The organism is Phenylobacterium sp. (assembly GCF_030679875.1).
Taxonomy (GTDB): Bacteria; Pseudomonadota; Alphaproteobacteria; order Caulobacterales; family Caulobacteraceae; genus Phenylobacterium.
In genome coordinates this window covers 1-56,380 of record NZ_JAUXSP010000006.1, presented here as the reverse complement: position 1 = coordinate 56,380, position 56,380 = coordinate 1, and the positions used below count along the sequence as shown (strand labels likewise).

Here is a 56,380-nt window from a genome sequence, read left to right as displayed (position 1 = left end):
GGCGCTCTGGGCGCTCGCCTCGGCGGCGATGAGGCTGAGAGCGGTGGCCATCCAGATGGCATGAACAGATCTGCGGGCGGGCATTCCTCCCTATACTGACGGCCATCCGCCAGCGCCATACCTGGATCTGGGCGCGGACCTTCTCCGTGTCAGCCCTGGTGGATTTCTGATCCGTGGCGGCTCGCACGGGCGAGACGGGCATGGCGCGTTGCGTCCCTGCACCGAGCCGGATAGTTGAAAGCAATTCGCAACCGCACCCCTGTCGCAAGCTGCCGTATGACCCGAAACACCGTCCGCACCTGGTCTGTGGTCCATAAGTGGACCAGCCTCGTCTCGACGGCCTTCATGCTGATGCTCTGCCTCACCGGCCTGCCGCTGATTTTCCATCACGAGATCGACGAGGCTCTCGGGACCCACGGGACCTATGAGGCGCCGCCGCTGGGCGCCCCGACCCTAAGCCTCGACAGAATGCTGGCTGTCGCCCTGGCGGCGCGGGAGGCTGAGGTCCCCCTCTATCTCAGCTTCGACGAGACCCGACCCGTGGTGAGCATCACCACAGGACCCAGCCCAGACGCCGCAAATGCCGACATGCACTTCGCGTCCTTCGACTGGACCAGCGCCAAACCGCTGCCGCCGCGCCCTGAGGGCGGCCTGATGGATGTCCTGCTGACCCTGCATATCGAGATGTTCATGGGCCTGCCCGGCATGCTGTTCCTAGGCTTCATGGGGCTCGTGGTGTTCGCCGCCATCGTCTCCGGGGTGGTCCTCTACGCGCCGTTCATGCGCAAACTGGACTTCGGGGTGGTGCGGATCTCGCGGTCGACCCGCGTCATGTGGCTCGACTATCACAACCTGCTCGGGGTGGTGACCGTGGCCTGGCTGAGCGTCGTGGCGCTGACGGGCACGATCAACACCCTGTCCCAGCCGATCATTCAGCTTTGGCAGGCCGACCAGCTCGCCCAGATGACCGCCCCCTATCGAGATCTGCCCCCGGCCCGCGCCGAGGCGTCGATCCAGGACGCCATCGACACCGCGCTCGCCGCCGCCCCGGGCATGCGCGTCCAGTTCGTCGCCTTTCCAGGCGTGGCCTATTCGACCCAGCATCACTACGCCGTCTTCATGCAGGGCGACTCGTCGCTCACCAAGCACCTGCTGACCCCGGCCCTGATCGACGCCCAGACCGGCGAACTGACCGCCATCCGTCCGATGCCCTGGTACGCCCAAGCCCTGTTGTTTTCTGGCCCCCTGCACTTCGGCGACTATGGGGGTCTGCCCCTGAAGGTTCTCTGGGCCCTGCTCGACATCGCCGCCGTCGTGATCCTGGTCAGCGGGATTTATCTCTGGCTGAGCCGGCGGCGCGCCCCTGCAAGCGATCCCGTGGTCGCCCAGCTTCGCGACAAGCCCGCCATGTCCCCAGCGGAATGCGCATGAGCCGAACCTCCGGCCGCGCCAATCTGTGGCGCACCTTCGCCGCCCCGCTGATGATCCTAGTAGCCAGCGGAGTCGGCCTCATCGCCGCCCTGATGACCAATGGTCCGGGCGACTGGCTCTCCTGGGCTGCGCTGAGCATTCCCCTCGCCGCCGTCGTCTGGGGCCGCCTCTACCGAAGACGCTAGGCGCTCAGGCCGATGTCTCGGGGAAGACCCGGGCCAGGTCAGGATCGAGGCGCACGGTGACGCTCTCGCCAGCCTCAGGAGCGCCCCCGGCGAGGTGCATGTGGGCCCGGTGGCCGTCCGCCTCCAGCTGGATTTCGTGGTAGCTCCCGCCGAACCGGACGTGGGCGACCTGCGCGGCGGCGCCCTCTTGGACGAGCTGAAAGCCCTCCGGTCGCACCATGACCACCGCTGGACCATCGGCGCAGCCGCCCGCCGGCATGGGTCCGAAGGGTGTCTGGGCGACGCCGGCCACAACCTGGCCGGAGATCAGGTTCACCTCCCCCAGCAACCGGGCGGCCTCGGGAGATACGGGGTCGAGATAGCAGGCCCGGGGGGCGCCGGCCTGGATGATCCGACCCTGATGCATCAGCACCAGGTCATCGGCCATCAGCAGGGCTTCGCGGGCGTCGTGCGTGACCACCAGGACGGTGGCCCCGGCCGCCCGCAGGGCCTCGGTCAGCGACAGACGCACCTCCCCCTTCAGGTGGGCGTCGAGGCCGGAGAAGGGTTCGTCCAACAGCAGGATGTCAGGACTCCGGGCCAGGGCCCGCGCCAGGGCCACCCGCTGTTGTTCCCCGCCAGACAGGGCGTGGGGCCAGGCCCCGCCGCGGGAGCCTAGTTGAACGGCCTCGAGCATCGCCTGGGCGTGGGCCCGACGCCTCGCCGCCGGCAAGGCCCGCAACCCGAAGGCCACGTTCTGCAGGGCGGTCATGTGCGGAAACAGCGCATAGTCCTGGAAGACCAGGCCGATGCCACGGTCTTCTGGCGGCACGGCCCATCCAGGCCCTGAGAGCGGTCGGCCGCCGGCCTCGATCTCCCCGGCGTCAGGGGTCTCCAGACCTGCGATCAGGCGCAGCAGGGTGCTCTTGCCGCAACCCGACGGGCCCAGCAGGCAGGTGATCTTGCCCTGGCGCAAGGTCATGTCGGCCGCCGTGACCGCCGACCGCGCCCCATAGGCCTTGGACACCCCCCGGACCACGAGGGCTGCGGCGTCGCTCATGCGCCATCTCCTGGCCGGGAGGCGGCGATCTTGCGGGTCAGCCAGATCACCGCCGGCAGGGCGATCAGCACGATCAGCAGGGCCGGCCAGCCGGCGTTCGCCAGGCGCTCGTCCCGGGCATAGTTGTCGGCGATCACCGCCAGGGTGTCGAAGTTGAAGGGCCGCAGGATGAGGGTCGCGGGCAACTCCTTCAGAATATCGATGAACACCACCAGGCCGGCCGTCAGCAGAGCCCCGCGGGCGATGGGAAGCTGCACGCTCCACGCCGCACCGGGCGGACTACGCCCCAGGGTCCGGGCGGCCTGCACCATGGAGGGGGTCACGCGGGACAAACCGGCATCAATGGGCTCCAGGGCCGCGGCCATCAGCCGGGCGGCATAGGCGTAGACCAGCATGATGAGGCCCGCGCCAAACCCCTGGGCGGCGCCCGGGGCCAGACGCCAGACCAGGGCTGCGGGGACCAGCAGGCCGATGGCCATGACGGCCCCGGGGGTCGCATAGCCCAGACTGGCCAGCCTCGCCAGATGCGGGACACGGGCCGCACCAAGGGCCAGGGCTGTGGCCAGCGCCACAGTGACGCCAGCCCCTACCAGGGCGAGGGTCAGGGAATGGGTCCCGGCCTGGATCAGCCGCGGCCAGTCAGGGCTCACATTCAGAAAGGCGATAGCCAGCCAGCCTGCCGGCAGCAGCAGGCCGAGGGCGATAAGGGTCAGACAGAACAGAGCGGCCAGCGCCCCCTTGCCGCCCCTGAGGTCGGTCAACGGCAGCGGTCGCCAGCGGGCGTTGGCGCTCTCATAGCCGCGCCCGCCCCGCCCCCATCGCTCGATCCATAGCAGCAGCGCCGCGGCGCCCAGCAGCGGCAGGGCGAACTGGGCCGCAGAGGTAAGGGAGCCGAACACGAACCAGGCCCGCACCACGCCGGTGGTCAGGGTCTGGACGCTCAGGAACTGGACGGCGCCATAGTCGGCCAGGGTCTCCATTACGGCCAGCGCCACTCCCGCCGCCAGGGCCGGGCGGGCCAGGGGCAGGGCCACGCGCAGGAAGGCCTGCCGCGAGGTGCAGCCCAGGGCCCGGGCCGCCTCCAGCGCCTGCGCCGACTGGTTCACGAAGGCCGCACGCATGGCCAGATAGACATAGGGATAGAAGGCGCAGGTCAGGACGAAGGCCGCGCCGGGAATGCTGCGCATTTCAAACGGCAGATCGAAGCCCAGCGCCGCCCGCATCCAGATCCGCAGATCACCGGCGACGTCGAACAGGTCAGCATAGGCGTAGGCCACCGCAAAGGCCGGCGCCGCCAGCGGCAGGGCGAGCGCCCAGGCGAAGATGTCCCTTCCGGGAAACCGGTGCATGACCACCAGCCAGGCGGCGAGAGACCCCAAGGCGCCGGTGGCCGCAGCCACCAGGGTCGCGAGCACCGCAGAGGTCATCGCATAGCGGGCGATGTCCCGGGCCGGGATGGCGGCGGTCTCACCGCTCAGCGCAGCGGCGGCGACGCCGACCAGCGGCAGGATAGCGACCACAGCCGCCAGGCCCGCCAGCAGGCTGAGCAGTCCCGGTCGCCGCGCAGGCCTGCGTGGCTCACGCCCTGGGGTCGAGGTCGTGGCTATCGCCACCCCGCCGCCGTCATCAAGGCCTGGGCCTCAGCCTGGCGCGGCCCATAGGTGGCCACGGACATGGGGTGGGCGGTAAAGTCGGCATAGGCGTTGGTCGGCGCCGGCACGGCCACGCCGGGGCTGGCGGGATATTCGCCGTTCTCCTGCGAGACCAGCGTCTGGGCTTCAGGCGAGGCCAGGAATTCCAGGAACCGAATCGCCGCCTCCCGGTTCGGGGCGTTCGCCGCGACGCCGCCGCCGGAAATGTTCACATGGGCGCCCTGGCCCTCGAGCGACGGGAAGGCCAGCTTGACCTTCTCGGTCACGCTGCGATCGCCCGCGTCATCGCCAGCGGCCATACGGATATAATAGTAGCTGTTGGTCAGGGCGATTTCGCACACCCCGGCGCCGACGGCGCGAATCTGGTCGCGGTCTCCGCCTTCAGGCTGGCGGGCGAGGTTTGCGACGATGCCCCTGGCCCACTCGGCGGTTTTTTCCGGGCCCCAGGCCTCGATCAACGCCCCCACCAGGGACAGGTTGTAGACGTTGTCTGACGAGCGGACACACAGCTTGCCGCGGAACCGGGGGCTGGCGACCGCCTCGTAGGTTTCGATCTCGGCGGGCTGCACCTTGGCGGCATCATATGCCACGACCCGCGCCCGGCGCTGGAAGCCGAACCAGCGACCCTCCGGTTCCCGCAGGTTCTCCGGCACGGCGGCGTTCAAAGCCTCGGAGTTGACGCTCGCCAGAAGTCCGGCCTCTTGAGCGCGCCACAGGGCGCCCGCATCGGCGGCGACAAACACGTCGGCAGGGCTGGCCGCCCCCTCGCTCTGCATCCGCGCGATCAACTGCGGCGCTGAGCCCTCGATCCGATTGACCCTGATGCCGGTGGCCTCTGTGAACATCTCATAGATCTTCTGGTCCACGTCATAGTGGCGGGCGCTATAGACATTGACCTCGCCGGCCGCCGCGGCCTGACCGTCTGCCGTCGGCTCCGGAGATTGGCCGCAGGCCGATAGCGCCAGAGTGGCGGCGAGTGTGGCGAAGATGGTCAAGCGTGGGGTCACGGACATGGCTCCTCTGATCGGACAGAGACTTAGAGCCATTGAGAACCCTTCGCAATGACCCCTTGCTCCGCCCTCGCCGCTGGGCGGAAATTCTCGTAGGGATGGGCCACCCGCCCCGGAGCCAGCCAGCATGACCCAAGCCAGCCCGATCCGGCCGCCGACAGGTCCTGTCCCCTTTTCAGAGGCTCTGAAGGTCTGGAGCCGCATCGCCGCCCTCTCCTTCGGCGGACCGGCCGGCCAGATCGCGGTGATGCATCGCATCCTGGTGGAGGAGAAGCGCTGGCTGGGCGAGCAGCGATTCCTGCATGCGCTCAACTACTGCATGCTGCTGCCAGGCCCAGAGGCGCAGCAACTGGCCATCTATATCGGCTGGCTGATGCACAGAACCCTGGGCGGCCTGGTCGCGGGCCTGCTGTTTGTCCTGCCAGGCTTCGTGGCGATCATGGGCCTGAGCATCCTCTATATGATGCTGGGCGAGGTCGGCCCTGTGGCGGCGATCTTCTTCGGATTGAAATCGGCGGTTCTGGTGATCGTCGTCCAGGCCTTGCTGCGGATCGGCGGCCGGGCCTTGCGCAATAGAACCCTGATGGCCGTGGCCGCGGCCGCCTTTCTGGCCATCGCCGTCTTTGGCGTCGCCTTCCCCCTGATCATCCTCGCCGCCGGCCTGATCGGCTTCTTCGGGGCGCGGGCCGGGCTGCCCGGGTTTTCCATCGGCGGCGGTCATGGGGACGTGGCGGCCGGCGGCGTAGCCGACATCGAGACCGTTCTGGGAGAGTCCCAGCCAGAGCATACCAAACCCAACCTCGCCTGGGCCCTGCGGATGGCGGCGGTGATCCTTCTGCTATGGCTCGCGCCGGTCCTGGCCCTGGGGCTGACGCTGGGCTGGGACAACGTCTTCACCCAGATCGCGGTGTTCTTCACCAAAATGGCCGTCGTCACCTTCGGCGGCGCCTATGCCGTGCTGGCCTATGTCGCCCAGGAGGCGGTGCAGACCTATGGCTGGTTGAGGCCCGGCGAGATGCTGGACGGCCTGGCCCTGGCCGAGACCACGCCGGGCCCATTGATCATGGTCACCCAGTTCGTGGGTTTCCTTGGGGCGGCGCGCAACGCCACCGGGCTCGATCCGCTCTGGGCCGGCGTGCTGGGCGGTATGCTCACCACCTGGGTGACCTTTACGCCCTGCTTCCTGTGGATCTTCCTCGGCGCGCCCTTCGTCGAAGCCCTGCGCAGCGCCCGCGCCCTGAACGCCGCCCTGGCGACGATCACCGCGGCGGTCGTCGGCGTGATCCTCAACCTCGCCCTCTGGTTTGCGCTTCACGTTCTGTTCGCCCAAATGCGCGACGCCGGGCCGTCCTGGGTCGCCTTGAACCTGCCTGTCTTGAGCTCCGTGAACCTGGCCAGCCTGGGGCTGACACTCGCCGCGGCCGTCGCGGCTTTCGCCTTCCGGATCGGCGTCGTCCCGCTGCTGCTGGGCTGCGCGGCCGCCGGCCTCGCCCTCTATGGAGCAGGCCTGCTGACCTGACCGGCCCCGCGACTTTAGTGCAATTGCACCTAAAGCGCCCGGCCTGCTAAGACAGGATCACCATGACCAATCCCCACCCCCCATCGAGTCTCAGCGCCGGCCTTCGCTGCCGCTGTCCCAACTGCGGCCAGGGCAAGCTCTTCAAGGGCTATCTGACCTTGGCCGAACGCTGTGACCAGTGCGGCCTGGACTATGGATTCGCTGACCCGGCCGATGGCCCGGCCTTCTTTGTGATGAGCGGCGTCGGTGTCGTGGTGACGACGCTCTGGGCCATCTGGGCGGTCATGGCCCAGCCGCCGATCTGGGCCCAGATCGCCGTGGCCTTTCCGGCCATGATCGGCGGATGCCTGGGCACGCTGCGCCCCGTCAAGGCCTGGCTGGTGGCCGAGCAGTTCGTGCACAAGGCCGGCGACGCTGAGTTCGTCAGCCTCGGCAAGCACGGCGAAGGCGGCTTCACCCGCGACCGCCGCAAGGCCTCCGGCGGCTAATCCGCCTCAGAAATTAACCCCCTGTTTGGCAAAGCGCCCCACGGCTCTGCCCATGGGGACAGATGACGTGACCTTGGAAGACCGGTTCTGTTCGGCGGTGCGCCGGGCCTATGACGCGGCGGGCGTGCGCCTGCAGGATCACCACGCCCGGTCCCTGGCCAGCGTCTACGCCCGCTGGGCGCAAGGCGCCGATGAAGACCGCGTGGTGGCCCGGGTCGAGCGGGCCCTGGCCGCCTCCCTGGGTGTTCGGGCCTAAAGAGAACTCAGACCTTGATGCGATCAGACAGAGCCGCTTGAGGTTCAGTCTGTGGCTGGACGCCCTGGCGTCGCCAGAATTTCCACCTCTCCGGCGTAGCCCATGGCGCGGACGGCGGCGATCTGGGCCTCGATCTCCGGGACCGGCAGGGCCGTGGGCCGGCTGAACATGTAGATCTTCTCAAAGCCAGGCTCCGCGGAGACGAACCACTGACCATCCGGCGCATGGGCGATGACCCGGTAGGTGCGGCTGGGTCGGAAGGGGCCAAAGCGGTAGCGAACGGCAAGCTCGGCGTTCTGGCCCGGGTCCTGAATCACCCCGACCCCAGACAGGGCGCGCTCTCGCCCCTCCGCCCCACCCTGGCGGCAGGCGTCGGTGACGGCGATCTGGCCTTCATCTGTCCGGCCATAGGTGGTGGTGGCGTGTTCGCAGCCACGGGTCAGGCTGGTGGGGGTGCGGGCCTGTTCATACCAGACACCGGAATAGAAGCCGTCGACGGACAGGGGGCCAGCGGTCGGCGGTTCAGTGGCGTGGCCTAGGGTTGCTGACCCAACAACAATCAGACTGGCCATGGCGGCGGCGGAAACAGGTTTCACGATAGGGGCTCCTGGGGGCACGGGGTCGCAGTAGTTACGTCGACGCCGACGCCCTGGCTTCACGCCCTGGCTCCAGCCTTTCCCACCGCCTGCGGGGCGCCTCCCAGGTTGAGATAGCGCAGGATCAAATGCACCAACTCGTCCTCCAATTTCTGACGGTCCAGGTTGTGCGGCTCGCTGACCGCTGCGCTGACCACGCCTAGCACCGCGCGCGTCAGAACAAAGGCGGCCTCGTCTGAGAGGGACTGGCGGAGCGCCAGGTCACGACCAAGTCCCGCGGTAAACGCCTTCACCTCTCGCATGAGATCGGCTCGAGCCACATAGCGAAGCAGCAGCGGAAACGCCGCCTGGCGATCAGGAGGCGCATCCCAGAAAGTGCGGAGAATTATCCGCACGACAGGCCTCGCCCGAGAGCCTTGAGGAGACGCCTCGAACGCTCGGGCGACGCCTTGAAGCAGCTCTGAAACTTCCTGCCGGGCCATGGCCTTGAGCAGTTCGTCCTTGTTGCCGAAGTATTGGTAGAGGGTGCCGATGCTGACCCCGGCTCGTTCGGCCACTGCGGTGGTGCCGAAACGCTCTGGTCCGTCTCGCTCTAGAATCTGAAATCCGGCCTCGATCAGGGTCGCCACGGTTACGGCGGCGCGCCTCTGTTTCGTCTTTTTTCTTGTAAATTCAAAAGCTTTCGACACGGGCGAATCCTAGTGTCGAGGAACGGCAAAAGCGAATGCAAACCTGAGGATTTCTCAATTATCGTCTGCGGCGGTCCATCACAAGGGTCGTGCCATGTCTACCATCCTGCTGCCCATCGTCGGCGTTCTGGTCCTGGTGGCCATCGCGGAGGGTGTGATCTGGAGCCTGCGCCGGGGAGACTATGACTGGCGCGCGTTCGGGGTCTCGATGTTCGACCTGGCTGGCACGATCCTCATGCGCTTTGTCGCGCCCGTAGGCCTGGCGGCGCCGCTCCTTGCGTTCGCCTACGAGCACCGGATCCTCGACTTTGAACTCGATCGGTTGTGGCAGTTTCCCCTGCTCTTCCTGGGCCAGGAGTTCTGTTACTACTGGTTCCACCGGGCCAGCCACCGCATCCGCTGGTTCTGGGCCACCCATGCCGTGCATCATTCCCCTGAACAGATCTCTTTCGCTGCGGCCTTCCGGTTGGGCATAACCAGTCGCATCGCGGGGGCCACAGTGTTCTACGTCCCCCTGGCCTTCCTGGGCTTCGACCCGGCGGTAGTGCTCTTCAGCCTCACCTTGAACCTGCTCTATCAGTTCTGGATTCACTCCGAGACGATCCCGCGGCTGGGGCCTCTGGAATGGGTGCTGAACACGCCATCGCACCATCGGGTGCACCACGCCCGCAATCTGAACTATCTCGACGCCAACTATGGCGGCGTCCTCATCATCTTTGACAGGCTGTTCGGGACCTTTGTACCCGAGCGGGACGATGAGCCCTGTGACTTTGGCCTCGTCACCCCCCTGCGCTCCTACAACCCATTTTATGTCGAGTTGCATGGCTGGATCGGACTGATCAAAGATCTTCGCAAGGCGCGCTCCCCGAAGGCGGTGGTGGGCTATCTTTTCGCCGCTCCCGGCTGGGCGCCTGACGGCGGCGCCACGACTGAGGACCTTCGTCGGCAGGCCGGGACCGTCGTCGCGGCCGGGGTCTCCGCTCTCCCGAAGCCCCTTGCTACCGCAGCGGATGCATAAGTAGCGCCGAGGGGCTAAAGGGAGCGGGATGCTGCGGATCTCCGAACTCAAACTGCCCCTGGATCATGCCCCAGCCGCCCTGCCGGCGGCCATCGCGGCGCGGCTCGGCGTGGAAGAGGCCGATCTGAAGAGCTGGTCGGTCTGGAAGCGGGCCCATGACGCCCGGCGCAAGTCAGCGATCCTCAAGGTCTATATCGTCGACGTGGACGTGAAGGATGAAGCCAGCATTCGCCAGAGACTGGCCGATGACCCGCACATCCGGCTGGCGCCCGACACCAGCTATCGCCACGTGACCTCAAGCCCGCCCCCAGGGCGCCTGCGCCCCGTGGTCATCGGCGCCGGACCCTGTGGCCTGTTCGCCGGTCTGATCCTGGCGGAGATGGGATTTCGGCCCATCATCCTGGATCGCGGCAAGGTGGTGCGGGAGCGGACCAAGGACACCTGGGCGCTCTGGCGGCGCAGCGAGCTGAACCCCGAATCCAACGTCCAATACGGCGAGGGCGGGGCCGGCACCTTTTCCGACGGCAAGCTCTATAGCCAGATCAAGGACCCCCGCTTCCTCGGCCGCAAGGTGCTCACCGAGTTCGTGGCGGCGGGCGCGCCAGCGGAGATTCTCACCGAGGCCCATCCGCATATTGGCACCTTTCGGCTGGTGACCATGGTCGAGGCCATGCGCGCCAAGATCGAGGCCCTGGGTGGCGAGTACCGCTTTCAGCAGCGGGTCACCGATCTGGAGCTGGATCGCGGCGCTGATGGCGGCCATCGGGTGCGGGGCGTTCACCTGCACACCGGCGAGTTTCTGGAGGCCGATCAGGTGGTCCTCGCCATCGGCCACTCCTCCCGCGACACCTTCCAGTCGCTCTACGACCGGGGCGTTCACATCGAGGCCAAGCCCTTCTCGATCGGCTTCCGCATCGAGCATCCGCAATCCTGGATCGACCAGGCGATGTTCGGACCCTGCGCCGGCCATCCAGACCTGGGGGCTGCGGCCTATTCCCTCTCGCACCCCTGCGCCAATGGCCGGACGGTCTACAGCTTCTGCATGTGCCCTGGCGGCACTGTGGTGGCCGCGGCCTCTGAGCCTGGGCGTCTGGTCACCAATGGGATGAGCCAGTATTCGCGCAACGAACGCAACGCCAACGCCGGCTTCGTGGTCGGGATTTCGCCGGCCGACTATGGCAGCGACCATCCCCTGGCCGGAATCGAACTTCAGCGCGACCTGGAGGCCCGGGCCTTCGTCGCGGGGGGGAGCGACTATTTCGCCCCGGGCCAAAGGCTGGGTGACTTCATGGCTGGACAGGCTTCGACCGCCCTCGGGCCCGTCACCCCCAGCTATCGCCCCGGCGTGCGGCCCACCGACCTTGCGCCACTGATGCCTGACTATGCGATCGAGGCCATGCGCGAGGCCCTGCCCGTCTTCGGCCGCAAAATCCCCCGCTATGACGACTCCGACGCCCTGTTGACCGGGGTCGAGACCCGCACCTCGTCGCCCGTCCGCATTACCCGCGATGCGAGCTTCCAGAGCCTCAACGTGCGGGGCCTGTTCCCCGCCGGCGAAGGCGCCGGCTATGCCGGGGGGATCTATTCGGCGGCGATCGACGGCATCAAGATCGCTGAAGCGGTCGCCCGGGCCATGGCTGAGACGAGCGCCGCCGCAGCCTGACCCTCGGGGTCAGGCCTGACCCAGATGACGCTTCCAGAAGGGCAGCCAGGAGTCGCGCTCATGGGCGGGAATCTCCACATGGCGCCCCGGATTGACGTGCAGGGTCTTCTCGGTCGAACCGAAGGCGTCGAACAGGGCGAGGCCCTGGTCGCGCTTCATCAGCTCGTCCTCCCACTGGTAGACGAACATCAGCGGGATCTGGATTTGCTCGGCGGCGGCCTTGTGGTCCTCAAGCCCTGGAAAGACCCCGAATAGGCCGAAGATGGCGCAGGCGATCCGGGGCTCCTCGGCCACGAACGGCACGCCGAACCGCGTCCCCATGGAGACGCCCCAATAGCCGACCTTGTGGTCTGAGCCGATGAAGTCGAGCCCCTGGGCGGCGTCCAGGGTGGCCTTCCATTCGGCGGTCACCTTGGCGACCGTCTCGGGGTCGCGGGAAAGCTTTGGCCGCTCACCGCCTTCGGGGCGCTTGCCCTCCTGGGCGGCGCGGCCGGCGGCCAGGGCTGCGGCGCGGCCCTTTTCGGCGGCCTCGCGGCTGATGCGGTCGCCATGGCCCGGCGCATCGATGGCCACGGTCGCATAGCCCAACGTCTGGGCGTGAGTGACGGCGGCTCCGGCGATATTGGCCGCCTTCTTGTGCTGTGAGCCCCCGTGGCCCAGCAGGATCAAGGGCCGCGCGCCCTTCGCGCCTTCGGGCGCCCAGACGCAGCCCGGCACCGTGTCGCCGCCCACCTGCAGGCGGAACTCCCGCCGGGTGACGCCGTCAGCCGTCTTCTCGCCAATGAAGTCCATCTCGTCCCCTAGGCTGGCGATTTCTTGTGAGGTCAGGCCGCTGCGCTGGCGGGATCGGGCAGAGCCAGAATGCGCTTGGATATGATGTTGTTCTGGATCTCATAGGACCCGGCATAGATGGTCGAGGCCTTGCCCGAGAGCCATTCGCGGGTGTTGGCCAGGGCGTCTGGATCAAAGTCTTCGCCCTCCCAGCCGAGCCCGCCCAGGCCATAGATCTCCAGCAGCAGTTCGGCCCGGGTCTGGTTCACCACCGAGGAGACGTTCTTCAGGATCGACGTCGCCGCGCTTGGTCCCGCCCCTTTGGCGTCCGCCGCGGCGCGATCCATGGTCAGGCGCAGCAGCCTGCGGTCCATCAGGTGTTCGGTGAGTCTGGGGCGCAGATCAGGGTCAGCCAGACAGCCCGCAGCGTCCAGCCCGAGAATTTCGACGGCCACCTCGTTGAGCGGTCGCGCTTCCCCCGGGCGGGCGGGCGCGTCGTCGCTGCGCTGGCGCTCGTACTGCAGGAGGCGCTTGCCCACTGTCCAGCCGCCGTTAAGCGGACCCAGCAGGTTCTCTTTGGGGACCCTCACATCGGTGAAGAAGGTCTCGCAGAAGGGTGAAGACCCCGAGATCAACTGGATGGGCCGCACCTCAATTCCCGGCGAGCCCATGTCGATCATCAGGAAGCTGATGCCCTCATGCTTCCGGGTCGGATCGGTGCGCACGAGGCAGAAGCACCAGTCGGCGTATTGCGCGCCCGAGGTCCAGATCTTCTGACCGTTGACGACGAAGTGGTCGCCGGCGTCCTGCGCCCTTGTCTGCAGCGACGCCAGGTCCGAGCCTGCGCCCGGCTCTGAATAGCCCTGGCACCAGCGGGTTTCGCCACGGGCGATGGACGGGAGATGCCGCTGCTTCTGCGCCTCGGTTCCATATTCCAGCAAGGTGGGACCGAACATCCGCACCCCCATGCTCCAGCCAATGGGGTTCCAGCCGCCGGCCTTGCGGATCTCCTCGCGGATCACCTTCGCCCCCGCCGGAGACAGCCCGCCTCCGCCATATTCCACAGGCCAGGTGGGCACGCCCCAGCCCTTGGCGCACAGGCGGGTCTTCCAGGCTTCAAGCGCTGCGGTGTCGTCAAGGTCCCGTTGACCCATGACCGGCGCGCGGCCGGCCAATTCCCTGGGGAAGTTGTCCGCCACCCAGGCGCGGGCGGCGGCGCGCAGATCGTCAAGCTCGGTCATGGCGCAATGGGTAGATTTGATTGGTGCGATCGTCAACAACGAGCCCGGCCACCGTTTGACCGCTTGACCCATGGCCCCCGCAGGGGCGCCGGTTGCGAAGCTGCCGATCTTATGTATTGGTGTCTTCGTCAAAAAGAACATGTCGAGAGGAAACCCCATGGCCCCCTACGCCAGCGGACGCGTCTTTCATGACGCCGACAGCCATGTGATGGAGCCCGGCGACTGGCTGGTCCCCCATGCCGAAGGCGCTCTGCTCGACCACCTGAAGGCGCGAAAGTCGGCCGAGCGGGTCGAGACCCAGGTAGCCGCCGCCCGGGCCCGCGCCGATGATCCCGCAGCCGCCAAGCTGGCGGCCGAGAAGTTGGTCGATGGTCCCAAGGGCTGGATCGCCTATGGCGCCTTCGACGCCGAAGAGCGCAAGCGCGCCCTCGACGAACTCGGCTTCTCCCGACAGCTGGTCTTCGCCACCTCGTCCCTGGCCCATTTCCGCGGCGCCGAGGACCCGGAGGTGCGTTTCGCCGGCGCCCGGGCGCATAACAGGGCCATGGCCGCCTTCTGCGCCGATCCGCGCCTGATCGGCGTCGGCTTCGTGCCGCTGGACGACCCCGACCGGGCGGTGGAAATCGCTCAGGAGGCCATCGATCTCGGCTGCGGCGCCTTCTGGGTGCCCTCGACGCCGGCTGGCGAGCGCTCACCGGGCCATCCCGATCTCGACCCCTTCTGGTCGCTGCTGGCGAAGAAGCGCATCCCGTTCATGCTGCACATTGGCCAGGGCTCGCGGGTCCTGCCCAAGCAGTACAATAACAATGGCAAGCCGCGGTCGCCGGACCTGCACGGGGGCGGCGAGAACCTGCGCTTCCAGGACTTCATCGTCCTGCCCTTCTCGGCCCAGATGTTCCTGGCGGCCATGGTCTATGATGGGCTGTTCGACCGCGTGCCGGACCTGCGCGGCGGGGTGATCGAGTTCGGCGCGGCCTGGGTTCCGGGCTTCCTGCGCCAGATCGATCTGGGCTATCGCAGCTTCTCCAAGACCGACCCGCAGCTCAAGGCCCTGGCCATGAAGCCGTCGGAGTACATGCGCAAGCACGTCAAGTTCACCCCCTTCCCTGGCGAGGATGTGGGCCACCTGATCGCCGACGCCGGCGCCGATCTCTTCCTGTTCTCCAGCGACTACCCGCACCCCGAAGGCACCACCGACCCCATCGGCCGGTTCGAGCGGACCTTCGCCGAGATCACCGATGATCAGCGTGAGCGGTTCTACAGCCGCAACTTCGAAGAGATGATGGGCGCATTCTGAGCGTCAGAGACAGGCTGAGCGTAAGAGACAGGGAGAGCGCCATGGGCGACACCATCCACGGCAAGATCATCGAGGGGGAATTTCGCAGCCTCCACAACGGCTTCCAGCAGGCGCCTGGCTCGATCCACAATGACGAGGTGGCCGCGAAGCTCGGCTTCAAGGGCGGCACAGTGCCCGGCTCGGTCCACATGGATCAGTTCGCCCCCATGCTGGTGGAGACCTATGGCGCCGACTGGTTCGCCCGGGGGAACATGTCCCTCCACTTCACTCAGGCGACGGTGGATCGCGAAGAGGTCAAGGCGGTGGTCGAGGCCGCCACGCCCCGTTCACGGCTGACCATGTTCAACCGGGAGGGCGATCAGGTCTGCGTCGGCACAGCGAGCGGCGAGACCCGAGACGCGGAGTCCGAGATGACCCGGCGCATGGCCACCCAGGCTCTAGCCTCGCCCGGCGCACAGCGCATCCTGGCTGGATACCAGGTCGGCGACGTCACCACCGACATCCCCATGCGGGTCGAAGTCGAGGCGCTGGACAAGGCGCTGGGCCGCGTTACCGAGCGGCTGCCGATGTACGACCAGGGGGTCCTGCCCCCCTCTCACCTCATCAAGCTGGCCCATATGAGCCGCCCCACGGTCCTGGCCAAGGTGAACCAGTCCGTGGGTCTGTTCGGCGCCTTGGAGATCCGCATCGTGGACGGGCCCCTCAAGGCCGGTCGCGACTACGTCGGTCGGACGACCATGCTGAAGCTGACTGAAAGCCCCAAGACCGAGAACGCCTGGTACGATGTCGACATCGCCGACGCGGCGACCGGCAAGGACGTGGCCACAGTCACCTTCATGATCCGGTTCATGAAGGCCTCCTCGCCCCTCTGGGCCAAGCCGGCCTGACAGGGTAAGCCTTGCGGTCATGGCCGCGCCGCAACATGAGACGATGAGTTCTGCGCCGCCCCGCCTGACGCGGGAAGCGCTCTATGAGCAGGTCTGGACGACGCCGCTTTCGACCCTGGCCACCCGGTGGGGGATCAGCCGCAACGGCTTGGCCAAGATCTGCGACCGGCTGATGGTGCCCTATCCCGGACGTGGCTACTGGAATGCGCAGAAGGCCGAGCGGCCGCCCCTGCCGCCGGCGCCCACGGGCATGGACGCAGCGATCGATCTCTCAGCCCGGGCCGGCCGCGCGCGCCGTGACCGCACCCGGCTGTCGCCAGAGGCCCGCCAGGACCAGCTGATGGCCGCGGCTGCGACCATCATCACGGTCGAGGGCCTGCATGCGGCGACCATGAAGCGTGTCGCGCGGGATACCGGCCTCAGCGAAGCCCAGGCGCACAACCTCTTTCCCCGGCGGGCCGACCTGCTGACCGCGCTGGCCCGGCGGGAGCTGGCGGCCATGAATGATGAGCGCCAGTCCGAGATCGAGCGAGGGCAGGACAATCTGACCCGCGTCACCCTCTCGACGCTCGCCTATCTGCGCCAGGTGGATCAGCGCGGCGCCCTGATCCAGCGGCTGCTCAACAGCCCCGAGGTTCGCGCGGGCTTGCGAGCCGAGCGGGAGGCCCAGAGCGGCTATTCCCGGCGGCGCATGACCGAACGTCTGCAGACCCGCTACGGCGTCGAGGCCGATCTGGCCCGTGGCGCGACGGTGGTGCTGACCGCGGTCTGCCTGCGGGCGGGGCGGCTCTTGGCGGAAAGGAAGATTCCCCTGTCCATGGCCGAACGGCTGAGCCTGGCCATCGTCACTGGCGGCAATCGCGAGATCGTCCGCGAAGGCCGTAGCTAGGGCGCCTCAGCTAGGCCGCGTCTGGCGTCAGCGCCCTAAGGGACGAGCCGATCAGGCGTGTGGTGAGTTCGCGTCCCCGCTCCTGGGTCAGATCGCCGGCATGGACCATGCGGCCAGCCTCTTCGGGGATGGTGGTCATCAGGCTGAGCGCCGCCACCGCCTCCTGGGGCGACAGGCGCAGCATCCGGCGCGCCGTGCGCGCCAGCCGCCGGGCGAGGCGGTCGCGGATGGCGGCGAGGGTAGGATCAATCTGGCCCGCCATGAAGGGATCGCGCAGGACGATGTGCGCCACAGGCCCCGCCTGGGCCACCTCCTCGAAATAGAGCGCCGCGCAGGCTTGGGCGGCCTCGAACAGGTCCGTCCGAGCCGCCGCATCCTCCAAGCCCGCAGCCAGCAGCGCCGCAAACCGGCGGGCCAGCAGCGCGTTGGCCAGATCGTGCTGGTGGGGGAAATAGGCATAGATCAGGGCCTTGCTGACCTGGGCAGCGCGAGCCAGGTCCTCCAGCGGCAGGGGCAATCCGCCATGGGCCACGAGCAAGACTTGGGCGGCGTCGAGGATCTGGCCCCGCCGCACCTCAGGGGAAAGCCGGGCGCGCCCAGGCTTCTGCGCCGTTTCGGTCCTCATGGGGGATTTGTGGGCCGCCCATGGCAGGCGTGCAAGTTCCGCTGTGCGGAAGCTGAAGCCGACTAGTGACATTCGCACCATTAGTCCTCCATATTGCCGGGGCGCGGCCATCGACGAAGACGCCATCGAGAGCGTCGCGGCCGGCAGGGAGGCCATATGACTGGACGGCTCGACGACGATTCCGCAAACGCCCTGAAGGCCGCCGCCGAACTCGGCATGGCCCCGGCCTTCTGGGCCGCCCGCCAGCCCGACAAGATCGCCATCTTCGAGATGTCGGGGCCGACCCGCACCTTTGGAGACCTCAACGCCAATGCGAACCGCATCGCCCGGCTGCTGCTGGACAAGGGGCTGAAGCCCGGGGACTCCGTCGCCCTGCTCAGCCCCAACCGGGCCGAATTCGTCGATGTGCTGTTCGCCACCCAGCGCTGCGGCCTGCGTATGACGCCGGTGAACTGGCATCTGACGCCCGAAGAGATCGCCTATGTGATCGACAACTGCGAGGCCCGCGCCCTGTTCGCCGACGCCTCGGTGACCGGCGCAGCCCAGGCCGCCGACGATTGCCCTCGCCTGACCCTGAAGGTGGCGATCGGCGGGCCGCTGCCGGGGTTCCTGGACTATGAGGACGCCCTTGGCGCCTATGCCGACGGGGACATCCACGACCCCGTCCGCGGCCACACCATGCTCTATTCATCGGGCACCACCGGCCGGCCCAAGGGCGTCTACAAGCCCAACGCCCCGATCCCCACCTACGACCCGGCCTATCAGGACGACGACGTCCACTTCTGCACGGGTCCGGCCTATCACGCCTCGCCCATGGCCGGAGACGTGCGCAAGGCCCTGGTCAACGGCGTGCCCACCGTGCTGCTGGACCGCTGGGACAACGAGACCGTGCTGGCCACGATCGAAGCCCGCCGGGTCACCCGCAGCCACTTCGTACCGATCATGTTCCAGCGCCTGCTCAGGCTGCCGGAGGAGGTGCGCGCCCGCTACGACCTCAGTTCCCTCCGCCGCATCTCCCATGGCGCAGCCCCCTGCCCGCCCGAGGTCAAGCAGGCCATGATCGCCTGGCTTGGGCCGGTGCTCTTTGAGTACTACGCCGGCTCGGAGGGCGGGGTGGGCTTCTGGATCACCTCGCAGGACTGGCTGAAGAAACCCGGCACGGTAGGAAAACGGCCTGACCCTGACGCGGCGAAGATCCTGGACGAGGCGGGAAACGAACTACCCGCCGGCCAGGCCGGCACGATCTATATGCGTTTGGCCGACCAGGGCGGGTTTGAGTATTTCAAGGACACCGCCAAGACCGACTCCGGCCGCCGGGACGGCTATTTCACCATGGGCGATGTCGGCTATTTTGACGCGGACGGCTATCTGTTCCTCACCGGTCGCAGCGCCGAAACGATCATTGTCGGCGGGGTGAACATCTATCCCCAGGAGGTCGACAACGAGCTCATAAGGCACCCCGCCGTCGCCGATTCCTGCACCGTCGGCATACCCCATGACGAGTATGGCGAGGAGGTCCGCGCGGTGATCGAACTCGCCCCGGGCTATGTTCCGTCAGAGGCGCTCAAGGATGAAATCCTGTCCTATGCCCGCACCGTCGTCGCCAAATACAAGCTTCCTCGCGGCGTAGATTTCGTCTCTCAATTGCCCCGCAGCGAGGCCGGAAAAATCCAGCGCAACAAGGTTCGTGCGCCCTATTGGGAAGGCCGCGCCCGGGCGATCTGAACCGGCGGGGAGCCTCAATCAGCGCGGGCGATGGCGTGGGAAGTTGGATCGCTGAGTCCCCGTCAGGCCGCGCCGGCCAGACCCACCAAGCCCCCGGCGGCGGCCAGCCCATCTGCGGCGCTCAGGACATCTCCGACCAGAATCAAGGCGGGCGTGGCCCCCAAAGGCGCGGCGGGGGCTGTGGCCTGCCAAGCCAGGGTGGTCAGTTCGAGGCGTGCCTGGGGGTCGCTGGCGTTATGGATGATGGCCAGGGGCGTCTGGGGCGAGCGACCCGCGGCGATCAGACGTCTCGCGATCTCGGGCGCCGCCCGAGCGCCCATATAGATGGCCAGTGTCGCCTCAGGATCGGCGGCCGCCGCCCAGTCCATGGAGAGCTCGCCGTCCTGCGTGGTGGCCGTCGTCATGACCACCCGGCGCGCGACGCCCCGATGGGTCAGCGGCAGGCCGAACTGGGCGGCCGCAGCACAGGCCGCGGTGACGCCGGGCACGACCTCGACCGCCAGGCAATGACGGCGGAGGGCCTGGGCCTCCTCTCCCACCCGACCAAAGATCGAGGGGTCGCCGCCCTTCAGCCGCACCACCCGCAAGCCCCGCCGGGCCAGCCGGATCATCAGGCGATTGATGGTCTCTTGCCGCATCGACGGCCGACCCGCCCGCTTGCCGGTCTGGATCCTGAGACAGGCCTGGGGCGCCATGGCCAGGATGTCCTGGCCGACCAGGGCGTCATAGAGCAGGGCCTGGGCGCCTTCGATGGCGCGCGCCGCCCGTAGGGTCAGCAGGTCGGCGGCGCCAGGTCCGGCGCCTACGAGCTGGACGGCGAAGAGGGTCTTGGGCTCAGGCGGCATGACGGGTCTCCGAGGCGGGCAGCATTCGGGTGATTTCGGGGCGGCAGGAGCCGCACTGGGTTCCAGCCCCAGTGGCCGCCCCGACGGCGTCCAAAGTCGAAGCCCCCTCTTCGATGGCCGCCTCGATGCGAGGGCGGCGCACGCCGCGACAGGCGCACACCAGGGGTCCGGTCTCGACGGCGACCCCTGGGGCGAAACCGATCAGCAGGGCCGCGCGATCGGCGTCGCTCAGCTGCGCCTTGGCGAATAGGGCCGCCAGCCAGTCCCGTGGGGGCAGCCGGCCAGCCTCGGCGGTCATGAACAGCACGCTGGCCAACTGGTCGTCCTGGACGAAGGCTTCCCGCAGCCGCCCCCCCTGGGCGTCCTCCAACAACAGCACCTCGCCCTTCATGCCTCGGTTCAGCGCCTTGCGCAGGGCGTCGCGCTGATCGGCGTCGCCGCGGCCTGCGAACTCATGAAGCTGGCAGCCGTCCTGGGTCATCCGCCGCCAGACGAGGTCGAGCCCGTCTGGCGGGGAAACGGCCATCCGGGAGAGGAAGAAGCCTCTCCAGGTCTCGCGATAGGCCTGAATCCGGGCCGGCGTGTGCTTGAACTCCGGCTGGCCGGAGACCGGATCGACGCGACCTGAGACCAGCGGATTGACCATCCCCTTGGGCGCGTAGGCGCGACTCCAGTGCATGGGCATGAAGACGCCCCCGGCCCGCTGGGCGTCGGTGATCCTGGCCACCGCCACCGCCTCGCCGTGAGCTGTGCGCACCCGGGTCAGCATGCCCTCAGCGATCCCCTGCGCCAGGGCGTCGACGGGATGGATGTCCACATAGGGTTCTGGCGCGTGGCGGCTGAGCGCTGCGGAAAGGCCGGTGCGGGTGAGCGTATGCCAGTGATCGCGGACCCGGCCGGTGTTCAGGGCCAGGGGGAAGGCGCCATCGGTCGCCTCGGCCGGACCCAGGGCCGGCGCAGGAACCATCCGGGCTCTGCCATCGGGCGTGGGGAACCGACCATCGGTGAACAGCCGGGCGGTTCCGCCGGCCTCGGTCACCGGCCACTGAACCGGGGCCAGGGAGTCGTAGCCGTCAGGCGAGAGGCCGACGAGCGGGCCCAGGTCCAGGGTCCGGCTGCTGTTCTCATAGGCCGTCATCCGCGCCCACTCGCGGAACACCTGGGCGTTGGAACGCCAGCCAAAAGCCTCTGCGTGCCCCATGGCTGTGGCCACGTCGGCGATGATTTTCCAGTCGGGCCGCGCCTGGCCAGGGGCCGCCAGCACCGCCCGCTGGCGGGAGATGCGGCGCTCTGAATTGGTCACCGTGCCGTCCTTCTCCCCCCAGGCCAGGGCGGGCAGCTTCACATGGGCGAAGGCGGCGGTGTCGGTCTGCGCCATGCAGTCTGAGACCACCACGAAGGGACAACTGGCGAGAGCGTCTCGAACTCTCTCGGCCCTTGGCATGCTGACGGCGGGGTTGGTGGCCATGACCCACAGGGCCTTGATGCGCCCGTCGCCAACCGCCTCGAACATCTCGACGGCCTTGAGGCCAGGCTTGCGGGCCAGGTTCGGCGCGCCCCAGAAACGTTCGACGCGGGCGCAGTCAGCCTCGGTGAAGTCCATGTGGGCGGCCAGCGTGTTGGCCAGACCGCCGGTCTCCCGCCCCCCCATGGCGTTGGGCTGTCCGGTGATCGAGAAGGGGCAGGCGCCGGGCTTGCCAATCCGCCCCGTCGCCAGATGCACGTTGAGGATGGCCAGTCCCTTGGCCACCCCTTGAGCTGACTGGTTGGCCCCCATGGAAAACAGGCTCACCGTCTTCGGCGTGGCGGCGAAGAGGTCATAGAAGGCGCGCAGATCCGCCAGTTCCAGGCCGCAGTCGGCGGCGACGGCGGCCGGCGACTGGTCGTCGCGGGCGAGGCTTTCGGCCACCGCGCCATAGCCGCTCACATGGGCGGCCACGTACGCCTGATCGACCGCGCCTCGGTCCATCAGATTGGCGAGCAACCCGTTCCAGAGTCGCACGTCGGTCTGTGGCGCCAGGGGAAGATGCAGATCGGCCATCTCGGCGGTGTCAGTGCGGCGGGGGTCGATGACCACGTGCCGCTGGCCCCGATCCCGGGCCGCCTCCATCCGCCGGAACAGCACCGGATGGGTCCAGGCGGCGTTGTGGCCGGAAAAGACCACCAGTTCGGCCAGGTCCAGATCCTCATAGCAGCCGGGCACCAGATCGGCGCCGAAGGCGGCCTTGTGCGCCGCCACAGCCGAGGCCATGCAAAGCCTTGAATTGGTGTCGATATTGGCCGAGCCGATAAAGCCCTTCATGAGCTTGTTGGCGACGTAGTAGTCCTCGGTCAGCAGTTGGCCTGAGACGTAGAAGGCCACGGAATCTGGACCGTGCCTGGCGATGGTCTCGGAGAACCGGCGCGCCACAAGGCCGATCGCCTCGGCCCAGGACGCTGCCCGACCGCCGATTTCCGGGGCCAGCAGCCGCCCCTCCAAACCGACCGTGTCGGCCAGAGCCGCGCCCTTCGAACACAGGCGGCCGAGATTGGCCGGATGATCGGCGTCGCCCCGGACCGCCAGCGTGCGGCCCTGGCTGCGAGCCGTGATCCCGCAGCCGACGCCGCAATAGGGACAGGTGGTGCGGGTCTCGAGCATCGATCGCCTCAGGTCCGGACCAGGCCGATGAACAGCCGCCCCTCTCGCACCTCCAGCGGCACGACCGGCGCGCAGCCCTTGCCGGCGTCCGCGCCCATCGACTCGCCCGTGGCCAGGTCGATCACCCGCCCGTGCAGGGGACAGGTCACCGAGGCCCCATGGACGATGCCCTGGCTGAGCGGCCCCCCCTTGTGGGGACATGCGTCCAGCAAGGCGAAAACCTGACCGTCGCCGGTGCGGAAAATGGCGATCTCCCCCTGCGGTCCCTTCAGGCGACGGGCGCCGCGGCGGGGGATGTCAGTGTCGGCGCCAACATCGATCCAGGTGATCTGGGGGTCCTTGACCAGGGCGTTCATGCGGGTTCGAACTCCAGGCGGCGGCTTAAGGGATTGAACTCATCGGCATGCCGACCCGCGACCCGCTCGGCCCAGGGGTCAGTGCGGGAAAAGCGCTGCGAATAGGCGAAGCGGTCGTACAGCGCCTTGCGGGTCTCCAGGTCCTCGACCTGGGCGCGGATCGTCTCCAGGCCGACCCTCGCCATCCACTTGTAGATGCGCTCCAGGTACCAACCCTCCTCGCGATAGAGCTGGGTGATGGCGCAGATGGTCCAGACGGCTTCGTCCTCGCTGGCGACCTTGGTCAACAGCTGGGTTCCCTGGATGTGGAGCCCCGCCGCGCCGCCGATATGGATTTCGAACCCTGAGTCCACGCAGACCACACCGATGTCCTTGCAGGTCGCTTCGGCGCAGTTGCGGGGACAGCCCGACACCGCCAGCTTGACCTTGGCCGGCGCCCAGGAGCCCCACATCAGCTTTTCCAGCCGCACGCCCAGACCCGTGGAGTCCTGAGTTCCGAACCGGCACCAGTCGGTCCCGACGCAGGTCTTCACCGTCCGAAGGCCCTTGGCGTAGGCGTGGCCTGAAACCATGCCCGCGGCGTTCAGATCGGCCCAGACCGCCGGAAGGTCGTCCTTCTTGACGCCGAGCAGGTCGATCCGCTGGCCGCCGGTGACCTTGACCGCGGGGATGGCGAACTTGTCCGCCGCATCGGCGATGGCCCGCAATTCCTGGGGGGAGGTCATGCCGCCCCACATCCGCGGCACTACGGAATAGGTGCCATCCTTCTGGATATTGGCGTGGACCCGCTCATTGACGAAACGCGACTGCTTGTCGTCCTGATAGTCGCCGGGCCAGGCGCAGATCAGATAATAGTTCAGCGCTGGCCGGCAGCTGGCGCAGCCTTCCGGGGTCGCCCATTCCAGCGCCTGCATGACCGCCGGGATCGACTTCAGGCCCTCCGAGACGATGCGTTTGCGCACCACCTCGTGGCCGTGATGGGTGCAGCCGCAGACGGGCTTGGGCCCGGTCTGGACCTGGAAGGCGTCGCCCAGGGTGACCGCCAGCAGCTTCTCCACCAGCGGCGTGCAGGAACCGCAGGAGGCCGAGGCCTTCGTGTGGGCGCGGACATCCTCGAGCGTTGCGAGGCCGAGGTCAGCGATGGCGGTGGTGATGGCGCCCTTGCACACGCCATTGCAGCCGCAGATCTCCTGGTAGTCCGCCATGGCCGCAACGGCGCTCTTAGGGTCCACGCCGCGGAGCGCCTCCGTCACCGCCTGACCGAAGATGAGGGTTTCACGCAGGTCGCTGACATCGGTCTGCGACTTCATCAGGTCGAAGTACCAGCCGCCGTCGATGACATCGCCGAACAGCACCGCGCCGGCCACCCGCCCCTGTTCCAGGACCACGCGCTTGTAGACGCCTCGGCCGGCGTCGCGGAACACCACGTCTTCGCAACCCTCCCCGCCCGAGAAGCGGCCCGCAGAAAAGACATCGACGCCGGAGACTTTCAGCCGGGTCTGCAGGACCGAGCCGCCATAGGCGCAGTCGTCCACGCCCGTCAGCACATCGGCCAGGGTGCGGCACATCTCCCAGATCGGCGCGACCAGGCCGTAGGCGACCCCCCGATGTTCGGCGCACTCGCCAATGGCGAAGACGGCCGGGTCGGAGGTGCGCATCTGGTCGTCCACCACCACGCCGCGCCCGACGTTCAGGCCGCAGTTCGCCGCGAGCGAGGTGTTGGGGCGAATGCCCACCGCCATGACCAGAAGGCTGCAGGGAATGATGCGGCCATCCTTGAGCTGCAGGCCGGTGACCTTGCCGTTCTCACCCAGAATCGCCTCGGACTGAGCCCCCAGCACGGTCTCCACACCCCGATCGGTCAGGGCGCTGCGCAGCAGGAAGCCCGCCGACTCGTCGAGCTGACGTTCCATCAGCACGTCCATCAGATGGACGACCGTGGCCCGCATGCCCCGCCTGGCCAAGCCATAGGCGGCCTCCAGCCCCAGCAGGCCGCCACCGATCACCACCGCCTCGCCGCCGGCGTCTGCGGCGGCGACCATGGCCTCCACATCGTCCAGGTCGCGGAAGGTGACGACCCCGGCCAGGTCCGCGCCAGGCAGCGGCAGCCGCACCGGATCGGAGCCCGTGGCCAGGATCAGCCGGTCATAGGCCGCCTGCGTCCCGTTACTCGCCCGCACCAGCCAGGCCTCACGGTCGATCTCGGCGACCGCGCAGCCTGTGTGCAGGGTGATGGCGTGGTCGCGGTACCAGGCCTCGTCATTGAGGACGATGTCGGCGAAGGCCTTCTCTCCAGCCAGCACGGGCGACAGCATGATGCGGTCATAGTTCACCCGGGGCTCGGTCCCGAAGATGGTGATCTCGTAGCGGTCGGGATCGCGCTTGAGCACTTCCTCCACCGCGCGGCAGCCGGCCATGCCGTTGCCGATGACGACAAGACGTTGCTTGGTCATGGGGATCTCCTGTCGAACTAGAGACGGATCGGGACGGATGAGGGACCGGCCAGCTCATGCCAGGTCCGGCGCCACTGGCCCTTGACCAGGTTGAGGGCGACGCAGGCCATCAGCGCCATCAGCGCAAAACCCAGCAGACCGGCCTGATAGGATCCGGTGGTCTGCTTGGCCCAGCCAAGGCTGGCGGCGAGATAGAAGCCGCCGACCCCGCCGGTCATGCCCACCAGACCGGTGACCACGCCGATTTCATTGCGGAACCGCTGCGGGGCGAGTTGGAAGACAGCGCCATTGCCGGCGCCCAGGGCCGTCATGGCGAACATGATCACGCCCAGGGCCACATAGGGGTTGGCCATGTGGAAGCTGGCGACAGCCAGACCGAGAGCGGCCAGCAGATAGACCACGGTGAGGGTCCGCACGCCGCCGAAATGGTCGGCCAGCCCGCCGCCCACAGGCCGGGCGAAGGAGCCGGCGAACACGCAGGCGGCCGTGAAGAAGCCAGCGATAACCGGGGTCAGCCCGTACTCGCTATTGAAATAGATGGTGAGCGAAGACGCCAGGCCAACGAAGCCGCCGAAGGTCACGCTGTAGAGCAGCATCAGCCACCAGGCGTCGGGCGTCTTCAGGACCGCCATGTATTCGGTCAGCGACTTGGGCGGAGGCTGCTCAGGCGCATCCTTGGCGAAGATCACATAGACGGTGAAGGCGATGGCCAGCGGTATGGTGGCCAGGCCCAGAACGTTCATCCAGCCGAACTGGTCGGCCAGGAAGGGCGCGAATAGGGCCGCCAGCGCCGTGCCGGAATTGCCGGCGCCCGCGATACCCAGGGCCAGGCCCTGGTGTTCAGGGGGATACCAGCGCGACGCCAGAGGCAGGGCGACCGCGAAGGAGGCGCCCGCCACCCCCAGAAGGACGCCGACCATCAGCACATGGCTGTAGTTGTGCAGCCCCAGAAGCCAGGCGACCCCGAGGCCGCCCATGACGATGAGTTGGCCGATGATCCCGGTCTTCTTCGGGCCGATATGGTCCACCAGCACCCCGGCGACCACCCGCAGCAGCGCCCCGGCGAGCACCGGAACGGCGACCATGAAACCCTTCTGCGCGGCGTCGAGGTCGAAACTCTCGGCGATGGCGACGCCCAGCGGGCCCAGCAGCACCCAGACCATGAAGCTGAGATCGAAATACAGGAAGGCCGAGAACAGAGTCGGGGCGTGCCCCGCCTTGAGGAAGGATCGGCTGATCATGGGAAGACCCGTTCAAGAGGACATGAATGGCGGCGTCGCCGTGCGGAGGCGGCTCGTCATCGAGCCTGTTCCGAAGAAGCCGCGAACGCCGTTGTCCTGGGCCTGACCCCATGAGGGGCGAGCTTGCCGGCCCCGTCACGCCTGGGATGCCGTCGTCGGTTCAGAAGGTCCGCATCGCGCGAAAATATGGCGCCTGCGAACAAAGGTTGTCGAAGTGTTGGGCGATCAGTCGCCCTGAGCGGCCAGATAGAGGTCCGGCCGCCAGGTGCGTTCGGCCACCCTGTCGATGGCCACCTCGCCGATCTGGCCCCAACGGGCCATCTGCTCCAGCAGCCAGACCGCCTGCTCGGGGCGGGGGAGATTGACGCCGGCCCCGGCGAACGCGATCTCGGCCAAGCCTGCGGTGATCGCCTCCGGCCCAGCGTCGAGGAATTCCTGGCGGGCGAGGAGCGCCACCAACTCGCGCTGATTGCGCGGATCGGCGGCCCAGACTCCCGCCCCCGCCAGGGCGCGGATCAGGGACTGCAGGATGGCCGGATTGGCCGCGGCCCAGAATTCCGTGACCCCCAGCACCTTGTCGGGCGCCTCGGGCCAGACCTCGCTCACACGGACAACCGTCTGGCCAACACCCGCCGCCTCGGCCACGGCGTTCCAGGGCGCGCCGGCGCAGAAGCCCTCGATCACGCCTTCGCCCAGCAAGTCGGCCGTGCGCGGCGGCGGAACGACGGTCAGGCGGACATCGACATCAGGGTTCAAGCCGAGGCCCGCCAGCCAATGGCGCAGCAGGTAGTTGTGGAGTGAAAAGGGATAGACCGCCGCCAAGGTCAAGGGACTGGCCCCCTCCTCCTGGCGTCGGCGAACCAGGTGGGTGAGACGCGCCCCGGCCTCGCCCTCCCCGGCGAGACGAGTGGACAGGGTCACCGCCGCCCCCCCCTGGTTGAGGGCGATGGGGGCGATCATCGCCTTGGTCTCACTGCCAATTCCCAGGCTCGAGGCCAGCACCATGGGGGCCAGCATGTGAGCGCCGTCCAGGGCGCCAGCCGCCACCTTGTCGCGCACGGTGGCCCAGGAGCCTTCGCGGCTGAGACTGACCGAAAGACCCTCGGCGGCGAAATACCCCTTCTCCTGCGCCACGATCAGAGGCGCGGCGTCCACCAGGGGAATGAAACCCAGTTGCAGGGGGCCAGATGGGCTCATGCGGAATCTCCGCCCTTCAGCACGCCGGCGAAGGCCAGCAGATCGGCGGCCACAGCCCCCAGCGGTCGGCCGGTGTCCATGGAGAGTTTGCGCAGCAGCCGATAGGCGGCTTCCTCGTCCAGGTCGCGCTCCTTCATCAGCAGGGCCTTGGCCCGCTCCACCGTCTTGCGCGACGCCAGGTCGGCCTTGGCCTTGGCCAGGTCCGCGCGCAACTGATGCATCAGGTGAAAGCGGCTCATCGCCACCTCCAGCACCGGGCGCACCCGAGCCGCTGAGAGGCCGTCAACAACATAGGCGGCCACGCCGGCGCGCACCGCCTCCTCTGCAAGACCCGGCTCAGACCGATCGACGAACATCACCACCGGGCGGGGATTGACCGCACTGGCCTCGCGCAGGCTCTCCAAGGTGTCGCGGTCTGGACTTTCCGAAGCGACCACCACCACATCGGGTTGAAAGGCGGCGGCCTCACCCTCGTGGAACAGGGCGGCGATCCGAACCTCCAGAGGATCGATCCCGATGAGACCCTCGGCCACCAGGGCGGCGCGGGCCGGGTCCGGATCAATGATGAGGACGCGCATGGATGATTGCCTAGGCGACCCGGAAGGCGAGCGAAGACGGTTTGCGCGACCAAGTGGCGCCAACACCACCAACGGCTCAAGATTTGGGCATGGCCCGCCCAATTGGGAGGCGCCTTTATCCCCGCGCAGCGCGGTGGCGAGACCTCTGGACGGGCCCGCCAAACCTGTCGAACCTCGGGCTGGGAGCTATCGGCGCGTTCACTAGCTGCGGCGCAATTCAGAGGAGACGCCGATGGGCTCAGAAAGACTTTGTGTCGTGTTGGCCGGGGGGGCTGGCCAGCGGATCGGGGGACGCAAGCCCCAGCGGCTGTTTGGGGATCGGTCGCTCGGGGCCCTGGCGCTGTCGCTTGCCGCCGGCTTCGCCGATCATGTGGCGCTGGCGGTCCGCGACCCTGCGCAGGCGGAGGGCCTTGGGCCCGCGGAGCTGCTCTTTGATCCGCCTGGTATCGAGGGTCCGCTCGCGGGGGTCCTCAGCGCTCTGACCCATGGCGCCCGAATGGGCGTGGCGCAGGTCCTGACCATTCCATGCGATACCCCGCGCCTCCCTGATGATCTGTACACAAGGCTTGCGGCGGCGCTGGAGCAGAGCCCAGACGCCTTGGCCGCCCGGGCGAGCGATGGTGCGCACGACCACCCCGCCTGCGCCCTCTGGCGCGTAGAAGCGCTAGGCCCCGTACAGCGCTACGCACACACGGGGCGCCGCTCACTTCACGGCGCGCTATCTGAGTTAAACGCCGCGACTGTGGAATGGAGCGAGCCCGACATGGATTGGTTTTTGAATATAAACACGCGCGACCAGCTCAAATCGACGACCCCTCCGATCACCGATTGAGCCCAACAGCACAACGTCGCTAGTGTGCTCCACGTCCCTCTGCAGGAACATGGACGCGAGCCCCGTTATTGAACGATGCGAAACAGACCACAATCCTGATTAGCCTGCAGTGCTCATTTGGCCGGCTCGGCCAGCAACTGGGTTAGGACTTCAGTGCGCAGTCCCTTCAACACGCTGTCAGGATGGCGGTAGGTCGCACTGTTGGCGCCATGCTCCATGCACTCCACTTCGGCGACCCAGCATCGGCCCCCTGTGGCGCTGGAGATCAGCGCGTCCGCCGTGCGCCACACAAACTGCGCCAGCAACTCGCAACTGGTCCCCGGAACGACTTGGACGCGGGCAAGACCGAGCTCTGGAAGACGCAATAGATCGTGCAGGGCTGGATCATCCTCGGCCACCAGCAAGGCGTGATCAAAGACCTCGTGCAACCATGCCCGGATCGGCCCAAAGCCGCCGGTCCCGAAATCCACCACCCACCCCCGGCGATCGAGCTGCTCGGCGGCGAAGGTGAAGCGAAAGCCCAGGGAGTAGCCGTGGATCAGAGCACAGTGGCTTTCGGCCGACCACTGTCGGAGGGCGCAGGACAGGCCGCGTTCAGCGCCATAGGTTTTCGTGGCGATCCAGGTCACGACCGGGCCGAAAGCTGGCCCCGCCAACTGACGTCGGCCTGCCCTGGGTCGAGATAGGCCGGGGGACAGAGTCCCCGGCGCAGGCCTTCTCCCTTCCTGGACATCAAGGGGGAGAGAAGCTCAGTGACCCCTCCGACGCCCCAGTCTTGCTCGGCAGGGGGCCGCCAAGCCAGACCAATGCTCATCGCCGACAGCAGGCCCGCGAGCCGCGCGTCAAGGCCGGCGCCCTCAAGCAAATCGCCATGCCAGCGCAAAATTCGCGCATCGACCTCCCCCACGAAGCCTGGCGCCTCGACCCGGAGAGGCTCCAGGCACTGAACGAGACGACGGTTGTCGTTGATCATCCCGTAGAGCTGTTCAAGGTTGGCGGTGGCGGCTGTGTTGGACGGCGCCCCTCCCGTCGGGAAAGCCACGGCGACGAACGGACGCAGGACGGAGACCGCGATGTGCGCCTTGTCACGGAAATAGACGTAGAAGCCCGCCCGCGAGAGGCCGGCCGCGTTCGCGATATCGGCCGCCCCAACCTGATCATAGCCAAACTGTTCGAACTGCCGCGCCGCGGCGATACGCAGGGCGATCATTCGACGGCGTCCTTTGCGTCGCACCCCTGGCCGCGAAAGCCTCGCCGCTAGAAGGTCGGAAAACCGCAGGTCGCCGCGCTCTGGAAGAGAACGGGTGGCGGACACGGAAAACTCCTTCAATCTGAACCCTCGCATCGCGATGATCCCGGCGCTGTCGTCACAACCGCCGCCGCCAGGCGTCTCCAATCCCAGAAAGAAAGGCGGCCCCGCGGCGGCGCCGGGGGCCAAGTGTGAGTTGTGGAGAGCCAATCGGCGCGACGTCTCCTTTCGACCGGGAACAGCACCCAAAGCGCCAATCCAGGAGAACCTAACCCCTAGGCCGCGATAGCGGATTGCTTGTTCTCAATCGAGGGCTTGATCGGTGCGCCGACGCGGCGTGACGGGGACCAAGGACAGGTCTGGCCCAGCCGATAGGCGCCGTCGCAATCTAGGCTTTCGGTTTAAGCCACGCTGGGGCGGCCCGCCGCCCATTGGGGGATCATGAGGCGGCGAAGGTTCTGCGGACTGTTTGAGCCCGACCCCTGCGAACACCCCGCTGGTGGGCCCGGCAGGAGCCCAACCGCAGCGCCAGATTATCTAAATAATACAGCCACCTTAGACGAACCGCCACTGAGGAGGTGTCGCAGCCGGGTGTCACACCTCTCGTCCAATCGGTAGCTCAAGATGCGGATCGGGCCAAGCCGTCATCCGAAGTTGCAACCGGATGCAACGCCGCCAATGTCGTGCGACACCTGGCCGTTGCGGCAGCCCACACTTGGACGAGCAGTAACTGGGTAGCTGGGTGATTTTGATCAACTATATCCGGTCACCCGTGCATCCAAACCGCCTCTTGAAAAGCCAGCAGGTTTTCTGCCAAGTCTGCACCAGTGCGCGTGAGTATGCATGGGGGTTCTGGTGCTAATCATCTATTGGCCGGTCGTGGGGTTTTTCGCCTACGTATCCTACAAGGTGCTCGAAGGCGTGCCCCCGGTCATACCGGGCTGGCAGGGAATATCGATGCTCGTTGCTGGGACTATAGGTCTGATAATGTCCCTTCCGGCCGAGGCGCAGGTTCGGCGGCTACTCAACAGAATGATCGACGAGCGCATCAAGGAGCGCGAGCGCGAGGCTCGTGACCGCGCAGAGGCCGCGACGGACCCCTAGCTAAAGCTCAGCTGTTGAATTGGCGATTATGTGGAATGCGTACCCAAGCGGAGCCGCAGGCCAGCTAGTCGGTTTTTGTCTTCTGCCGGCTTGGTGGCCGACGCCGGTCGCCGCTTCGACGGCACAACGGCCGTGAAAACCCGCTGGAAGGTGGCATCAGCTTCGTCCGCCTCCGCTTCTCGAGCCGCTTTCTCGAAGCGCTAGCTTTGACCAGTTTTAACCGGTTTCTCGCCGCGACCTCCAACAAGTTGAAGTGGGGATTGGCTAGCGGTTGGGGGCACGATGCAGTCCGCAAGTCCCTTTACGTTCATGCCGAGCCTCGCCGCGTGGGTTCGCTGGTTGTCATCATCACTGTAAAAGGCTGTCGCGCCTTCCGTGTGGGCGATGGCTACGATCTGGCGGTCGTATTTCAGCTTAGCGTAAGTGGCACCATTGGCGATCGTTCCCTTCTCGCCTTCCAGCGCATGTCCAGCCATGATCGCAACCTCGACGGCCGACTTTTCATCAAATGGGACCACCTTGAATACCGTCGACTTTTTCATGATCGCCAGCCACTGCTGACCTGCGGGAACGCCGCTTCGGATCATCAGCTCGCTCATTGCCGGCGTTCCGACGATGATGGTTGCCTTGAGCTTTTCCAGCTCGCTGACAAGTGCGGCCACCCTCTCTTTGGCAAAGGGGATCGGTTGTCCGTTTTGCAACGGGGTGCCTACCTCGCCCGGCTCCGCGAATAGGTAGAGCAGGAAGCTGGTATCCACCCCGATGATCAATGCTCCCCCCCTTCCTGATTGCGATCAGCCATCAGCGCGCCCCAAGGATCGCGTATCTCGCTTAGGTCAGACGGGACCGCCCGAAATTGTTCGATGAGCTCTCCGAGAGTGGCCCTCTCTAGAGGAAAGTGACCTTGGATGGTGAAGCGCTTCAGCGTCCAGGTTCCATTCTCGTCCCGCTGCCAACCTGCGAAGCCCTCCAGACGACGAGGCTCTCGCAAGATGAAGGCTCCGAGGTCGCGCGCGACCGCAATGGGCGCGCTGCAGGCGTGCACGGTATCCCCTGTGTCCACAAAGACGCTTACACCCTTCTCGCTGATCGTCTTCCCACCGATCCCCTGGACTGTTCCGGTGATGAAACCAGGCTGCTCTACGAGGGCGATCTCAACCGGCTTTGGGGCTTCTATGCCGGGGAAATCGAGTCCGAAGTCCGCGTCATTGGCGGCGACGGTGTACCGGGCGAACGTGTTGTCGATGGCGAGTTTCTTGTTCAGTCCACGATACGCATTCATCGCCTCCGCAGGCGCGGTCCCGTCGCGGACGCTCGCCAGCCGCGCCTCAATTTTGGGATAGGCGGTGTATTCGACGTCATGAAGAATTTGAGTGCAGCCATCCTCCAGGCGAACGAAGTGCACGTTCGCCTTCTCTCCGATCATCATTGCGATATCGGACATGTATTCCGCTAGGCGGGCCATGGGGATTTGGTCTGGCTGAAAGGCGTCGATCTTGAAGCTTAGCCGGATGGGATCGTGTGTCACCTCTAGCCTCCCTTCTAGCTTCAGATCGCCGCCGAGAGCGAGTCCCGGCATTTGCGACGCGTACCAACAATGCCAGATAACGCGCGAGACGTCCTTTCCAGGTCGTTGACGCCGTGGGCTGCCCGCTCGTTATAGCGGAAATCATTCTCCGCCAGATAGCAATGAAGGTGGCCGCCGCGTCCGAATACGCGTCTGGAACGAGATGCCCTTAAGCGTCTGAAACTCCCGCCCATTTCTTCATATGCCGTCGCGCCGGTGAGCACGCTCAAGGAGCGCGGCAATGTCGGAAACGAGCCGTCCAGGCCCAGGCCGAAACCAACCCATTAATTCGGGCCGGGCCGACTGAAGGTAGTTCAAGGTTTCATTTCGGCGCTGGTCGGCATCAACCCACGCCCGCCCCTCCTCGCTCGCACTCAGCTCATCCTCTGAAGGATGACCGTTGGCCTGAAAGTTCAGTGCCTTCTCGGTAAATTCGAGCACGCGGTACACATGCAGAAGGTAAAAGACCTCTGGATGGCCGAGGACCTCGAAACCTGGCCTTAGCCGTTTCCGCCAGACCGCGAAGTCCTTCAGGAACTGGGCCTCTACCTCCGGCCTTGGGTGGTGCCAGCTTGAAGGGCCAGGAGCAGCCCGTCTCTGCGCGACATCGTCCGCCGCCTCCCCCCGGCCAATCACGGCCGAGTAGAGGGTTTTGTACGGCATGCCCAACCGGTCGGCCACCTCCAGAATGGGCAGCCGCTCGCCCCGGAAAGGGATCAGGCGGGTGTTCGACCGATTGCGGGTCTGCGTCTTCTTATCGGCCCAGCGGACCAACTTTGGACCATAGGCGTGCAGGTTGGGGTCGATGCGATCCAGCGAGAATGTCGGATCAGGAAGGGGTCCCATGTCCCGCAGGAAGGCGCGGAAGTCGTTCCATTCGGGAGCCCACTCCCACCCCTTCTTCTTGGCGTAGGCCATCCTGTTTCTGTGGGACCCTGCCTCCTTCTTGTACTTCCGCCGAAGCTGGTCGTTCGAGAGCGTCTGTAAGTCACGCTCAAACTCAGCCTCCAAGTCCCGCGCCGACGGCGCTTTGTTTTCTGATGCTCCCACCTTCTGAACTCTTACTTAGGACTTCTGAGAACCAGGGAGCATCGATCAAGATCCACGCACCTCGCCTGTTGGCCGATGGCGATAAAGCGTAGCAAGGGCCTAGCCAAGACGCTCCGCCTCCCCTGCGACAGTACGCTCCGGGCGAAGCAACCCCGCCGACGCGCAGTACCGCTTCACGGTAGCGTCGGACAAGCCGAACCGCACCGCCGTCTGGCGAATGCTTGCGCCGTTCTCGCGCCGCCAGGAGGCCACCTCTGCACCATCGCGGGCCTTCGGCCGCCCAAGGCTGAGTTTGCCCCTGTGGGTCTTGCCCGTGGCCTGGAGCGATGCACGAGCCGCAGCACGGCCCTCCGCCGTTCGCTCCCTGATCTTCCGCCGCTCCATGTCCGCGACCTGGGCCAGGACAGCCAGGATCAACTCGCCCGCATCGCCCGCCAAGACGCCGAGGCCACGGACCTCAACGGTCACGCCCGCCCGGATCAGGTCGCGCACCGTCGTCTGAACGTCGATGCTGTCGCGACCCAGCCGGTCGACCGCGTAGACGCAGACCATGTCCCCCTTGCGCACGTGCTGAAGGAGTTTCGCGAACCCCGGCCTGTCCGCCGCCATGATCCCGCCGCTGACGCCCTCGTCGGCGAACTCCTTGTCGAACCCTCCGCCCATCGCATGACGTTGGGTTTCGACACTCTGCTCTCCCGTCGAAACACGATAGTACGCAATCCGCATGTCTAGCTCATAAGTTAGGGGCGCGATTTACCTAGCTCAATACCTGGCACAAAACCGCCTTGCAAGTATCTTCTGAGCCATAGCGCGAAACCCACAACTTGTGCGCCGCATCGCGCTGAAGTGTTAGACACGTGGTCACCGCCCCCTGCCGCAGCGCCATTGCTGCGTCAGGCCCCGATAGAACCATGCTCCCCTTCATCGCCGACATCCTCAACGGCTTGGCCGCACTTAGCGGCTCCGTCGCCGCCATCATTTGGGCGCTCCGGCGTAAGCCGTAGCAAGCTGGCCGGTGGCCCCATGGGTGTCACGAGTCCTAGGGCTCGCTGTCCGTCAGCAGGGAAAGGGACGCCGCCCCTCGTGGGCAGGCGACCCTATGGGGTAACCGCCTCCAGTATGTTGGACAGGTGGCCCCTCGCGTAAGCGCCTCGTTATCAGGTCGCTATAGATCGAGCGTTCCTTGTGACTTCTCGTCCTGCTCGACCTTAGCCTTTTTCGACCCAGACGTATCGATCCAGGGCATGTGCGGCTTCTTGCCGTCCATAAGCTCTGCAATCGTAAAGATCTGGATCTTCGGGTACGTCTGGCCAGAAAGTTTCGAGAAAGCGCTATCCGGCTTGTAGAAGCCGGCTGTGACCGCCCGCTTTATCATAGGTTTTGTCGGGGACGCGAGAGTAACAAATACTCCCATCTTCGCATTCTCATGATCAACAGTCGTAATCAAATCTTTGATCATCGTGTCGGAAACATGGGCCCCGCCCTTAATTGAGACGATGGCTTTCTCGGTCGTTTTGCCGTCCAGTTTGAAGAAGATGTACCCGTCCACGCCGCCGTCCGCGCCCTTCTTCCCTCCCTTGTAGGGCTGGGCCCCCACTAGCGAGAGCGCCCACTTCTGGAACTCATGCTTATCCGCGAGCGCTAGCGCCACCGCTGCGCCAATATCCTTGGGTACGCCGACCACCTCATACTTCACGGAGGGGAAGGCTTCGGTCAGGCGCTTCTGTATCAGTCCGACAGCTAGGTGTGTAACGTCGATGCCTAGCCATTTGCGGCCTAGCTTCTGCGCCGCGTGGATGGTCGTTCCGCACCCACAGAAGGGATCAAGGACTACATCCCCCGGCTTCGATGAGACTTCGAGGATACGCTCAAGCAATGCGAGCGGCTTCTGTGTCGGATACCCAAGGCGCTCGCTGCCGACAGGGTTGATCCGCTGAACGTCGGTCCAGATATCGCCAACGGCTACCCCCTTCAGGTTCTCCCGGTAGCGCTTGTATTGGGGCATCCCGTCGCCCTTCGGCCAGTAAAGCAAGTCTGCGTTGTCCAGCAGTTCGAGCTTTTCTTGAACGGTCAACTTCTTGGCCTTTTCCGCCCCCCCAGCAAGGGCAGCGATCACTTCCTCCGGCAAAGCCCAGTGACGGTTGATGTGCGTGGGGTCTCGTCCCTTCCAGGGCTTCCCGCTGTCGCCGGTGCGCGTGCCCGCGCCAGTGATGTCTGCGCGCCAATAAAGCCTCCCATCACCATCATCAAACTTGTAGTACTTATCGAGATATTCCTGAGTATATCCGGCTCTGGGTGCGTTCCAGATATGCTTCTTAGATTTTCGATAATACAGAATAATATCGTGAATCGGGGCAAACTTCTTAGCGCTACTGTGTGCGGGGGTGCGTTGCCAAACAATCTCGTTGGTGTAGGACGCGGTGCCAAAGATCGCGTCGAGCAGTATTTTAAGGTAGTGGCTGGCCTTTGGGTCGCAATGGAGATATAGGGACCCCTCAGGCTTTAGAACTCGATGGAGTTCTATGAGGCGAACGGACATCATAGCTAAGTAAGCCATCATGTCGTTTGTGCCGAGAAAGCTACGTACTGCAATCAGCATGTTTGCAGCTTCAGCATTACCACTCTGCACGACTTCATCGAAGGCGCGTTCGGCTGACAAGTTCCAGTGCCAGGTATCGTCAAACGCCTCAATTTGCGCGGCACTCTGTTCGCCGGACGGCGACTTGAACAGGACGTTGTATGTCGCGTTGGAATTGAACGGCGGGTCGAGGTAGATCAGGTCGACGCATTCGTCAGCAATGTGCTGGCGTAGGATGTCGAGATTGTCCCCATAGAACAACTTGTTCGCGTTGGGCGCGCTTACCATCCCCACTCCCCGTATCACCGCCCCGCAACGCTATGGCGATTGGTCACCCGAGCCAAGGGCGCTTCCCAGTCTCAGCAGCGAGTGCTATAGAGGCGCACCACACGCGGGCGAATGTCGGTCTTATAACTATCTGAAAACATTGATGATTGAGTTTCTGGCGGCCAAGAACAAGTTGGCGGTCATGGGCGTCACCGAGGCCACCCATCATCCACGGCGGGGCAGCCAACCAACCTCTACTCCTGGCGTTAGGCAGCCATTGGCGTGTTCTGGGCCGAACTTGATCCGCAACCGCTTGCGTGAGTTTGCCACGTGTGCCGCCCCCGGACGCCGCCCGAACTCGGACGCGCCCTTCCCCACCTGTAGAACGAGCGCCGCCCCGGCGGTCAACTGAGGGCGCTGGAGGGCCGTTGTTGCCGCGCAGCGGCCTCGAGCCAAGGGCCGCTACTGAGGGGCAAATGAACGCGCGTCCCATCGCTGGAGCAGCGCGCCCGTGCGAGCGTCGATGATACTGAGCGCATCCACCTTTGTGCTGATCAGACACATCCTGCGGAACTCTTCCTCGGGGAGGCTGAACGTCGCCTCAGTATAGTGGCTGAAGCAGGCAACGACAGCGCCCTTGATCGGGCTTAGCGAGCCCTCCACCCGAAGGCGCAGGTTCGGGACCAAAGCTCGGGCTTCCCCCGGTGCCATCGCGGCCGATAAGGCGAGACCTTGCCTGTCTGTAAGCGTAGGTCCCTTGGAGAACTCCGCCAGCCCATACTGCCTGACGGACTGGCTCCGAACGTCCGCCGTCCCTCCGAAGGCGTTTGTGCCGGTGTAGCCCTCGCCCTTTGTTGTGGTCTCCCAGAACACATGGAACGCGCCCAGTCGACCACCCGCCTCACTATCGAATGGCTGGGGCACGTCCCGCGTGAAATAGAGGCCCGCGCCCTCCACCCGTACCTCCAACTGCTGCCGCGCTACGTCGTAGCTCCAACCGGGTGTCCGATCTTCGGGCACGGGGAGATCGATGCGAAATCTCTTTCCAGCGAGCGCCGACTGATCTGGCGCAGCCGAAAACGCATCCTTGGGCTTGAAGTTCTCGACTGAGCGAGCCAGTGCTATCAGTTCAGGACCGCCGAGGATGCGATGATCTGAATTGAGGGGAACCTCAGCCGTAGCGGTCGCCACATTTCCCAGGAGCCCAAGGGCGACGCCCACCGCCCAGGATTTCCATCCAAACCTTGTCGGCACCTATATGCCCCCATTTGCGTGAAACCTGGCTTGGAAAGTACCAAGGCTTGGACTTGAGCCAACTACAAGTTGGGTCTCGCCCAACAGGGAGTTCCCGCCCCTGCCGCAGGCCACACGTCAGAACCGCGTGGGCGGCGCGCGTGGGCCGATTGGCAGCAACACTCGGGGCGACGGTGAAGGCGCTGCGCGCACACCGGAAAATGTCCGGGCTCAACTGGCCGAGGCTGCTCGCGTTAGCGATGAGTGGGTGCGCCCGATCGAGCGCGGTGACGGCACACCGTTTCTCGACACCGTCGAGGCCATAGCCCTGGCTCTGAACTGCACCCCGGAGGAGTTGTTCGCCTCGCCGAGCCCAGATGGTCCGGCAGTGGAAAGTTTGGTTCTTGCCGCACGGCGCATGGTCCCGAAGGAACTTGCGTGGCTCAAGGAGGCGGTAAGTTTGATGATAAAGCGACCGGGCCGCTGAGCACAGCGGCCATGAGTTGCAACCGGGTTACAAATTCGATCGAACTCACCCCCCGTCCCCCGAACTAGGCCGCAGCCTTGAACCTAGGTTTGCAACGCCGTTGCAAAATCTCCCAACGCTTCAGATGGATCAGCGGTCAAGGCTGGGGAAGTCGAGACATGACGGCTCAGCGGGAGGGTCTTGCACGCTTTCTGGCGGGTGGTAGCCTGCTACTAGTGGGCAGTCTGAAACCCCAGAAGGTCAGCTGCTGTATGGCGCTGGCTAAGACCGGCACAGCACCTCTATCACCATAGCGGCTCGCTTGACTGACCGCCGCCCAGCCACCAAGTGCCCTCGACGTCTCTTCCGACACTTTGTCGTCGCGGCAGGCTTGGCGGAAGCCGTGCCGGAAGCTGTGAAACACCAAATCTCGCCCGTCCATCCCAAGCCCTTCCATGAACCGCCCGAACCACTTCGAGAAGTCGTGCGAATAGTTGGTCTTGGTTGTCCGCTTCAAGTCGGGAAAGAGACGACCACGGGGGTCCTGTCCCTCTGCGAACGTCAGAAATCCCGCATCAATCAATGCGGAGTGCAGCGGGACAAAACGCTCGCTGGCGGCGGTCTTCAGCCGCTTGTCCGCAACCCGCTCGCCCCGCGCGTCGAACTCTGAGATGTGGAGACACTTGACCCCCTCGACATCGACGATGTCCTCTGTCCGAAGCTGACAAATCTCCCCCGCTCGCGCGCCAGTGAAGACCGCCAGGGCGGGCACCCAGTATTTAGCTGGGTCGGTCGTCCTGAAGGTCTCGAGCGCCGCGAACAGTTTCCGTAGCTCGTCGGGGTTGAAGTGCCGCCGTTTGACCTCAGGCTTACGAGTGGCGACCAGGCCGCGAGTGTTCACCTTCACGCCCCAGTCGCCATTCTCCGCCCACCGGAGGATCGCCGTAAGGCCCTGCATGTATGAGCCCACCGTGTTGCTGGCGAGACCACCAAGCCCCTTGGCCTCGCCGCGTGCGATGGCCTGCGTCAGGGTCAGTCGAGGAAACCTCTTCATGGCGTTGGGCGGCAGACGCTGGAGGAAGCTCAGAACCTCGATACACTGCTGACGGCCAATGCTCTGCACTGGCATATCCGCTCCCCAGACCTCTTCCATCACACGGAACAGGAGGCCGTACTTCCGCGCCGTGCTTTCCTTGCCGCGCAACGCCTCGCGCTCCTTGCGATACTCTGCGATCAGGTCTCTGACAGTCCGCGCCTCGGCAGCGCCACGCCTCACACCGGTCGGATTGAAGAGCCTGTCCTGAACGGCGTCCTGCCGGGCAAGCAAATGGTCGCTAGCCAAGATGCTCTCCTGCCGCAACGCGCGGCCGACAAGTTCGCAAAGATAGCGGTACTGCTCGGTATTGCGATCCACAGCCGGATCGAGGGAAGCGGTTCGCATTGTCCCGACGCGACGCGGATAAGCAGCTACACCCGCCCCAACCAGCAGTTGATCGGCCATGCGAACGGCGATGTCACCCCTCTCGCGCATCTGCTCGGCCTGATGTGCTGCTTCCTCTTGGATCGACGTTACGAGCTCACGCGGGTCAGTGAACTCATCGACCTCCGGCTTGCGCAGGCCCTCGCGACCGCCCCACCATTCTAAGACGAGCTTCTCCACTTCAGCCCGCCCCAGGAGCTCAAGGCGACCAGTCTGGAGGGCCGTCTTGATCGTCCCCTGTGCTCGGAGGTCGGCGCGGAGCTTTTTGAAGCCCTCGGCAATCTCCGCCATCTTCAAGTGATACCTCTCGGCCGCCTCTCTGCGGTCCGAGGTCTTCAAGCTCAGCCTGACTTGCCGTCGCTTTTCGATGTGCCGGAGGTCAACAGGGACCACTTTCCGAACGCACCAAACGCCACCACGCTGATACAAACCAGGATATTTCGCCACGTCGAACTCACTCATATCGGCACACTAAGGTGTCACAGTCCGACTTGAGAAGCTGTTTCTAGACAGGGACTTGAGACAAATCAGCCCCTTGAAAGACCGCTGGTGGGCCCGGCAGGACTCGAAGTTAAGGCATTTTCCACCTTTGATTCAGCCACTTAGTCAGCGCCACATATCCGCATACCTACTCCGCTACCCGCAGGCCCCTCAGGGCGTGCTCCCCGCGGGGGGATCCCAGGCAAAAAGCGGAACGAGTCGAAGAGTGACCACTTCGCAGCACAACCGGCGCCGCGGAAAGACCCCCGCGGCTCGGACGTTCCGCCGAACATGGCCGTTGGTCTCTCCCCTGCCCTTTCGGGACGTCAGGTCGTTGAGCGACCGATTGCGAGCCTGGCTGCGTCGCAGTACAAGTCTCGCGTGTCCAAGCTCCGCCATCATCTGGCCCGCCTTGTTGGCGTGATGCTCGTGATGCTCGCCATCGCCACTCCGGCATGCCTGAGGGGAGCCCCCGCGTAAAAGCTGATGCCAAGAGCGCCGGTAACCAATGGATTGTTGCAGAATCGAGGATCGGCTGTCGCGTCCAGCACCACCATCACCCCTTCCTGGCGGATGGCGTAGTCGCAGAAGGCCACATCACGACCGGTTTCCGTCGCATCAAGCCCGACGCGCGACTTGAACCACTGGCGGTCGGCGTCCACCAGCGAAACAACGGCCGTCGGCACCCCGAATGTCATCGCAGCCAGCCGGGTGATGTGATCGAAGATCGCCTCAGGGGGCGTATCCAGAACGCCCATCGCCCGGAGCACCGCTAGGCGCTGTGATTCTACTTCGCGCACGTTCCGGTCATCCAATGAGGCAGCGATTTCGGCAGCGGAGCACTATCGACCTTGCTGGGCCGTTAACCGCACCCCTATCAACCTGAGCGAAGGACATTGCGTCGCTGGCCCGCGGCCGCGCCGGCCAGGGCGTCCTCGCCTTCTTGCGGTGATCACAACATCTCGTAGGAGCGACAGCATCCATGCCCATGCCGCCGTCGCGTCCTGATCATCCACGAGATGGCGGCATGGCGGCGGCGACACAGAGAGGTGAAATTCGTTGACTTCCCCCGGCCCTAGGCTCATACTCGGTCCATCATGCGGCGCCTGTTGGTTACATTGGCCCTCATAGGCCTGATGCTCAGTCCGGCTGCAGCCTCGGCTGCGTCGATGCGCTGCGTGCGCGAGCATGGCGACATGGCCATGGTGATGGACGCTGGTGCAGCGGTTGCGGAAGTGGCCGACGCTGCTCATGCGTGCTGCGATGAGAACCTGCAGTCATCCGAACATGATCGCGGCGCCTGCGCCCAGGACTGCATCGCAATGGGCGGAATCAGCGTCGCCCTCTTGAGCGCGCCGGGGCTTGCGATTTTGCGTCTCGACCGCGCCACGCTTGTTCCGCGGACCGATGACAGTATCCGTCCGTTTGCGCCGCCCGGCTTGAAGCGCCCCCCTAAAGCCATCGCCTGACCAGCAGACGCTGAGGCCAGCACATCTGTTCGCCTGTCGTCGCCTGACGGCACGCGGCTGGTGGCTGTAGCTCCTTGCGACGTCGCCCTCGTCCCTTACCCCGCCAACTCGGCAGACCTGCGGGCCTGCCGAACCACGGCTGGCGTCGGTCCCGTAGCCAGGTCGCTGGCCGCGAGGCTCTATGCGCCGCCAAGCGAGATCAAATGCGAACGTGGATTCCCCTGGCCGCAGCGCTGCTCGCCAGCACCGCTCAGGCAGACCCCCTCACCTATGACGCCGCCCTGCTACTCGCCGAGAGCGCCGCGCCCACCCTTCAGGCGAGCGCCCTCCAGGTTGAGGCGGCGCGCGCCGCCGAGCGGGCGGCGGGGCGGTTGCCCGATCCAAAGCTGTCCCTTGGGATGGAGAACATCCCGGTCTCTGGCCCCTACGCCGGTCGCTGGGACGCCGCCGAAATGACCATGGCTCGGGTCGGCCTGATGCAGGATATCCCAAACGCCGCACGCCGCCGGGCCGCTGCCGCAACAGCCCAGGCCGAAACCCAGATGGCGATGGCTGACACAGACCTGCAGCGGCGGGAGGTGCGGGTCGCCACCGCGCTCGCCTGGATTGACCTGGCTTATGCCGAGCGCCGGCTCGCGGTGCTCGACCAGCTCGTTGAGGGTTTGAGCCCGCTCTGGGAAGGCGTGCCAGCGGGGGTCGAGGCCGGATCGGCGCGGCCGGCGGCAGGCCTTGAACCGGCCCGGCTCGAGGCGGAATTTGACAACCGACGCAGCCAGCTGGCGGCCGACGTCGCCCAGGCCCGCGCCAACCTCACCCGCTGGACAGGCGCCTTGCACCCGAAGACCGCCGGAGCGCCGCCACACGTGGAGATCACGCCCGCGGACCTACGGGCAAGGATTGCCGACCATCCGGCGCTGCAGGTTCTTTCGGCAGCGACGCAGCGCGCCGCAGCTGAGGTGGCAGGGGCCCGCGCCGCCCGCCGCCCGGACTGGGGTCTTGAGGTCATGTACGGTCGTCGTGACCCGATGTTTGGAGACATGGTCTCAGCCGCCGTCACGGTCAGCCTGCCGCTGTTCGCCAATCAGCGCCAAGATCCCATGATCGCCGCGCGAACCGCCCAGGCCAGCCGCGCCCGACTACTGGAGGCCGACATGCGGCGCGAACTTGCCGCATTGCTTGAGGCCGACCTGGCCGCCTACGCGGCCAATCATGAACAGTGGCGCCGCGCAACCGACGTGCTGGTCCCCATCGCCGAGCAAGTGGCGCAGTTGGAGACCTCCAGCTACGCGGCGGGCCGCGCCGACTATTCCGACCTTGTCGAGGCCTTCACCGACCTCGCCGACACCAAGCTCGCCGCGTTGGACCGCGAGGCGCTGGTCGCCCGCGACGGCGCTCGCATCCTGCTCACCTATGGGAGCGACAACCCATGACCCTTCCGACCTCCAACCGGGCGCGGCTCGCCCTGGGCGCCGCTGGCGCTGCGGTCCTCCTCGGCCTCGGCTTCGGCGCAGGGCAGCTCTTTGACGGCGGCCGCGGTCCCGCGCCAGCAGGGGAGCAGGCCAGCGCTGGCGAGCGAGAGGTGCTCTACTGGTATGATCCGATGGCGCCGGGGCAGCGGTTCGACAAGCCTGGCAAGTCGCCGTTCATGGACATGCAACTCGTACCCAAATACGCCGACGAGGTCGCCGAGGGCGGCGGCGTGCAGATCGACCCGGCGGTCACTCAGAACCTCGGGGTCCGACTAGCGACCGCGGAGACGGGATCCCTGCCGAGCGGCCTCACCGCCACGGGGATGGTGGAGTTCAATGACCGTGATGTAGCGGTCATTCAGGCGAAGGCCGCGGGCTTCGTCCAGCGGGTGTATGGCCGGGCGCCGGCTGATGTTACGCCGGCTGGCGCGCCCCTAGCGGACCTGCTCTTTCCGGAGTGGGCCGGGGCGCAGGCTGAATTCCTTGCGGTGGTCCGCACAGGCGATCCAGCCCTGATCAGCGCGGCGCGAAATCGTCTGCGCCTGCTCGGCATGACGTCCGAGCTGATCGACGCGGTCGAACGTAGCGGCCGTGTTCGCAACGTCGTGACGGTGACCACGCCCAGCCGCGGCATGATCAAGATGCTCGCCGTGCGCAACGGTATGACCGTGATGGCCGGCCAAACCCTTGCCGAGGTGAACGGCCTGGCCCGGGTCTGGCTGAACGCCGCCGTGCCCGAAGCCCAGTCCGCTCAGGTCCGGGTGGGTCAAACCGTGCAGGCCAGCCTCGCGGCCTATCCGGGCGAAACCTTCAGCGGCCAGGTCACTGCTATTCTGCCTCAGGCTGACACGGCCAGCCGCACCCTGACCGCACGCATTGAGCTGGCCAATCGCGACGGTCGTCTGCGGCCGGGCATGTTTGCTACGGTCGAGTTCGACGGACAGTCCCGATCGGCCCTGCTGGTCCCCTCAGAAGCGGTCATCCGGACCGGCAAGCGCGCCCTTGTCATGCTTGCCAAGGACGGTGGCCGCTTTGTGCCTGCGGAAGTCCAGATTGGCCGTGAAGCCGAGGGAAAGACCGAGATCCTGGCGGGACTCGCCGCCGGCGAGCAGGTCGTGGCGTCGGGGCAGTTCCTGCTGGAGTCGGAAGCCAGTCTGACGGGCGTTCAGGCCCGGCCGGTCACCGGCGCCGCACAGGCCGACGCCGCGCCGACCCTGTACCGCTCGCAGGGACGGATCGAGGAGATCTCGCCGACCTCGGTCACCCTGTCCCATGAGCCCATCCCCGCGTTGCAGTGGCCTGCCATGACCATGGCCTTCAAGCTCGCCTCGCCGCGGCAGGCGTCCCAGGCAGAGATCGGCGACCGCGTGAGCTTTACGTTTGAACAAACGCCGGCCGGTCCGGTCGTCCGCGATCTGGCCAAGGTAGGCGCACAATGATCGGGGCCATCATTCGCGCCTCGGTCAGGGGTCGCTTCTTCATCCTCCTGGCGGCGCTCGCCCTGACGGTGGCCGGCGTCTGGGCCGCACGGACCACGCCGGTGGACGCCCTGCCCGACCTGTCAGACGTTCAGGTGGTGATCCGGACCACCTATCCCGGCCAGGCCCCGCAGATCGTCGAGAACCAGGTCACCTATCCCTTGACCACCACCATGCTGTCGGTGCCTGGAGCCCGCACAGTCCGCGGCTATTCCTTCTTTGGGGACAGCTTCGTCTACGTCCTCTTCGAAGACGGCACAGACCTGTACTGGGCCCGCTCGCGGGTGCTGGAATACCTCAATCAGGTGCAGGCCCGCCTTCCTGCAGGCGCGGAGTCATCTCTGGGGCCGGACGCCACCGGCGTCGGCTGGATATTTGAATATGCCCTGGTGGACCGGAGCGGCCGCAACGACCTCGCCCAGCTTCGGAGCCTGCAGGACTGGTTCCTCCGCTATGAACTCACGACCGTGCCAGGGGTTTCGGAGGTCGCCAGCATTGGCGGCATGGTGCGGCAGTATCAGGTGGTGCTCGATCCGGTAAAACTGGCCAGCTACGGCGTCACCCACCAGGAGGTGGTCGCGGCGATCCAAGGCGCCAATCAGGAGGCGGGCGGCTCAATTCTGGAGCTGGGCGAGGCCGAATACATGGTCCGCGCCGACGGCTATCTCAGTGACCTCGATGACTTCCGCGCCATCCCCCTGCGCACCGCGGCCGGGGGCGTTCCCATCCGGCTCGGCGATGTGGCTTTCGTCCAGATCGGGCCGGAGATGCGCCGCGGCGTCGCCGAACTCAACGGCCAGGGGGAAGTGGCCGGGGGCGTCGTCATTCTGAGGTCCGGTGAAAACGCCCGGGCGACCATCGCGGCCGTGAAAGACAAGCTGGAGAGCTTGAAGCCCAGCCTGCCCCCAGGGGTGGAGGTGGTCACCACCTATGACCGCTCACAGCTGATCGACCGCGCCGTAGCGAACCTCAGTCAGAAGCTGATTGAAGAGTTCGTCGTCGTCGCCATCGTCTGCCTGCTGTTCCTCTGGCACGCCAGATCGGCTCTGGTGGCGATCATCACCCTGCCCCTGGGGGTCCTCTTCGCCTTCCTGCTGATGAGGGTGCAGGGGGTCAACGCCAACATCATGTCCCTGGGCGGCATCGCCATCGCCGTGGGGGCCATGATCGATGCGGCGATTGTGATGATCGAAAACGCCCACAAACACCTTGAAGCCTGGGCCAAGAAACATCCCGACCGTCGCATCGACGAAACGACCCGCTGGCGGCTGATCACTGACGCGGCGGTTGAGGTCGGGCCCGCCCTGTTCCTCAGCCTGGTGATCATCACCCTGTCGTTCATGCCGGTGTTTGCGCTGCAGGCTCAGGAAGGCCGGCTCTTCTCGCCCCTGGCCTTCACCAAGAGCTACGCCATGGCCGGGGCGGCGATCCTGTCGATCACGCTCGTACCTGTGCTGATGGGCTATCTGATCCGTGGGCGCATCCCCGCTGAGGACGCCAACCCGATCAATCGCGGGCTTACGCGGGCCTATCGGCCGGCCATCGACTGGGTGTTGCGCAAGCCCAGGACGGTCCTGCTGCTGGCGCTCGTGGTGTTTGCGACCACGGCCTGGCCGTTGAGCCGGTTGGGGGGTGAATTCATACCGCCCATGGACGAGGGGGCCCTGCTCTACATGCCCTCGGCCCTGCCGGGGATCTCCGCAGCCAAGGCGGCCGAACTGCTGCAGCAGACTGACCGCCTCATCAAGACCGTCCCAGAGGTGGAGACCGTCTTTGGTAAGGCCGGACGGGCGGAGACCGCCACCGACCCGGCGCCTCTGGAGATGTTCGAGACCACGATCCAGCTCAAACCGCGCAGCCAGTGGCGAGCCGGCATGACCCCAGAGAAGCTGGTCGAGGAGCTGGATCGCGTCGTCCAGGTTCCCGGCCTGGCCAATGTCTGGGTCCCACCCATCCGCAATCGTATCGACATGCTGGCCACGGGCGTGAAGAGCCCGATCGGCGTGAAGGTTGCGGGCCCCGACCTGGCCCAGATCGACAAGGTCGCCGCAGAGGTCGAGTTGATCGCCAAGGGCGTTCCTGGCGTGAGCTCGGCCCTGGCCGAACGCCTGACGGGCGGACGCTATATCCAGGTGGACATCGATCGGGCGCTGGCGGGCCGCTACGGGCTGAACATCACCGATGTGCAGGCCATCGTCTCCGGCGCAGTCGGCGGCGAGAACATTGGTGAGACGGTGGAAGGGACAGCCCGCTACCCCATCAGCGTGCGCTACCCACGGGAGCTTCGCGACAGTCTCGAAGGCCTGCGGACTCTGCCGATCTACACGTCGTCGGGGCAGCAGATCACCCTTGGCACGGTGGCGCAGATCGAAATCACCGACGGTCCGCCCATGTTGAAAACCGAGGACGCTCGCCTATCGACCTGGGTCTATGTGGACGTCCGCGACCGCGATCTGAGTTCCGTCGTCGGCGATCTGCAGAAGGCGATCGCAAAGGATGTGGAACTGCCGCCGGGGGTGTCGATCGCCTATTCAGGCCAATTCGAATACCTGGAGCGGGCGGCCGCCCGCCTGAAGCTCGTCGTGCCTGCGACGCTCGCCATCATCTTTGTCCTGCTCTACCTCACTTTCGGGCGTTTCGATGAGGCCGCGCTGATCATGGCGACCCTGCCATTCGCGCTGACAGGCGGCGTCTGGATGCTCTACCTGCTGGGCTACAACCAGTCGGTGGCGACCGGCGTCGGCTTCATCGCCTTGGCCGGGGTGGCCGCCGAGTTCGGTGTCGTCATGCTGATCTATCTGAAGCACGCCCTGGCCGAACGGGGCCCCAACCCTACCCGGGCCGAGGTGGACGCCGCAGTACGCGATGGGGCGCTCCAGCGGGTCAGGCCGAAAGCCATGACGGTGGCCGTAATCCTTGCAGGGCTCACCCCGATCCTGATCGGCCACGGGGCGGGCTCGGAGGTGATGAGCAGGATTGCGGCCCCCATGATCGGCGGCATGCTGAGCGCCCCGCTTCTCTCAATGCTGGTCATACCCGCCGGCTTCCTGCTGCTGCGACGACGGCAGGCCAATCGACATCAACAGCCTTCAACCCAAGGAGATTCCCCATGAAGCGCGTTCTGACTATGGCGGCCGCCTTCGGCCTCGCCATGACCCTGGCGGCCTGCGGCGGCCAGACCGATACTGAGACGGCCGAGGTCGCGCCGGCGCCAGCCCACAACATGGACGAGATGGACATGACGTCAGCCCATGGCATAGCGATCCAAAGCAGCGGTACCGTGACGGCTGTCGATCAGGCCGCCGGCACCGTGACCATCGACCATGCGCCCATCCCGGAGGCCAATTGGCCCGCCATGGTCATGGGCTTCAAGGCGAGCCCCGCCGTGACCCAAGGCGTCGCGGCCGGCGACAAGGTGAGCTTTGATCTGAAGCTGGAGAACGGCGGCGGCGAAGTCACCGCGATCAGGAAGCAATAGCCCTGCGCTGAACGTCGGACGCCAGGGCGGCGTCCGACGTCTGTATCGTCGAATCATTCGATGACTTCGGTCATCCGCTTCCGGTCCCCACCACGGGCCGCCCCGCCGTACTCCGATGGCCAGTAGCTAACCGAACAAGAGCGCCATTGGCCTCGCCAGGGCGACCAGCGGGCGGCGCTGCTCCCCTAGGCCTTCCGATGTCCGCCAGAGACAAACTTCGTGAACTATCGCGTCGGCCTGGGCGGCGGTGTACCCCGCGCGTCGGAGTTCATCTCGAGCGAGGAGGGCATCGAAATCCTCCTGCCTGCTGCGCTTGACGATCACCGCAAAGGCGTAGGCCGCCGACGTCGAAAGGCCTTTGGCGGCGAGTCAGTTGGCGGAGGCTTCGACATCGGCGAAGTCGTTGGGACCGGGATACTGGACGCTTGAGTTCATCATAATCTGCCTGGACTTAGTTAGTTGGGAGTGGGGTGATTTCGTTCGTCAGACCGCTCTGCGCGCCCGGCATGGGGCGAGTTGCTGCGCTTGCCTCACAGCCATCCCGGGGCCGCACCGCTCGCGCCGCCATTATCGGGTTGGACTAAGCGAGCCGCATTGATGGTTCGCCATCCGGGGAAACAGCGCCTCAGGCCACTGACCGGGTGAGATCACTTGTTGCCGACGCCCGTCCTTCACGCCCAGACGCCAGGGCCCGATCCTCAGGATGTTGAGGCGGCGAAACCCAGGCTCGGTGGGTTCAGGCGGCCGGGGCCGCTGACCGTAGTAGATCCAGAGCTTCTGGGCTTCCTCGCCGACGCGGCCCAGCTTGAGGAGCGACTCATGACGCCAGCGGCTGTCGATCTCGAAGATGATCGGCGGCTGACCACCGGGCCGCGTCCATGCGACGTCAAAGCGCCCGGTCTGCACGTACCTGCGGTAGCCGGTGGCCACCTCAATGGCTGAACCATAGCCGAGACGGCTGCCGAGCTCGGCCAGACGGCGCTGCAGCGTATTGTGTCGCTGGAGCTTCGAAATGCCGTCCGGCAGCGGCCGGGTCAGTTCCTCGTCGATCCGGTGAACGAGGTCGCCGTCAAGGCGCCAGCCGGCCTCATAGGCTGGCCAGAAGCAGGGAGGAGATGCGCCCATGGGGATGGACCTTTCTTGAGAGCTAACGTCGCTCTCCCCTCCCCTTCCTCTCTTCTTTCATCCCAAGACCTAATGCCCACGCTGAATGTCCGAGCTCCCCGCCGATTCAGCCCCCCGCACATGGAGCGGTATGAGGCGGCCGCTTGGGGCTCAAAGCGGCGGTTGGGGATGTCCGCTTCTCGGCAAGCTCCGGAGCCCCATCCAAAGCATCCGCATTCTGCGCCGCCCCCAGTTTTGTGGCAGAAATGGCGCGGGCCGCTCGGAGTGAATTACACGTTCGGCGATACCTCAGCCGGGTCGCGTAGCTCCTCAAAGCCAGCTAGCGCCACGGGCGCCATGCCTGGCAGGCTGATACGAATCTCGACCGTGCCGCCCGCGGCCTCGACGAACCTACGAAGGGTTGAGACATAGAGGTCGGTTTGCTTCTCCATCTTCTGGACGGAAGGTTGCTTCTTACCCAGCGAAGCTGCGATTTGGGCCTGGGTCTTTCCGGCGAGCTTGCGGACGGCCGCCAGCCCATCGACCTCGGCGATCATCTCCTGGGCGCGAGCTTCGACCTTTGCGCGCCGATTCGGGGGCAGGGTCGCCAGAAGGTCTTCAGTCGTTCGAGCCATTAGCCCTTCTCCTTTGCCAACCATTTTGCAAACCGCGCTTCTGCCTTCTTGATCAGAGCCTTGTAGAAGCGCGTCTCGGAAACGCCCGATTTATCGCCGCCGCAAAGCACAATCGCCCGTTGTTTCGGGTCGAAAGCGAAAGCAAACCGCCAGACGCCATCGTCTGCCTTGAACCTGATCTCCTTCAGGTTCTTCATCTTCGTGGCGTTCAATGTGTCGATCAGTGGCCGCCCCAGTGACGGCCCCCGCTCGCCCAGCGCCAGCATGGCGGCCAACAACTCGTCCCGGACTTCGTCCGGGAGTGAATCGAACTCCGGGTCGAAGTCGTCGTGCGTGGTCACTGTCCAAACCATGCGACAAAATATAGCTGCAAGGCTATTTTGTAAATAGCTCTTCGGCTATGTTTGTCTCGTCAACTCGACCTGTCTCGCGCCAACCTCAGCGGAAGGTCGACCCGATCTGGCGGTGGCTAAATGTCTGCAACATGGCAGTGCGCCAGCTCCCGCAACTGGCGCGAGGGAGACCTGAGCGGTCACAACGCCGAGGTGGAGTAGCCCCATTGGGGAAAGTCGATCAATACGCCACGGCCTAGACATGCCCATGCGCCTGGTGCTGCAAGGCTCAAGAGCGAAGGCCCGTACGTGTGTGAGATGGGCCTTGCGGAGGTCCATTCAGGACGATGACGTAGGTAGGTCGGCGAGGATTCTGCTGCCGACTTGAGGGCCAGTAGGAGGCGCCAGGCGACCTACAGATCGAACACTTTGATGAGTACCTGGGCGACAGCGAGAATGCCCGCACCGCCGATCACAGCTCCCATGATCCTGTTGCCGAGCTCGACCTTCAGGAGGCTAAGCGCGTGGTCCAGGTCACCCCTGGTGACATGTTCACGACTGGAGGGAGAGGTCTCAGTCACAATGGCCTCCGCGTGGTCTTCGACGATCCCGGTCGCCCTCAGTCGGGGCGAATCGTCCAGGGTGCCGTAAGCAGGGATACTCATCACGGTTCCTATCTTACGGTGTCTCAACTGATGCGCCAAGCGCGGCGACCTGCGCAGTCGGCTTGGATGCACGCCCCGCGAAGGGGGCCCCTCCAAGGGGTCTGGGATGAATCCTGGCTTCCGATCCACGCCCCTATTGAGGTGGCGACCATCGGCAATTGCACATGTGCAATTCCAGCGCAGTCGGCGCGCCCCCGGCGCGGCTAGCAGAATTGATTCGAGGACCATTGATTCGGCGAATCAGAGCGCTCAACCTGCGAAATCAGGTCCGGGGGCACAAATTGTGAGAAAAAAAATTCTCGCCGGATCGGCGGCGATCTCAAGCCAGCCAGAGGCAATCTCGGCGCGCTCGGCGGCGCCCCCTATAAGCAATACCTATTAGCTAAAACTCTAGTCGCGCGCGAGCAGTTCTATCTCCGCTAAACTCGTTACGAAACTGTTGATTTTAGAAGATTTTTCAGAATGTACACGTAACGTTCTGTGAACATTTGCGCGTGATTTTCGCTGTTGCCGCTGATTGAGCGGGCAACACATGGAACGTGAATGACCCAACAGACGAAGAAGAAGCTCATCGCCTGGAAAGCCGTCCGGCCGATGGTGGGCGACCTTGGCCGCACGACCTGGTGGCGGCTCGTCCGCGACGGCAAGGCGCCGCAGCCAGTGCAACTGACACCGGGGCGGATCGCCTGGGTGGAGTCCGAAATCCTGGACTGGATTGATCACCGCCAACCTACCAGCGCCAAGGCAGCGGCACATGTCCTCCCGGAGACGCCTGAACGGATCATCCGCAGGTAGCTGGGGCGGCTTGCTGAGCCTCCCCTCCACACACATCGCTGAGGCAGGCGCGTCGACGTCAGAGCTCTGACGTCTCGCGCCTGCCGACCGCCCCCTCCCCCGTCGGACGAACACCCATGTCTCAATCCTATCCGATCCAGGTACGACTACCCTCTGAGCTCTTCGTCGAGCTGAAGGAGGTCGCCTCCTCCACGAACCAGACGCTCCCCGCCGTGATCAGGGAGCGCTTGGCGCTGGCCTCGTTTTTCCATCAGACGGTCCTGTCTCTTCGCGCAGACCTGGCGCTATCGGGCGCCCTGCCGTCGGCCCGCGGACTAGCAGGACATCAACCCCTTCATCCCGCGGTCCTCGAAGGGATGCTCGCGGAGATCCTTATGACCCTGCGCTACCTGGCCAGTCCCCAGAAGATCCGGGAGGCCCAGGCCTCGGTTGAGTGCGGCGGGCTGCCGCTCTGGAAGCCTCGGTGATCGTCCCCCCGTGCTGAGTCACAAAGTCCTTACCCGAGCCGATGTCGGTGCTGTTGGCGCCTACTATGCCGACGGCGCCGACGACTATTTCGCCAAGGAGGGCGAGAGCCAGGTCTGGCAGGGACGGGGCGCTGAGATGCTGGGGCTCTCGGGGCAGGTCCAGGCCGGTCGGTTCCAGGACCTCCTGGCTGGGCGGGTCACGCCCGGTCAGGCCCCGGCTCGCGGATCAACCCGGGCCGACAGCAAAAGCCGGATCGGGATCGACTTCACCTTTTCCGCTCCAAAGAGTGTCTCCATTCTCGCTCTTGTCGGTGGCCATTCAGTCCTTGTGGAAGCCCACGACAGGGCCGTCACCAAGGTCATGGAGTTGGTCGAACAGCAGGCGCGGGCCCGGCAGAAGTCGGCTGGCGCCACCCATGAGGAGCGTACGGGAAACCTGATCATCGCCAAGTTTCGGCACGAAACCACGCGAGAGCAGGATCCGGCGCTTCATACCCACGCCGTCATCATGAACCTGACGCGACGCGCCGACGGCCAGTGGCGAGCCTTGCGCAACGAGGCGATCATCAAGATGACCGGCTACCTGGGCGTTCTGTACCGCGCCGAACTCTCTCGGGAGCTCCAGGATAAGGGATATGAGCTGCGCTTTGGGCGGGAAGGCACGTTCGAAATCGCGAGCGTCAGCCGCACCCAGATCGAGGGGTTCAGCAGGCGCAGCGGGCAAGTGGAGGCGGAGCTCGCCAAGTCCGGCTTAACCCGCGCCACGGCCACGACGGCCCAGCGTCAGATGGCGACGATGAAGACGCGGCAGAGGAAGTCGCCGGAGATGGATCGCGAGGCTCTCCACGCCACTTGGCGACGGCGGACTAGTGAGCTCGGGATCGAGTTGGGCGATCGCGCACGCACGGCGCGTCAGAAAAGCTCAATCATGGCCCTCTTCAAACCGCCGGCCGCCATCGCCGCGTCCCGCCATGCCACAGCTGCGGTCCGCTATGCCATCGGCCACCTGTCGGAACGCGAAGCCGCATTCACCGGCGCGAGACTGATGGAAGTGGCGATGCAGCACGGGGTCGAGGGTTCGACTCTGGAGGCCGTGTTGGCCGCAGTGCGTCGCGAGGTCGATCAGGGACGATTGGTTCAGGAGGAGCCGTGCTACGCGCCGGCCAAGGAGCGCAGCGCGACGGGACGCACGTTCTCGCAGCTCGTCGGTGATCTTCGAACGGCGGGAGAGCCGGCCAACCAGGCCCATGAGCGCGTCTATCAGGCCATTGCCGATGGCCGTCTTGTGAAGCTTCCGCCCAGGTTCACGACCCCATCGGCCATAGAGAACGAGCGAGAGATCCTGCGGATCGAGCGAGAGGGACGTCGAGCCATCCGTCCGTTTCACAACCCCGAAAGGGCGGCGCATAGGCTGCCGCACAACGAACTCACCACTGAGCAGTGGAAGGCGGCAGTCTTGATGCTCTCGACCTCTCACCGCGTGGTTGGGATCGAAGGCCTGGCTGGGACCGGCAAGAGCCACATGCTCCAGGCCGCCAAAAAGGAAATTGAGAAGGCCGGCCACGAGGTCAGGGTCCTCGCCCCGTATGGCGCCCAGGTGAAGGCGCTGCGTGAACTCGGCGTCAAGGCGAACACAGTCTCGTCCTTTCTCGCGGCGAAGTCGCGCGAGCTGTCGGCCGCGACCGTCCTCGTTGTCGATGAAGCTGGCGTGGTCCCCACCCGACAAATGGCGGCGATACTAAAGCTGGCCGAGACGGCGGACGCCCGCGTCGTCCTGATCGGAGACCGCCAGCAGACCAAAGCTATCGAGGCGGGCAGACCCTTCGATCAGCTCATCAAGGCCGGCATGGATTTGAGCCGGATGACCGAAATCCAGCGCCAGCTCGATCCAAAGCTGAAGGAGGCTGTCGGCCTCGCGGCCAGCGGAAAGGCCGCCATGGCGCTGGAGCGGATCAAGGACGTCTACGAGATTGGGAATCCGCAGGCGAGGCGTGAGGCCATCGCAGATGCCTATGCGCGCCTCTCACCGGCGGAGCAGCAGCGGACACTGATCATCTCGGGCACCAATGAGGCCCGCCGCGAGATCAACGCCAACGTCCGGCGGGCCCTGCGCCTCGATGAGGGCGGCGTCCCCGTCGAGTTTCTGGTTCGCCGGGACACCACCCGCGAAGAGCGGAAGTTCGCCAAGAACTATGAGGTCGGAGACCGGGTTCAGCCGGAGCGGGACTATCCAGCCCAGGGTCTGAAGAAGGGCGTCGCCTACCGGGTGACCGATATCGGCAAGGAGGATCGCCTGACCGTCGCCGACGCAAGTGGCCGCAAGATCGTGTTTAGGCTCGGGGAGGCGCAGGAGCTCTCGGTCTACAGCGCTACGAAGGCTCAGCTGACAAAGGGTGATCTGGTCCGGATCACGCGCAACGACGCCGCCCGCGATCTGGCCAATGGTGATTGTCTCCGTGTCGAGGCCATCACAAGCCAGTCCATCTATCTCAGTGACGGTAAGCACGACGCTCTACTGCCCAGGAAGGATCCGCTTCACCTCGACTATGGCTACGCCCGGACCGTCCATGGCAGCCAGGGCCTGACCGTCGACCGGGTCATCTACGAGGCTGAAGCCGGCAGCCCCACCACAGCGCAGGACACCTTCTACGTCGGCCTTTCGCGAGCGCGTCTCGAAGTTCAACTCTTTACCGACGATTCGAAGCGCCTGCCCGGCGCACTCCAGCGCGAGCGCAACAAGACCGCCGCCCTCGACCTTCAGCGCGAGCGTGATCTTGAGCGCACCCAACGCGGCATCGGCGGACGCGAGCTCGGCTGAGCAGGGAGGCCGCCCGACTCTCTTGAACAGGCCGCCGGGAGAGATTTGGAGGCGCGTTGCGCCGTCTCCGACCCACTGTACAGGTCACTACGTGGCGTCCGACATTCTTGCGGAGAAAGTCATCATCTTTTCAGCAACTTGCGCAGTCCCGCGCCGACACCTCTGTAGTGATCCCCGACCCGCCCAACTCACACTTTCCCCTATATTTACAAACACTTGCGCGGCACCCGAAGGTGCGTCTGGTGTATAGGTAAATTAAGGACCGAAATGGCAGGCGATCGGGTCAGAACAGAGACAAAGCCCAGAAGCATTAGGCGCGGTGGTAGCATCAAGAGCAGGAAACGAAAGATGTGATACGGACATGAGACCACTGTAAGACGGATGCGAGACGGATATGGGATCATGGAGGGACCAACGTGAGACCATCATGAGCCAAAGGTGAGACCAACCTTGGACTGAGCTGATACCCAAAGCCGATATCGGGAATGTTCAGGAATATCGCGCGACCTAAACCCGCCGTTATGCCTGAACCTGAGACACTTTTGGGGACCGAGGCCAGGGTTGGGCCAGGCCCCGGCGGATCTTGCGAGGCGCGATAGTCCCGCAAGCCAGCGCGGATGTGAGCAATGAGCAACGGAAGAAGTCTGCCTCAGAGTTGGCCCGGTCTAAGCGCAGCCGCGAGGCTGCGGCTGGTCCTCCCGGAAATCGAGGCCTGGGCGAGAGAGTACGGGAGTCACGACGTGATCGTCGCCGACCTGGCCGACCGCGGCCTCGTCGTAAGCAAGGCGCTCCTACGAAAGGAGTTGCTAAAGTACCGGCGAAAGATGGCCGCCACGCCTGGGGCCGGGAGCTCAGCGAAACCCCTCGCGCCGCACGTGACCTGCCCCCCGCCGCTCCCTCGATCATTGTGAGAGCCCAGGGGGTTGACAGTTGCTCTCCAGCGTCGGCGGTAGCGGCCGGCCGGTGGAGCTGATCAAGTTGCGCAGCCGGCCGGCCGCGGGGTTCAGCCGCACGGCTTCCGGCGTAAGGCCGCCATGCGCCGAGTGCGGCCTGACGTGGTTGTAGTCGAGCCTCC

At 65.7% G+C, this 56,380-nt stretch carries 53 protein-coding genes (1 of these 53 cut by a window edge); 23 read left to right on the top strand and 30 right to left on the bottom strand.

Annotated elements, in window-relative coordinates; genetic code table 11:
- Positions 1-51, bottom strand: partial view of an OprO/OprP family phosphate-selective porin gene (locus Q8K84_RS03450; RefSeq protein WP_305280836.1) — the beginning only. The gene continues 1,266 nt to the left of window position 1, outside the view; the window shows 51 of its 1,317 coding nt (coding positions 1-51); it begins with the start codon at positions 49-51; the stop codon falls past the left edge of the window.
- Positions 52-276: 225 nt separating this feature from the next.
- On the opposite strand from Q8K84_RS03450, the gene Q8K84_RS03445 reads away from it, so the two are divergent.
- Positions 277-1,431: a PepSY domain-containing protein gene (locus Q8K84_RS03445; protein ID WP_305280833.1), complete on the top strand. Its 1,155-nt coding sequence runs from the start codon at positions 277-279 to the stop codon at positions 1,429-1,431.
- Positions 1,428-1,616 (top strand): hypothetical protein, encoded by a 189-nt coding sequence (locus Q8K84_RS03440; protein WP_305280830.1) that lies wholly within the window; start codon positions 1,428-1,430, stop codon positions 1,614-1,616. The genes Q8K84_RS03445 and Q8K84_RS03440 overlap by 4 nt, the downstream gene beginning before the upstream one ends.
- Before the next feature lie 4 nt (positions 1,617-1,620).
- On the opposite strand, the gene Q8K84_RS03435 is transcribed toward Q8K84_RS03440, so the two are convergent.
- Genes Q8K84_RS03435 through Q8K84_RS03425 form a run of 3 tightly spaced genes read right to left on the bottom strand, consistent with a single transcriptional unit; the run spans position 1,621 to position 5,314 of the window.
- Complete coding sequence (locus tag Q8K84_RS03435) at positions 1,621-2,655, bottom strand: ABC transporter ATP-binding protein (protein WP_305280827.1); 1,035 nt, start codon at positions 2,653-2,655, stop codon at positions 1,621-1,623.
- Positions 2,652-4,268, bottom strand: a complete 1,617-nt coding sequence (locus Q8K84_RS03430) for an iron ABC transporter permease (protein ID WP_305280824.1) — start codon at positions 4,266-4,268, stop codon at positions 2,652-2,654. Before Q8K84_RS03430 ends, Q8K84_RS03435 begins: the two co-directional genes overlap by 4 nt.
- Positions 4,259-5,314 carry an extracellular solute-binding protein gene (locus Q8K84_RS03425; protein WP_305280821.1) on the bottom strand — a complete coding sequence of 352 codons (1,056 nt, stop codon included), beginning with the start codon at positions 5,312-5,314 and terminating at the stop codon, positions 4,259-4,261. The genes Q8K84_RS03430 and Q8K84_RS03425 overlap by 10 nt, the downstream gene beginning before the upstream one ends.
- A gap of 130 nt (positions 5,315-5,444) precedes the next feature.
- On the opposite strand from Q8K84_RS03425, the gene chrA reads away from it, so the two are divergent.
- The 3 genes from chrA (at position 5,445) to Q8K84_RS03410 (ending at position 7,580) form a co-directional block, all read left to right on the top strand.
- Positions 5,445-6,836, top strand: coding sequence for a chromate efflux transporter (chrA, locus tag Q8K84_RS03420; RefSeq protein ID WP_305280818.1), 1,392 nt, complete (start codon positions 5,445-5,447; stop codon positions 6,834-6,836).
- 62 nt (positions 6,837-6,898) lie between these two features.
- Positions 6,899-7,324, top strand: coding sequence for a DUF983 domain-containing protein (locus Q8K84_RS03415; protein WP_305280815.1), 426 nt, complete (start codon positions 6,899-6,901; stop codon positions 7,322-7,324).
- Positions 7,325-7,391: 67 nt separating this feature from the next.
- Entirely contained in the window at positions 7,392-7,580 is a 189-nt protein-coding gene (locus Q8K84_RS03410) for a hypothetical protein (RefSeq protein WP_305280812.1), read from the top strand.
- Positions 7,581-7,624: 44 nt separating this feature from the next.
- On the opposite strand, the gene Q8K84_RS03405 is transcribed toward Q8K84_RS03410, so the two are convergent.
- Together Q8K84_RS03405 and Q8K84_RS03400 are read right to left on the bottom strand one after the other, a co-directional pair.
- Positions 7,625-8,176 carry a lipocalin family protein gene (locus Q8K84_RS03405; protein WP_305280809.1) on the bottom strand — a complete coding sequence of 184 codons (552 nt, stop codon included), beginning with the start codon at positions 8,174-8,176 and terminating at the stop codon, positions 7,625-7,627.
- A gap of 59 nt (positions 8,177-8,235) precedes the next feature.
- Positions 8,236-8,805: a TetR/AcrR family transcriptional regulator gene (locus tag Q8K84_RS03400; RefSeq protein WP_305280807.1), complete on the bottom strand. Its 570-nt coding sequence runs from the start codon at positions 8,803-8,805 to the stop codon at positions 8,236-8,238.
- Positions 8,806-8,959: 154 nt separating this feature from the next.
- Here Q8K84_RS03400 and Q8K84_RS03395 point away from each other — a divergent pair, with 154 nt between their 5' ends.
- Complete coding sequence (locus Q8K84_RS03395; protein WP_305280804.1) at positions 8,960-9,883, top strand: sterol desaturase family protein; 924 nt, start codon at positions 8,960-8,962, stop codon at positions 9,881-9,883.
- 28 nt (positions 9,884-9,911) lie between these two features.
- On the top strand, positions 9,912-11,546 hold the full coding sequence (locus Q8K84_RS03390) for an NAD(P)/FAD-dependent oxidoreductase (RefSeq protein WP_305280801.1): 1,635 nt from the start codon (positions 9,912-9,914) through the stop codon (positions 11,544-11,546).
- A 9-nt stretch (positions 11,547-11,555) separates the two neighbouring features.
- On the opposite strand, the gene Q8K84_RS03385 is transcribed toward Q8K84_RS03390, so the two are convergent.
- Positions 11,556-12,338, bottom strand: coding sequence for a dienelactone hydrolase family protein (locus Q8K84_RS03385; RefSeq protein ID WP_305280798.1), 783 nt, complete (start codon positions 12,336-12,338; stop codon positions 11,556-11,558).
- 32 nt (positions 12,339-12,370) lie between these two features.
- Positions 12,371-13,558, bottom strand: a complete 1,188-nt coding sequence (locus Q8K84_RS03380; protein WP_305280795.1) for an acyl-CoA dehydrogenase family protein — start codon at positions 13,556-13,558, stop codon at positions 12,371-12,373.
- A gap of 157 nt (positions 13,559-13,715) precedes the next feature.
- On the opposite strand from Q8K84_RS03380, the gene Q8K84_RS03375 reads away from it, so the two are divergent.
- The 3 genes from Q8K84_RS03375 to Q8K84_RS03365 are packed head-to-tail and all read left to right on the top strand — an operon-like array spanning position 13,716 to position 16,631.
- Complete coding sequence (locus Q8K84_RS03375) at positions 13,716-14,855, top strand: amidohydrolase family protein (protein ID WP_305280791.1); 1,140 nt, start codon at positions 13,716-13,718, stop codon at positions 14,853-14,855.
- Between the two features lie 41 nt (positions 14,856-14,896).
- The gene (locus tag Q8K84_RS03370; RefSeq protein WP_305280788.1) at positions 14,897-15,742 is read left to right on the top strand and encodes a hypothetical protein; all 846 of its coding nucleotides are present in this window, start codon (positions 14,897-14,899) and stop codon (positions 15,740-15,742) included.
- A gap of 43 nt (positions 15,743-15,785) precedes the next feature.
- Positions 15,786-16,631 (top strand): TetR/AcrR family transcriptional regulator, encoded by an 846-nt coding sequence (locus Q8K84_RS03365; protein ID WP_305280785.1) that lies wholly within the window; start codon positions 15,786-15,788, stop codon positions 16,629-16,631.
- A 10-nt stretch (positions 16,632-16,641) separates the two neighbouring features.
- Here Q8K84_RS03365 and Q8K84_RS03360 read toward each other — a convergent pair whose 3' ends face one another.
- Positions 16,642-17,256, bottom strand: a complete 615-nt coding sequence (locus tag Q8K84_RS03360) for a TetR/AcrR family transcriptional regulator (RefSeq protein ID WP_305280783.1) — start codon at positions 17,254-17,256, stop codon at positions 16,642-16,644.
- A 156-nt stretch (positions 17,257-17,412) separates the two neighbouring features.
- Between Q8K84_RS03360 and Q8K84_RS03355 the strand changes: the two genes are divergently transcribed.
- The gene (locus tag Q8K84_RS03355; protein ID WP_305280781.1) at positions 17,413-18,981 is read left to right on the top strand and encodes an AMP-binding protein; all 1,569 of its coding nucleotides are present in this window, start codon (positions 17,413-17,415) and stop codon (positions 18,979-18,981) included.
- A 62-nt stretch (positions 18,982-19,043) separates the two neighbouring features.
- On the opposite strand, the gene cobA is transcribed toward Q8K84_RS03355, so the two are convergent.
- From cobA to Q8K84_RS03320, 7 genes are all read right to left on the bottom strand, one after another.
- Positions 19,044-19,826, bottom strand: a complete 783-nt coding sequence (cobA, locus tag Q8K84_RS03350) for a uroporphyrinogen-III C-methyltransferase (protein WP_305280778.1) — start codon at positions 19,824-19,826, stop codon at positions 19,044-19,046.
- Positions 19,816-22,464: a nitrate reductase gene (locus Q8K84_RS03345; protein ID WP_305280775.1), complete on the bottom strand. Its 2,649-nt coding sequence runs from the start codon at positions 22,462-22,464 to the stop codon at positions 19,816-19,818. The genes cobA and Q8K84_RS03345 overlap by 11 nt, the downstream gene beginning before the upstream one ends.
- 8 nt (positions 22,465-22,472) lie before the next feature.
- Entirely contained in the window at positions 22,473-22,820 is a 348-nt protein-coding gene (gene nirD, locus Q8K84_RS03340) for a nitrite reductase small subunit NirD (RefSeq protein WP_305280772.1), read from the bottom strand.
- Entirely contained in the window at positions 22,817-25,273 is a 2,457-nt protein-coding gene (gene nirB / locus Q8K84_RS03335; RefSeq protein WP_305280769.1) for a nitrite reductase large subunit NirB, read from the bottom strand. The genes nirD and nirB overlap by 4 nt, the downstream gene beginning before the upstream one ends.
- A 17-nt stretch (positions 25,274-25,290) precedes the next feature.
- A complete protein-coding gene (locus Q8K84_RS03330; RefSeq protein WP_305280766.1) occupies positions 25,291-26,514 on the bottom strand; it encodes a NarK/NasA family nitrate transporter in 1,224 nt (407 codons plus the stop codon).
- A 225-nt stretch (positions 26,515-26,739) separates the two neighbouring features.
- A complete protein-coding gene (locus Q8K84_RS03325; protein ID WP_305280763.1) occupies positions 26,740-27,711 on the bottom strand; it encodes a CmpA/NrtA family ABC transporter substrate-binding protein in 972 nt (323 codons plus the stop codon).
- Entirely contained in the window at positions 27,708-28,289 is a 582-nt protein-coding gene (locus Q8K84_RS03320; RefSeq protein WP_305280760.1) for an ANTAR domain-containing response regulator, read from the bottom strand. The genes Q8K84_RS03325 and Q8K84_RS03320 overlap by 4 nt, the downstream gene beginning before the upstream one ends.
- A gap of 232 nt (positions 28,290-28,521) precedes the next feature.
- On the opposite strand from Q8K84_RS03320, the gene Q8K84_RS03315 reads away from it, so the two are divergent.
- Complete coding sequence (locus Q8K84_RS03315; RefSeq protein ID WP_305280757.1) at positions 28,522-29,121, top strand: molybdenum cofactor guanylyltransferase; 600 nt, start codon at positions 28,522-28,524, stop codon at positions 29,119-29,121.
- Positions 29,122-29,234: 113 nt separating this feature from the next.
- Here the strand turns inward: Q8K84_RS03315 and Q8K84_RS03310 are convergent, their stop codons facing one another.
- Complete coding sequence (locus Q8K84_RS03310) at positions 29,235-29,750, bottom strand: 6-carboxytetrahydropterin synthase (protein ID WP_305280754.1); 516 nt, start codon at positions 29,748-29,750, stop codon at positions 29,235-29,237.
- On the bottom strand, positions 29,747-30,331 hold the full coding sequence (locus tag Q8K84_RS03305) for a TetR/AcrR family transcriptional regulator (protein WP_305280752.1): 585 nt from the start codon (positions 30,329-30,331) through the stop codon (positions 29,747-29,749). The genes Q8K84_RS03310 and Q8K84_RS03305 overlap by 4 nt, the downstream gene beginning before the upstream one ends.
- An 882-nt stretch (positions 30,332-31,213) precedes the next feature.
- Between Q8K84_RS03305 and Q8K84_RS03300 the strand changes: the two genes are divergently transcribed.
- Positions 31,214-31,474: a hypothetical protein gene (locus Q8K84_RS03300; protein WP_305280750.1), complete on the top strand. Its 261-nt coding sequence runs from the start codon at positions 31,214-31,216 to the stop codon at positions 31,472-31,474.
- Positions 31,475-31,674: 200 nt separating this feature from the next.
- Here the strand turns inward: Q8K84_RS03300 and Q8K84_RS03295 are convergent, their stop codons facing one another.
- The 6 genes from Q8K84_RS03295 to Q8K84_RS03265 all read right to left on the bottom strand — a co-directional run bounded on the left by Q8K84_RS03295 (position 31,675) and on the right by Q8K84_RS03265 (position 38,157).
- Positions 31,675-32,244: a hypothetical protein gene (locus Q8K84_RS03295; protein WP_305280748.1), complete on the bottom strand. Its 570-nt coding sequence runs from the start codon at positions 32,242-32,244 to the stop codon at positions 31,675-31,677.
- The gene (locus Q8K84_RS03290) at positions 32,241-33,002 is read right to left on the bottom strand and encodes a hypothetical protein (protein ID WP_305280746.1); all 762 of its coding nucleotides are present in this window, start codon (positions 33,000-33,002) and stop codon (positions 32,241-32,243) included. Before Q8K84_RS03290 ends, Q8K84_RS03295 begins: the two co-directional genes overlap by 4 nt.
- 237 nt (positions 33,003-33,239) lie before the next feature.
- Complete coding sequence (locus Q8K84_RS03280) at positions 33,240-33,959, bottom strand: hypothetical protein (RefSeq protein WP_305280743.1); 720 nt, start codon at positions 33,957-33,959, stop codon at positions 33,240-33,242.
- 231 nt (positions 33,960-34,190) lie between these two features.
- On the bottom strand, positions 34,191-34,817 hold the full coding sequence (locus Q8K84_RS03275; protein WP_305280740.1) for a recombinase family protein: 627 nt from the start codon (positions 34,815-34,817) through the stop codon (positions 34,191-34,193).
- 439 nt (positions 34,818-35,256) lie between these two features.
- Complete coding sequence (locus Q8K84_RS03270) at positions 35,257-36,957, bottom strand: site-specific DNA-methyltransferase (RefSeq protein ID WP_305280737.1); 1,701 nt, start codon at positions 36,955-36,957, stop codon at positions 35,257-35,259.
- A 441-nt stretch (positions 36,958-37,398) separates the two neighbouring features.
- Positions 37,399-38,157, bottom strand: a complete 759-nt coding sequence (locus tag Q8K84_RS03265; protein WP_305280735.1) for a hypothetical protein — start codon at positions 38,155-38,157, stop codon at positions 37,399-37,401.
- 280 nt (positions 38,158-38,437) lie between these two features.
- On the opposite strand from Q8K84_RS03265, the gene Q8K84_RS17360 reads away from it, so the two are divergent.
- A complete protein-coding gene (locus Q8K84_RS17360; protein ID WP_370867823.1) occupies positions 38,438-38,656 on the top strand; it encodes a hypothetical protein in 219 nt (72 codons plus the stop codon).
- A gap of 166 nt (positions 38,657-38,822) precedes the next feature.
- Here the strand turns inward: Q8K84_RS17360 and Q8K84_RS03255 are convergent, their stop codons facing one another.
- A complete protein-coding gene (locus Q8K84_RS03255; protein WP_305280731.1) occupies positions 38,823-40,577 on the bottom strand; it encodes a site-specific integrase in 1,755 nt (584 codons plus the stop codon).
- Between the two features lie 416 nt (positions 40,578-40,993).
- On the bottom strand, positions 40,994-41,395 hold the full coding sequence (locus tag Q8K84_RS03250) for a GAF domain-containing protein (RefSeq protein WP_305280729.1): 402 nt from the start codon (positions 41,393-41,395) through the stop codon (positions 40,994-40,996).
- A gap of 297 nt (positions 41,396-41,692) precedes the next feature.
- Here Q8K84_RS03250 and Q8K84_RS03245 point away from each other — a divergent pair, with 297 nt between their 5' ends.
- From Q8K84_RS03245 to Q8K84_RS03220, 6 genes are all read left to right on the top strand, one after another.
- Positions 41,693-42,064 carry a hypothetical protein gene (locus tag Q8K84_RS03245; protein ID WP_305280727.1) on the top strand — a complete coding sequence of 124 codons (372 nt, stop codon included), beginning with the start codon at positions 41,693-41,695 and terminating at the stop codon, positions 42,062-42,064.
- A 203-nt stretch (positions 42,065-42,267) separates the two neighbouring features.
- Positions 42,268-43,494 (top strand): TolC family protein, encoded by a 1,227-nt coding sequence (locus Q8K84_RS03240; RefSeq protein WP_305280725.1) that lies wholly within the window; start codon positions 42,268-42,270, stop codon positions 43,492-43,494.
- The gene (locus Q8K84_RS03235) at positions 43,491-44,972 is read left to right on the top strand and encodes an efflux RND transporter periplasmic adaptor subunit (protein WP_305280723.1); all 1,482 of its coding nucleotides are present in this window, start codon (positions 43,491-43,493) and stop codon (positions 44,970-44,972) included. The genes Q8K84_RS03240 and Q8K84_RS03235 overlap by 4 nt, the downstream gene beginning before the upstream one ends.
- Complete coding sequence (locus tag Q8K84_RS03230) at positions 44,969-48,124, top strand: efflux RND transporter permease subunit (protein ID WP_305280721.1); 3,156 nt, start codon at positions 44,969-44,971, stop codon at positions 48,122-48,124. The genes Q8K84_RS03235 and Q8K84_RS03230 overlap by 4 nt, the downstream gene beginning before the upstream one ends.
- Entirely contained in the window at positions 48,121-48,489 is a 369-nt protein-coding gene (locus tag Q8K84_RS03225; RefSeq protein WP_305280720.1) for a copper-binding protein, read from the top strand. Before Q8K84_RS03230 ends, Q8K84_RS03225 begins: the two co-directional genes overlap by 4 nt.
- A 219-nt stretch (positions 48,490-48,708) precedes the next feature.
- A complete protein-coding gene (locus Q8K84_RS03220) occupies positions 48,709-48,918 on the top strand; it encodes a hypothetical protein (protein ID WP_305280718.1) in 210 nt (69 codons plus the stop codon).
- Between the two features lie 138 nt (positions 48,919-49,056).
- Here Q8K84_RS03220 and Q8K84_RS03215 read toward each other — a convergent pair whose 3' ends face one another.
- The 4 genes from Q8K84_RS03215 to Q8K84_RS03200 form a co-directional block, all read right to left on the bottom strand.
- The gene (locus tag Q8K84_RS03215) at positions 49,057-49,614 is read right to left on the bottom strand and encodes a hypothetical protein (protein WP_305280715.1); all 558 of its coding nucleotides are present in this window, start codon (positions 49,612-49,614) and stop codon (positions 49,057-49,059) included.
- A 269-nt stretch (positions 49,615-49,883) separates the two neighbouring features.
- Positions 49,884-50,228, bottom strand: coding sequence for an XRE family transcriptional regulator (locus Q8K84_RS03210; RefSeq protein WP_305280712.1), 345 nt, complete (start codon positions 50,226-50,228; stop codon positions 49,884-49,886).
- On the bottom strand, positions 50,228-50,569 hold the full coding sequence (locus Q8K84_RS03205) for a type II toxin-antitoxin system RelE/ParE family toxin (RefSeq protein ID WP_305280705.1): 342 nt from the start codon (positions 50,567-50,569) through the stop codon (positions 50,228-50,230). Before Q8K84_RS03205 ends, Q8K84_RS03210 begins: the two co-directional genes overlap by 1 nt.
- A 404-nt stretch (positions 50,570-50,973) precedes the next feature.
- On the bottom strand, positions 50,974-51,225 hold the full coding sequence (locus Q8K84_RS03200; RefSeq protein WP_305280702.1) for a hypothetical protein: 252 nt from the start codon (positions 51,223-51,225) through the stop codon (positions 50,974-50,976).
- 543 nt (positions 51,226-51,768) lie between these two features.
- Between Q8K84_RS03200 and Q8K84_RS03195 the strand changes: the two genes are divergently transcribed.
- The 3 genes from Q8K84_RS03195 to mobF all read left to right on the top strand — a co-directional run bounded on the left by Q8K84_RS03195 (position 51,769) and on the right by mobF (position 55,305).
- A complete protein-coding gene (locus Q8K84_RS03195) occupies positions 51,769-52,020 on the top strand; it encodes an AlpA family transcriptional regulator (RefSeq protein WP_305280699.1) in 252 nt (83 codons plus the stop codon).
- A gap of 116 nt (positions 52,021-52,136) precedes the next feature.
- Positions 52,137-52,487 (top strand): hypothetical protein, encoded by a 351-nt coding sequence (locus Q8K84_RS03190; RefSeq protein ID WP_305280696.1) that lies wholly within the window; start codon positions 52,137-52,139, stop codon positions 52,485-52,487.
- Positions 52,488-52,497: 10 nt separating this feature from the next.
- A complete protein-coding gene (mobF, locus tag Q8K84_RS03185; protein WP_305280693.1) occupies positions 52,498-55,305 on the top strand; it encodes a MobF family relaxase in 2,808 nt (935 codons plus the stop codon).
- Positions 55,306-56,380: the final 1,075 nt, after the last annotated feature.

Excerpts from the sequence above, each read along its gene's own strand:
- Q8K84_RS03225 (WP_305280720.1), top strand. The coding sequence starts at position 48,121 with ATGAAGCGCGTTCTGACTATGGCGGCCGCCTTCGGCCTCGCCATGACC.
- nirB (WP_305280769.1), bottom strand. The coding sequence starts at position 25,273 with ATGACCAAGCAACGTCTTGTCGTCATCGGCAACGGCATGGCCGGCTGC.
- Q8K84_RS03355 (WP_305280781.1), top strand. The coding sequence starts at position 17,413 with ATGACTGGACGGCTCGACGACGATTCCGCAAACGCCCTGAAGGCCGCC.
- Q8K84_RS03275 (WP_305280740.1), bottom strand. The coding sequence starts at position 34,817 with ATGCGGATTGCGTACTATCGTGTTTCGACGGGAGAGCAGAGTGTCGAA.
- Q8K84_RS03240 (WP_305280725.1), top strand. The coding sequence starts at position 42,268 with ATGCGAACGTGGATTCCCCTGGCCGCAGCGCTGCTCGCCAGCACCGCT.
- Q8K84_RS03245 (WP_305280727.1), top strand. The coding sequence starts at position 41,693 with ATGCGGCGCCTGTTGGTTACATTGGCCCTCATAGGCCTGATGCTCAGT.
- Q8K84_RS03370 (WP_305280788.1), top strand. The coding sequence starts at position 14,897 with ATGGGCGACACCATCCACGGCAAGATCATCGAGGGGGAATTTCGCAGC.
- Q8K84_RS03365 (WP_305280785.1), top strand. The coding sequence starts at position 15,786 with ATGAGTTCTGCGCCGCCCCGCCTGACGCGGGAAGCGCTCTATGAGCAG.
- Q8K84_RS03210 (WP_305280712.1), bottom strand. The coding sequence starts at position 50,228 with ATGGCTCGAACGACTGAAGACCTTCTGGCGACCCTGCCCCCGAATCGG.
- Q8K84_RS03270 (WP_305280737.1), bottom strand. The coding sequence starts at position 36,957 with ATGGTAAGCGCGCCCAACGCGAACAAGTTGTTCTATGGGGACAATCTC.
- Q8K84_RS03300 (WP_305280750.1), top strand. The coding sequence starts at position 31,214 with ATGGGGGTTCTGGTGCTAATCATCTATTGGCCGGTCGTGGGGTTTTTC.
- Q8K84_RS03190 (WP_305280696.1), top strand. The coding sequence starts at position 52,137 with ATGTCTCAATCCTATCCGATCCAGGTACGACTACCCTCTGAGCTCTTC.
- Q8K84_RS03445 (WP_305280833.1), top strand. The coding sequence starts at position 277 with ATGACCCGAAACACCGTCCGCACCTGGTCTGTGGTCCATAAGTGGACC.
- Q8K84_RS03415 (WP_305280815.1), top strand. The coding sequence starts at position 6,899 with ATGACCAATCCCCACCCCCCATCGAGTCTCAGCGCCGGCCTTCGCTGC.
- Q8K84_RS03215 (WP_305280715.1), bottom strand. The coding sequence starts at position 49,614 with ATGGGCGCATCTCCTCCCTGCTTCTGGCCAGCCTATGAGGCCGGCTGG.
- Q8K84_RS03325 (WP_305280763.1), bottom strand. The coding sequence starts at position 27,711 with ATGAGCCCATCTGGCCCCCTGCAACTGGGTTTCATTCCCCTGGTGGAC.
- Q8K84_RS03345 (WP_305280775.1), bottom strand. The coding sequence starts at position 22,464 with ATGCTCGAGACCCGCACCACCTGTCCCTATTGCGGCGTCGGCTGCGGG.
- Q8K84_RS03305 (WP_305280752.1), bottom strand. The coding sequence starts at position 30,331 with ATGATCGCCCTGCGTATCGCCGCGGCGCGGCAGTTCGAACAGTTTGGC.
- Q8K84_RS03235 (WP_305280723.1), top strand. The coding sequence starts at position 43,491 with ATGACCCTTCCGACCTCCAACCGGGCGCGGCTCGCCCTGGGCGCCGCT.
- Q8K84_RS03390 (WP_305280801.1), top strand. The coding sequence starts at position 9,912 with ATGCTGCGGATCTCCGAACTCAAACTGCCCCTGGATCATGCCCCAGCC.
- Q8K84_RS03195 (WP_305280699.1), top strand. The coding sequence starts at position 51,769 with ATGACCCAACAGACGAAGAAGAAGCTCATCGCCTGGAAAGCCGTCCGG.
- Q8K84_RS03280 (WP_305280743.1), bottom strand. The coding sequence starts at position 33,959 with ATGGCCTACGCCAAGAAGAAGGGGTGGGAGTGGGCTCCCGAATGGAAC.
- Q8K84_RS03375 (WP_305280791.1), top strand. The coding sequence starts at position 13,716 with ATGGCCCCCTACGCCAGCGGACGCGTCTTTCATGACGCCGACAGCCAT.
- Q8K84_RS03380 (WP_305280795.1), bottom strand. The coding sequence starts at position 13,558 with ATGACCGAGCTTGACGATCTGCGCGCCGCCGCCCGCGCCTGGGTGGCG.
- Q8K84_RS03385 (WP_305280798.1), bottom strand. The coding sequence starts at position 12,338 with ATGGACTTCATTGGCGAGAAGACGGCTGACGGCGTCACCCGGCGGGAG.
- Q8K84_RS03360 (WP_305280783.1), bottom strand. The coding sequence starts at position 17,256 with ATGAGGACCGAAACGGCGCAGAAGCCTGGGCGCGCCCGGCTTTCCCCT.
- cobA (WP_305280778.1), bottom strand. The coding sequence starts at position 19,826 with ATGCCGCCTGAGCCCAAGACCCTCTTCGCCGTCCAGCTCGTAGGCGCC.
- Q8K84_RS03320 (WP_305280760.1), bottom strand. The coding sequence starts at position 28,289 with ATGCGCGTCCTCATCATTGATCCGGACCCGGCCCGCGCCGCCCTGGTG.
- Q8K84_RS03255 (WP_305280731.1), bottom strand. The coding sequence starts at position 40,577 with ATGAGTGAGTTCGACGTGGCGAAATATCCTGGTTTGTATCAGCGTGGT.
- Q8K84_RS03395 (WP_305280804.1), top strand. The coding sequence starts at position 8,960 with ATGTCTACCATCCTGCTGCCCATCGTCGGCGTTCTGGTCCTGGTGGCC.
- Q8K84_RS03230 (WP_305280721.1), top strand. The coding sequence starts at position 44,969 with ATGATCGGGGCCATCATTCGCGCCTCGGTCAGGGGTCGCTTCTTCATC.
- Q8K84_RS03315 (WP_305280757.1), top strand. The coding sequence starts at position 28,522 with ATGGGCTCAGAAAGACTTTGTGTCGTGTTGGCCGGGGGGGCTGGCCAG.
- nirD (WP_305280772.1), bottom strand. The coding sequence starts at position 22,820 with ATGAACGCCCTGGTCAAGGACCCCCAGATCACCTGGATCGATGTTGGC.
- chrA (WP_305280818.1), top strand. The coding sequence starts at position 5,445 with ATGACCCAAGCCAGCCCGATCCGGCCGCCGACAGGTCCTGTCCCCTTT.
- Q8K84_RS03435 (WP_305280827.1), bottom strand. The coding sequence starts at position 2,655 with ATGAGCGACGCCGCAGCCCTCGTGGTCCGGGGGGTGTCCAAGGCCTAT.
- Q8K84_RS03200 (WP_305280702.1), bottom strand. The coding sequence starts at position 51,225 with ATGAGTATCCCTGCTTACGGCACCCTGGACGATTCGCCCCGACTGAGG.
- Q8K84_RS03440 (WP_305280830.1), top strand. The coding sequence starts at position 1,428 with ATGAGCCGAACCTCCGGCCGCGCCAATCTGTGGCGCACCTTCGCCGCC.
- Q8K84_RS03330 (WP_305280766.1), bottom strand. The coding sequence starts at position 26,514 with ATGATCAGCCGATCCTTCCTCAAGGCGGGGCACGCCCCGACTCTGTTC.